The organism is Clostridium sp. HCS.1, from assembly GCF_047900555.1.
Classification (GTDB): domain Bacteria; phylum Bacillota; class Clostridia; order Clostridiales; family Clostridiaceae; genus Clostridium.
The window spans coordinates 3,364,260-3,417,500 of the sequence record NZ_CP170704.1 but is presented as its reverse complement, the minus strand read 5'-3'; the positions used below and the strand labels follow the sequence as shown (position 1 = coordinate 3,417,500).

46 protein-coding genes, 1 tRNA gene, 1 rRNA gene and 1 pseudogene (2 of these 49 running past the window's edge) are annotated in these 53,241 nt (G+C 28.4%); 41 read left to right on the top strand and 8 right to left on the bottom strand.

Annotated features, from left to right (window positions below; genetic code table 11):
• The 9 genes from ACFYH6_RS16350 to ACFYH6_RS16310 form a co-directional block, all read left to right on the top strand.
• Positions 1–1,757: ribosomal RNA gene (locus tag ACFYH6_RS16350) — 23S ribosomal RNA — on the top strand; it begins 1,149 nt to the left of the window's first position.
• 111 nt (positions 1,758–1,868) lie between these two features.
• Positions 1,869–1,943, top strand: a tRNA-Asn gene (locus ACFYH6_RS16345).
• Between the two features lie 283 nt (positions 1,944–2,226).
• Positions 2,227–3,183, top strand: a complete 957-nt coding sequence (locus tag ACFYH6_RS16340) for a polysaccharide deacetylase family protein (RefSeq protein ID WP_416180469.1) — start codon at positions 2,227–2,229, stop codon at positions 3,181–3,183.
• Between the two features lie 117 nt (positions 3,184–3,300).
• Entirely contained in the window at positions 3,301–3,981 is a 681-nt protein-coding gene (locus tag ACFYH6_RS16335; protein WP_416180468.1) for a response regulator transcription factor, read from the top strand.
• Complete coding sequence (locus ACFYH6_RS16330) at positions 3,978–5,366, top strand: HAMP domain-containing sensor histidine kinase (RefSeq protein ID WP_316343327.1); 1,389 nt, start codon at positions 3,978–3,980, stop codon at positions 5,364–5,366. The genes ACFYH6_RS16335 and ACFYH6_RS16330 overlap by 4 nt, the downstream gene beginning before the upstream one ends.
• Before the next feature lies 1 nt (position 5,367).
• The gene (locus ACFYH6_RS16325; protein ID WP_416180467.1) at positions 5,368–6,840 is read left to right on the top strand and encodes a hypothetical protein; all 1,473 of its coding nucleotides are present in this window, start codon (positions 5,368–5,370) and stop codon (positions 6,838–6,840) included.
• Between the two features lie 25 nt (positions 6,841–6,865).
• Entirely contained in the window at positions 6,866–8,245 is a 1,380-nt protein-coding gene (locus ACFYH6_RS16320) for a TldD/PmbA family protein (protein ID WP_416180466.1), read from the top strand.
• A gap of 13 nt (positions 8,246–8,258) precedes the next feature.
• Positions 8,259–9,602 carry a TldD/PmbA family protein gene (locus tag ACFYH6_RS16315; protein ID WP_416180465.1) on the top strand — a complete coding sequence of 448 codons (1,344 nt, stop codon included), beginning with the start codon at positions 8,259–8,261 and terminating at the stop codon, positions 9,600–9,602.
• Positions 9,603–9,713: 111 nt separating this feature from the next.
• Entirely contained in the window at positions 9,714–10,244 is a 531-nt protein-coding gene (locus ACFYH6_RS16310) for a GNAT family N-acetyltransferase (RefSeq protein ID WP_316343331.1), read from the top strand.
• 63 nt (positions 10,245–10,307) lie between these two features.
• Here ACFYH6_RS16310 and ACFYH6_RS16305 read toward each other — a convergent pair whose 3' ends face one another.
• Positions 10,308–12,179: an LTA synthase family protein gene (locus ACFYH6_RS16305; RefSeq protein ID WP_316343332.1), complete on the bottom strand. Its 1,872-nt coding sequence runs from the start codon at positions 12,177–12,179 to the stop codon at positions 10,308–10,310.
• 235 nt (positions 12,180–12,414) lie between these two features.
• On the opposite strand from ACFYH6_RS16305, the gene ACFYH6_RS16300 reads away from it, so the two are divergent.
• Complete coding sequence (locus ACFYH6_RS16300; protein WP_416180464.1) at positions 12,415–13,368, top strand: NAD(P)/FAD-dependent oxidoreductase; 954 nt, start codon at positions 12,415–12,417, stop codon at positions 13,366–13,368.
• Between the two features lie 48 nt (positions 13,369–13,416).
• On the opposite strand, the gene ACFYH6_RS16295 is transcribed toward ACFYH6_RS16300, so the two are convergent.
• A complete protein-coding gene (locus ACFYH6_RS16295; protein ID WP_416180463.1) occupies positions 13,417–14,004 on the bottom strand; it encodes a GDSL-type esterase/lipase family protein in 588 nt (195 codons plus the stop codon).
• Between the two features lie 14 nt (positions 14,005–14,018).
• Positions 14,019–14,645, bottom strand: a complete 627-nt coding sequence (locus tag ACFYH6_RS16290; protein ID WP_316343335.1) for a RusA family crossover junction endodeoxyribonuclease — start codon at positions 14,643–14,645, stop codon at positions 14,019–14,021.
• Between the two features lie 208 nt (positions 14,646–14,853).
• Here ACFYH6_RS16290 and tsaD point away from each other — a divergent pair, with 208 nt between their 5' ends.
• The 7 genes from tsaD to ACFYH6_RS16255 all read left to right on the top strand — a co-directional run bounded on the left by tsaD (position 14,854) and on the right by ACFYH6_RS16255 (position 21,270).
• Complete coding sequence (gene tsaD / locus ACFYH6_RS16285; protein ID WP_316343336.1) at positions 14,854–15,864, top strand: tRNA (adenosine(37)-N6)-threonylcarbamoyltransferase complex transferase subunit TsaD; 1,011 nt, start codon at positions 14,854–14,856, stop codon at positions 15,862–15,864.
• Positions 15,865–15,885: 21 nt separating this feature from the next.
• Entirely contained in the window at positions 15,886–16,914 is a 1,029-nt protein-coding gene (locus ACFYH6_RS16280; RefSeq protein WP_316343337.1) for an alpha/beta hydrolase, read from the top strand.
• Between the two features lie 92 nt (positions 16,915–17,006).
• Complete coding sequence (locus ACFYH6_RS16275; RefSeq protein ID WP_416180462.1) at positions 17,007–18,248, top strand: S1C family serine protease; 1,242 nt, start codon at positions 17,007–17,009, stop codon at positions 18,246–18,248.
• 166 nt (positions 18,249–18,414) lie between these two features.
• Entirely contained in the window at positions 18,415–18,813 is a 399-nt protein-coding gene (locus ACFYH6_RS16270; protein WP_316343339.1) for a carboxypeptidase regulatory-like domain-containing protein, read from the top strand.
• A 103-nt stretch (positions 18,814–18,916) separates the two neighbouring features.
• On the top strand, positions 18,917–19,990 hold the full coding sequence (gene eutH / locus ACFYH6_RS16265) for an ethanolamine utilization protein EutH (RefSeq protein ID WP_416180461.1): 1,074 nt from the start codon (positions 18,917–18,919) through the stop codon (positions 19,988–19,990).
• Positions 19,991–20,074: 84 nt separating this feature from the next.
• The gene (locus ACFYH6_RS16260) at positions 20,075–20,401 is read left to right on the top strand and encodes a transposase (RefSeq protein ID WP_316345662.1); all 327 of its coding nucleotides are present in this window, start codon (positions 20,075–20,077) and stop codon (positions 20,399–20,401) included.
• Entirely contained in the window at positions 20,365–21,270 is a 906-nt protein-coding gene (locus ACFYH6_RS16255; protein WP_316345663.1) for an IS3 family transposase, read from the top strand. The genes ACFYH6_RS16260 and ACFYH6_RS16255 overlap by 37 nt, the downstream gene beginning before the upstream one ends.
• Positions 21,271–21,328: 58 nt before the next feature.
• Here ACFYH6_RS16255 and ACFYH6_RS16250 read toward each other — a convergent pair whose 3' ends face one another.
• On the bottom strand, positions 21,329–22,372 hold the full coding sequence (locus tag ACFYH6_RS16250) for an FAD:protein FMN transferase (RefSeq protein WP_416180373.1): 1,044 nt from the start codon (positions 22,370–22,372) through the stop codon (positions 21,329–21,331).
• Between the two features lie 119 nt (positions 22,373–22,491).
• On the bottom strand, positions 22,492–22,914 hold the full coding sequence (locus tag ACFYH6_RS16245; RefSeq protein WP_416180372.1) for an FMN-binding protein: 423 nt from the start codon (positions 22,912–22,914) through the stop codon (positions 22,492–22,494).
• A gap of 334 nt (positions 22,915–23,248) precedes the next feature.
• On the opposite strand from ACFYH6_RS16245, the gene ACFYH6_RS16240 reads away from it, so the two are divergent.
• From ACFYH6_RS16240 to ACFYH6_RS16225, 4 genes are all read left to right on the top strand, one after another.
• Positions 23,249–25,171, top strand: a complete 1,923-nt coding sequence (locus ACFYH6_RS16240) for an FAD-dependent oxidoreductase (protein WP_316343343.1) — start codon at positions 23,249–23,251, stop codon at positions 25,169–25,171.
• Positions 25,172–25,294: 123 nt separating this feature from the next.
• A complete protein-coding gene (locus ACFYH6_RS16235; protein WP_316343344.1) occupies positions 25,295–25,675 on the top strand; it encodes a NusG domain II-containing protein in 381 nt (126 codons plus the stop codon).
• Between the two features lie 9 nt (positions 25,676–25,684).
• Positions 25,685–26,200, top strand: a complete 516-nt coding sequence (locus tag ACFYH6_RS16230; protein ID WP_316343345.1) for a Gx transporter family protein — start codon at positions 25,685–25,687, stop codon at positions 26,198–26,200.
• 57 nt (positions 26,201–26,257) lie between these two features.
• Positions 26,258–27,223 (top strand): polyprenyl synthetase family protein, encoded by a 966-nt coding sequence (locus ACFYH6_RS16225; RefSeq protein ID WP_316343346.1) that lies wholly within the window; start codon positions 26,258–26,260, stop codon positions 27,221–27,223.
• 8 nt (positions 27,224–27,231) lie between these two features.
• Here the strand turns inward: ACFYH6_RS16225 and ACFYH6_RS16220 are convergent, their stop codons facing one another.
• Entirely contained in the window at positions 27,232–28,119 is an 888-nt protein-coding gene (locus ACFYH6_RS16220) for a LysR family transcriptional regulator (protein ID WP_316343347.1), read from the bottom strand.
• A 129-nt stretch (positions 28,120–28,248) separates the two neighbouring features.
• Here ACFYH6_RS16220 and ACFYH6_RS16215 point away from each other — a divergent pair, with 129 nt between their 5' ends.
• Entirely contained in the window at positions 28,249–29,373 is a 1,125-nt protein-coding gene (locus tag ACFYH6_RS16215) for an extracellular solute-binding protein (protein ID WP_416180371.1), read from the top strand.
• On the opposite strand, the gene ACFYH6_RS16210 is transcribed toward ACFYH6_RS16215, so the two are convergent.
• Entirely contained in the window at positions 29,370–30,491 is a 1,122-nt protein-coding gene (locus ACFYH6_RS16210) for a glycosyltransferase family 4 protein (RefSeq protein WP_416180370.1), read from the bottom strand. The two genes, ACFYH6_RS16215 and ACFYH6_RS16210, sit on opposite strands and share 4 nt — an antisense overlap.
• A gap of 123 nt (positions 30,492–30,614) precedes the next feature.
• Here ACFYH6_RS16210 and ACFYH6_RS16205 point away from each other — a divergent pair, with 123 nt between their 5' ends.
• From ACFYH6_RS16205 to ACFYH6_RS16195, 3 genes are read left to right on the top strand one after another with little or no spacing between them, the layout of a single operon-like run.
• Entirely contained in the window at positions 30,615–31,610 is a 996-nt protein-coding gene (locus ACFYH6_RS16205) for a CotS family spore coat protein (protein WP_316344884.1), read from the top strand.
• Between the two features lie 11 nt (positions 31,611–31,621).
• Positions 31,622–32,374: a hypothetical protein gene (locus ACFYH6_RS16200; protein ID WP_416180369.1), complete on the top strand. Its 753-nt coding sequence runs from the start codon at positions 31,622–31,624 to the stop codon at positions 32,372–32,374.
• A gap of 14 nt (positions 32,375–32,388) precedes the next feature.
• Positions 32,389–33,435 (top strand): CotS family spore coat protein, encoded by a 1,047-nt coding sequence (locus tag ACFYH6_RS16195; protein ID WP_416180368.1) that lies wholly within the window; start codon positions 32,389–32,391, stop codon positions 33,433–33,435.
• Between the two features lie 32 nt (positions 33,436–33,467).
• Here ACFYH6_RS16195 and ACFYH6_RS16190 read toward each other — a convergent pair.
• Positions 33,468–34,586 (bottom strand): annotated as a pseudogene (locus ACFYH6_RS16190) (glycosyltransferase family 4 protein).
• A 105-nt stretch (positions 34,587–34,691) separates the two neighbouring features.
• Here ACFYH6_RS16190 and ACFYH6_RS16185 point away from each other — a divergent pair.
• The 16 genes from ACFYH6_RS16185 to ACFYH6_RS16110 all read left to right on the top strand — a co-directional run.
• A complete protein-coding gene (locus tag ACFYH6_RS16185) occupies positions 34,692–35,693 on the top strand; it encodes a CotS family spore coat protein (RefSeq protein ID WP_416180367.1) in 1,002 nt (333 codons plus the stop codon).
• 95 nt (positions 35,694–35,788) lie between these two features.
• Positions 35,789–36,679 (top strand): sporulation peptidase YabG, encoded by an 891-nt coding sequence (gene yabG / locus ACFYH6_RS16180; RefSeq protein WP_416180366.1) that lies wholly within the window; start codon positions 35,789–35,791, stop codon positions 36,677–36,679.
• Positions 36,680–36,865: 186 nt separating this feature from the next.
• Positions 36,866–37,102 carry a Veg family protein gene (locus ACFYH6_RS16175; protein ID WP_316344878.1) on the top strand — a complete coding sequence of 79 codons (237 nt, stop codon included), beginning with the start codon at positions 36,866–36,868 and terminating at the stop codon, positions 37,100–37,102.
• Positions 37,103–37,492: 390 nt separating this feature from the next.
• The gene (locus ACFYH6_RS16170; protein WP_416180365.1) at positions 37,493–39,076 is read left to right on the top strand and encodes a DUF3794 and LysM peptidoglycan-binding domain-containing protein; all 1,584 of its coding nucleotides are present in this window, start codon (positions 37,493–37,495) and stop codon (positions 39,074–39,076) included.
• Between the two features lie 143 nt (positions 39,077–39,219).
• Positions 39,220–40,050 carry a cyanophycinase gene (locus ACFYH6_RS16165; protein ID WP_416180364.1) on the top strand — a complete coding sequence of 277 codons (831 nt, stop codon included), beginning with the start codon at positions 39,220–39,222 and terminating at the stop codon, positions 40,048–40,050.
• Positions 40,037–42,661 (top strand): cyanophycin synthetase, encoded by a 2,625-nt coding sequence (gene cphA / locus ACFYH6_RS16160; protein WP_416180363.1) that lies wholly within the window; start codon positions 40,037–40,039, stop codon positions 42,659–42,661. The genes ACFYH6_RS16165 and cphA overlap by 14 nt, the downstream gene beginning before the upstream one ends.
• A gap of 225 nt (positions 42,662–42,886) precedes the next feature.
• Positions 42,887–43,729: a 4-(cytidine 5'-diphospho)-2-C-methyl-D-erythritol kinase gene (gene ispE / locus ACFYH6_RS16155; RefSeq protein WP_416180362.1), complete on the top strand. Its 843-nt coding sequence runs from the start codon at positions 42,887–42,889 to the stop codon at positions 43,727–43,729.
• A gap of 58 nt (positions 43,730–43,787) precedes the next feature.
• A complete protein-coding gene (gene spoIIR / locus ACFYH6_RS16150) occupies positions 43,788–44,408 on the top strand; it encodes a stage II sporulation protein R (RefSeq protein ID WP_416180361.1) in 621 nt (206 codons plus the stop codon).
• A gap of 144 nt (positions 44,409–44,552) precedes the next feature.
• Positions 44,553–44,969: a DUF1934 domain-containing protein gene (locus ACFYH6_RS16145; RefSeq protein WP_316343948.1), complete on the top strand. Its 417-nt coding sequence runs from the start codon at positions 44,553–44,555 to the stop codon at positions 44,967–44,969.
• Between the two features lie 159 nt (positions 44,970–45,128).
• Complete coding sequence (locus ACFYH6_RS16140; protein ID WP_316343949.1) at positions 45,129–45,431, top strand: hypothetical protein; 303 nt, start codon at positions 45,129–45,131, stop codon at positions 45,429–45,431.
• Between the two features lie 164 nt (positions 45,432–45,595).
• Positions 45,596–47,197 carry a CTP synthase gene (locus ACFYH6_RS16135; protein WP_416180360.1) on the top strand — a complete coding sequence of 534 codons (1,602 nt, stop codon included), beginning with the start codon at positions 45,596–45,598 and terminating at the stop codon, positions 47,195–47,197.
• Between the two features lie 201 nt (positions 47,198–47,398).
• Positions 47,399–49,159, top strand: coding sequence for a sensor histidine kinase (locus ACFYH6_RS16130; RefSeq protein ID WP_416180359.1), 1,761 nt, complete (start codon positions 47,399–47,401; stop codon positions 49,157–49,159).
• Positions 49,160–49,900 (top strand): response regulator, encoded by a 741-nt coding sequence (locus ACFYH6_RS16125; RefSeq protein ID WP_416180358.1) that lies wholly within the window; start codon positions 49,160–49,162, stop codon positions 49,898–49,900. It begins immediately after the preceding gene.
• A gap of 161 nt (positions 49,901–50,061) precedes the next feature.
• Positions 50,062–51,138, top strand: a complete 1,077-nt coding sequence (locus ACFYH6_RS16120; protein ID WP_316343953.1) for a BMP family ABC transporter substrate-binding protein — start codon at positions 50,062–50,064, stop codon at positions 51,136–51,138.
• Positions 51,139–51,151: 13 nt separating this feature from the next.
• Positions 51,152–52,456, top strand: coding sequence for a pyrimidine-nucleoside phosphorylase (locus tag ACFYH6_RS16115; protein ID WP_316343954.1), 1,305 nt, complete (start codon positions 51,152–51,154; stop codon positions 52,454–52,456).
• 288 nt (positions 52,457–52,744) lie between these two features.
• Positions 52,745–53,241: the 5' portion of a LacI family DNA-binding transcriptional regulator gene (locus ACFYH6_RS16110; protein ID WP_416180357.1), read on the top strand. Its footprint extends 538 nt past the window's final position; 497 of the gene's 1,035 nt are visible here — the first part of the coding sequence; the start codon lies at positions 52,745–52,747; its stop codon lies off the right edge, out of view.

Genomic DNA, 53,241 nt, shown 5'->3' with positions numbered 1-53,241 from the left:
AGATCCTGCGCCGAAAATGTCCGGGGCTCAAACTTACCACCGAAGCTACGGGCTCAAGATTACTTGAGCGGTAGAGGAGCGTCGTAATCGGGCTGAAGTCGTACCGTAAGGAGCGGTGGACTGATTACGAGTGAGAATGTTGGCATTAGTAGCGAGATGTAAGTGAGAATCTTACAGGCCGAAAATCTAAGGTTTCCTGGGGAAGGCTCGTCCGCCCAGGGTTAGTCGGGACCTAAGCCGAGGCCGAAAGGCGTAGGTGATGGACAATTGGTTGATATTCCAATACCACTATTATCGTTATTATCGATGGTGTGACGGAGAAGGATAGGATGTGCTAGCGATTGGAAATGCTAGTCTAAGCATTTAGGGAGTTAAGATAGGCAAATCCGTCTTAACAATCCTGAGGTGTGATGGGGAAGGCCATTTAGGCTGAAGTATCTGATTCCCTGCTTCCAAGAAAAGCATCTAGAAAGAGAAATAGTGCCCGTACCGCAAACCGACACAGGTAGATGAGGAGAGAATCCTAAGGCCATCGGAAGAATTGCAGTTAAGGAACTAGGCAAATTGACCCCGTAAGTTAGCGAGAAGGGGTGCCTGCGAGAGCAGGCCGCAGAGAATAGGCCCAAGCAACTGTTTAGCAAAAACACAGGTCTCTGCTAAAGCGTAAGCTGATGTATAGGGGCTGACGCCTGCCCGGTGCTGGAAGGTTAAGGGGAACACTTAGCGCAAGCGAAGGTGTGAACTTAAGCCCCAGTAAACGGCGGCCGTAACTATAACGGTCCTAAGGTAGCGAAATTCCTTGTCAGGTAAGTTCTGACCCGCACGAATGGCGTAATGACTTGGGCACTGTCTCAACTGCAAATCCGGCGAAGTTGTAGTGCGAGTGAAGATGCTCGCTACCCGCGATTGGACGGAAAGACCCCGTAGAGCTTTACTGTAGCTTAGCATTGAGTTCCGATATTGTCTGTACAGGATAGGTGGGAGACTGAGAAACTAGGGCGTCAGCCTTGGTGGAGTCAACCTTGGGATACCACCCTGATAGTATTGGGATTCTAACTGGACGCCATGAATCTGGTGACAGGACATTGTTAGGTGGGCAGTTTGACTGGGGCGGTCGCCTCCTAAAATGTAACGGAGGCGCCCAAAGGTTCCCTCAGAACGGTCGGAAATCGTTCGTAGAGTGCAAAGGCAGAAGGGAGCCTGACTGCGACACCCACAAGTGGAGCAGGGACGAAAGTCGGGCTTAGTGATCCGGTGGTACCTCGTGGGAGGGCCATCGCTCAACGGATAAAAGCTACCTCGGGGATAACAGGCTGATCTCCCCCAAGAGTCCACATCGACGGGGAGGTTTGGCACCTCGATGTCGGCTCGTCGCATCCTGGGGCTGTAGTAGGTCCCAAGGGTTGGGCTGTTCGCCCATTAAAGCGGCACGCGAGCTGGGTTCAGAACGTCGTGAGACAGTTCGGTCCCTATCCGTCGCGGGCGTAGGAAATTTGAGAGGAGCTGTCCTTAGTACGAGAGGACCGGGATGGACTGACCTCTGGTGCACCAGTTGTTCCGCCAGGAGCATGGCTGGGTAGCTAAGTCGGGAAGGGATAAACGCTGAAAGCATCTAAGCGTGAAGCCCCCCTCAAGATGAGATTTCCCATAGCATAAGCTAGTAAGACCCCTTGAAGAACACAAGGTTGATAGGTCAGAGGTGTAAGTGTGGTAACATATTTAGCTGACTGATACTAATAGGTCGAGGGCTTGACCAATAAATATTCAAGAATGAAACTCAACAAGTTGAGTAAATTCGAGAAGCAAAATCAAAGATTTTGGCTCTCATTCATGTGCAATTTTCAGAGAACACTCTGAAAATAAAATATTCCGTGGTAGCTCAATGGTGGAGCACTCGGCTGTTAACCGATAGGTTGGAGGTTCGAATCCTCTCCACGGAGCCATTTTATATTTTAAAGAGTTTTATAAGAGTAGATTTTAAGTCTATTGTTATAAAACTCTTTTATTTTTTACATACAGAATAGTTTTTTATAATTCTAAATAAAATAGAGAGATAAATATCATATGGATCTACTTCGAGTAAAGGGATAGAGGAAAAAATATGATATTTATCTCCTTTTATGTAATCATTTTGTAACTATTAGTTAACTTATTGTAAAGATTAACAAAAATTATTCTTATATAATTGAATTTGGGACAAGCATTTAGGAGAAATGGGGAAGAAAAATGAACAAAAGTAGGTTAATAAGAATAAGAAGAATGAAAAAGATAAGAAGTATAAGAAGAAGAATATTATTTACAATAATGTTAATAGTAAGTATAGTAATTATATTTCAAGTTTTTGATAAAATTGATAAATTAAATGTAAATTCTTATAAAAGGGTAGAAGCTCTAGCTGGTAACAATGGAAATAGTGCTGAAAAAGTAGAAGAAGAAAAATCAGATAAAGAAGAAAAGATAAATATCTTGGATAACTCAGGATATAGTAGTTTAGAAGAGGATATTAATGCTGATGATGTTTCAGAGATTCTCCCTAAAACAATGTATAAATGGGATTTTTATAGAGAAGATGGTAGAAAAACAGCCTATTTGACTTTTGATGACGGCCCATCTGAACATTCCACGGAAAGAATATTAGATATATTAAAAGAAAACAATATAAAAGCTACATTTTTCCAGCTAGGTTCCTCTATAGAAAGGAATCATAAGGCAAAATATATTTTAAAAAGAATTGTAGATGAAGGACATGCTATAGGTAGCCATGGCTATAGTCATGACTACTCTAAGCTTTACCCTAATGGAATTGTTGATGTAGAAGCAGTAATTAAGGATTTCAAAATGAATGATGATATATTAAAAGATATGTTAGGCAAAGATTTTTCTACAAGGCTTGTAAGATTACCGGGAGGGCACTCTAGTTGGAATGGAACAGGAGCTTTAGATGCAGTATTAAAAGAAAAAGGAATATGGCAAGTAGATTGGAATGCTTTAAATGGAGATGCTGAAGGTGAAGATTTCCCAAAGGAAGTACTATTAAATAAATTAAAAGAAACTGTAGGAGAGCAAGATGTTGTTATTATACTTATGCATGATACAGATTATAAGAAGGGTACAGTAGAATATTTACAAAGTGCAATAGATTATTTAAAATCTGAAGGTTTCGAATTTAGGACACTAAAGTAACTATAGTGCTATAGTAAAAAAATGTTTATTAATTAAAATGTTTTCAACATAGCTACCTATTTTTATAATTAGGGTATAATTTAATTATGTAGTTAAAAATAGATTAGAGGTGAGTAAATGAATAAAATTCTATTAGTTGAAGATGAAGAAAGCATAAGAGGTTTTCTAAAAATAAATTTACAAAGAAGTAATTTTAATGTTATTGAAGCTGAAACTGGAGAACGAGGCATAGAATTAGCAAAAAAAGAAAATCCTAAAATAGCAATTTTAGATGTTATGTTACCTGGAATTGATGGATTTATGGTATGTAATGAATTACGTAACAATTTCCCAGGAATGGGTATTATCATGCTTACAGCTAAGGGCCAAGATATGGACAAAATTATGGGATTAGAATATGGAGCAGATGATTATATAGTTAAGCCTTTTAATCCATTAGAGGTAGTATTAAGAGTAAAAGCATTACTTAGAAGATTAGGAGAAGAGGATAGAGAAAAATTACAACTTGGACCATTTATTATAGATTTATATTCTCAAAAATTATTAAAAAATAATATTGAAATAGATGTTACACCAAAAGAATATTTATTAATGAAAATATTTTTAGAAAATCCTAATAAAGCTTTTAGTAGAGATGAATTGTTAGACTTGGTTTGGGGAAAAAATTATTTTGGTGATGCCAAAATAATAGATGTAAATATAAGAAGACTAAGAGCAAAAATTGAAGATAAGCCTTCTGAACCAAATTATATTGAAACTGTATGGGGGATAGGTTATAGGTGGAAATTAAAGGAATGAAAAGCATAAAAAATCAGTTACTAAAAGGTATAGTAATAATTATTTTCTCCACTGTTGTTGTACTGAATATATTACTTATGATATTTATAAGAAAATATTATTATGACAATATGGAGGCAATTCTAAAAAGTAGAATAGAAGTATCTATGAATTTCTATAATAAATATTTTTCTTCTAGATCACTAATAGAAAATATTTATGATAATGTAGATGCTTTCTGGAATGAAAATAATGCACAAGTAGAAATATTTGATGCTAGTGGGAATTTACTTATGGATTCTATTGGAATAAAGGATGATAAGTTAATAAATGCCCCTGATATATATAAATCTCTTGAAGGAGAGCCATCAAGATGGATTGGAAAAGTAGATTATTATGATAAGAATGTAATGGCAGTATCATATCCATTAAAAATCGATGGTGAAATAATTGGAATAATAAGATTTGTCACTTCACTAGAAGAGATTGATGGAATCATAAGAAATATAATGATTATTTTCTCAAGTATATCTATTGGAGTATTACTATTAGGTGTGTTATTAAGTATATTTTTAGCAAATAGCATTATAAATCCAATTAAATATTTAAATCAGGTTGCAGAAAAAATGGGAAGTGGAAATTTAAGTGTAAGAAGCAATATTGATAGCGGCAATGAAATTGGTCAACTCTCTAATACATTAAACTTTATGGCGGATGAAATATCTAGAAGAGAACAGTTGAAAAATGATTTTATTTCTCAAGTTTCTCATGAATTAAGAACTCCATTAACAGCCATTAAAGGGTGGACTATAACATTAAATAACCATGAGACAGATAAGGAAACTTTAGATTTGGGATTTAAAATAATAGAAAAAGAAACGGATAGGCTTTCATTAATGGTTGAAGAGTTATTAGATTTTTCTAGACTTATAAATGAAAATGTAAGTATAGATTTAAGGGAAGTAAGTATTTTAGAATTTATCAATCACATTGAATCCTTTATGGCACCAAGAGCTAATAAAGAAGGGATTGATTTAAAATTTATAAATAAAGCTAGTGAAACTATGACTGTAGATAGTAATAGATTAAAGCAGGTTTTTATAAATTTATTAGATAATGCTTTTAAGTTTACAGGGGCTGGAGGAAATGTATTATTCATTGTATTAAATGATGATGAAAAAGTTAAATTTGTCATAGAAGATAATGGGTGTGGAATATCAGAAGAAGATTTACCAAGAGTAAAAGAAAAGTTCTTTAAGGGAAAAAATTCAAATTCTAAAAATGGAATAGGATTATCTATTTGTGATGAAATAATAAAACTTCATAATGGTGAATTTAATATATATAGTAAATTAGGAATAGGGACAAAGGTAGAAGTTATTATTCCAATAATCAAGGAGGAATAATATGAAGTTAATTAAAAGGATTTTTTCATTGATAATTATTTTAATATTTACATTTAATATTGGTTGTAGTAAAGTAAATGGAAAAGATACACAATCAATAAAGGCTCCTAATAATGAAAATTTAACTATAAGAGGAATGTGGAAAATCGAAGATATTAATATAGTTGATGATGAAATTGAAAATAAAGATGAAATATTATCACAAAAAGATTCTTTAATTAGTATATCTAGTAGTAAAATTTCAATTTTTAATAAAACATATCAATTTCCAACCTTCAAATTAAAGGTTGTAGATGGAAGTTATGTATTATCTTATGAATTAAATCTTACGTTAAAGGATATTATAGATCCATCAAATAAAGTAGATATAATTTCTTTAATAGATTCAAATAATTTAATAGGAGAATTTATAGTTATAGATGATAATGATGGATATTTATTTTATTCTGGAATGATGCTAAAGCTAGTTAGAGAAGATATGAATCCAAGAGATATAGAAAGTAGTAACAATAAAGTGGAAGCAGAAATAGTAGATGAAGATTATAATAGTAATGTAGGTGTAATGCTAGCTTTAAAAACTCCTAGAACAGATATTGGAGATGGAAAGTATCAGGATTCAAGATATAGGACTCTATGGATATCATTAAAAGATAATAAGTTAGAACCAGTCTTAGAAAAAAATAATATTATTTTCCCAAGATTAAATGGAATATGGACTATAGAAAAAAAAGAAATTAATGAAGAGGATATCCATAATGAATACTTTATTGCAAAGCCAATAGATGGAAGAGAAGATACGAAAATAGGAAATGACATATCAGTAAGTTTATATAAAGACATTAATTTTATTTCTAATGATTATATTTCCATTGAGAGATTTGAAGAAGATGATTTTAATTATTCAGCTCCAATTTATAGAACTATACCTATTGATAATATCAATTCATATCAAGGCCTTAGTATAAATGAAATATATTCAACAGAAGTAAAAGAAAAATATGAAAGAGATTTTAATGAAGCTTTTAATAGTTTATCATTAGAAGAACAAAATTCATTAATTAATAAAGTGGATTATACTAATTTCACTATAAAAAGAATAGAAGGTAAGTGGGCTTTGGTTGGGAAAATTATATCAAAGAATCCTAATGAAAAGGGAGTTGACTTTAAATTATCAATAAATCCAAATAAAAAGATTTTGAATTATGATACATTGTTGATACCATGGAAAGATTTAAAGGGAAGATTCCCATTTATAGAAGATGCTTATACTTCTCCAACAGGAAGAATAGCAATAATTATATTTAATAATAAGTTATTTGTGTATGAGTTAGAAGAAGGAAGTATTAAAGGAAATCCACTAATAAGTATAGACCTTAATGAAGGCGAAAGTGTAATAATGGCAGAATGGGCAACGGGATCTTATGTTGATACATGGACAAAAGCTTTTAAAGATGGTCGAGCAATAAGTGAATAATTAATATATGAAGGAGGACGAAATTATGTTATCAAAGGATATATTATCTAGTGTTTTAGCTAGATGTTTAATAACAGGAGGAGACTTTGCAGAAATATTTGAAGAAGATACTATAAATACATCTATTGGTATTCTTAATGGCAAAGTAGAAAATTCAATATCAGGAAGGACTCATGGTATTGGAATAAGAATATTCAAGGGATTTAAAAGTATTTATGCCTATACTAATAATACAAGTTTATCAGCTTTACTAGATACTGCAGAAAAAGCAGCATTGGCACTTGGAGAATTAAAAGAAGATATAAGTGTAGTTTTAGATAGAAAAGAAGTTTATAATAATAACCCAATTATATATATACCATCATCAATAAGTATAGATAAAAAAATTAATGTGATGAAGGCTGGATATAAAGCGGCAAAAGAGTATCATGATGAAATATCTCAAGTATCAGTTGGTTATTTAGATAAAGAACAAAATATATTAATAGCAAATACAGAAGGATTACTAACAGAAGATAGAAGAATTAGAACTAGACTATCAATAAGTTCAGTTGCTTCAGCTAACGGCGAAAATCAAACAGGTTTTGAAGGACCAGGAGCACATAAGGGATTTGAATTGTTTGACAGTATAGATCCAGAGTATTATGGAAAGGAAGCATCAAGAATTGCTCACACTATGTTACATGCTAAAAATTGTCCTGCTGGAAAGATGACTGTAGCAATTGACAATGGATTTGGTGGAGTTATATTCCATGAAGCATGTGGACATTCATTAGAAGCAACTGCTGTAGCCAAGGGAAATTCTGTATTTACTAATATGCTTGGAAAACAAATAGCTTCATCTAAAGTAACAGCAATTGATGATGGAACTATTCCTAATGCTTGGGGATCATTAAATATTGATGATGAAGGAAACAAAACTAGAAAGAACGTATTAATAGAAAATGGAATATTAAAGGGATACTTAATAGATAAGTTAAATGGTAGAAGAATGGGGATGGAGGCAACAGGAAGTTCAAGAAGACAAAGTTATAAGTTTGCCCCAACATCAAGAATGACAAATACTTATATTGCTGCAGGTAATGATGATGAAACAGAAATTATTAAATCAATTTCTGATGGATTATATGCAAAGAAAATGGGCGGGGGATCAGTAAATCCTGTAACAGGAGAATTTAACTTTGCAGTTTCTGAAGGATATATAGTTAAAAATGGAGAAATACAAGAACCTGTAAGAGGAGCAAGTCTTATTGGTAAAGGTAGTGAAGTTCTATTAAATATAGATATGGTAGGAAAGAACTTAGAACAAGGTCAAGGTATGTGTGGTTCTATATCTGGTAGTATCCCAACTAATGTAGGTCAACCTATGATTAGAGTAAAAGAAATAACAGTAGGTGGAAGATAGGAGGGAATGGAATATGGAATTAAAAGAATTTATCGATAAGTTATTCAAAAAAGCTAAAAGTAATGGATTCGATGAGTATGAAGTTTATTATGTAGATAGGGAAAGCTTAAGTATAAATGTTTATAATGAAGAAGTTGAGAAATATAACTTAACGACTTCTTATGGATTGTCTTTTAGAGGGAAAATAAATGATAAAATTGGATATTCTTATACAGAAATATTAGATGAAGATGCTATAGAAATGATGGTTAAGAATGCTAAAGAAAGTGCACTAGCTATCGAAAATGAGGATATTCAATTTATATATGAAGGAGATAAGGAATATACTAAAGTAAATACTTATTATAAGGCATTAGAAAATATTCCAGCTGATAAATTAATTGATTTAGCATTAAGTATGGAAAAGGAAGCCAAAAGTTTAGAAAGTAGAGTTGTAAGCTTTGAAGGATGTGGAATAGGTTATAGTAATTCTAAGTATGGAATAATTAACTCTAAAGGCCTTAATTTAGAGAATAAAGCTAATTTACTTAGTGCATATGTAGTTCCAATTATTAAAGATGGTGACAATATGCAAGATGGTATGGGATATGTTACAGCTCATTCCTTAGAAGAAGTGGATCCAAAGAAAATTGCTAGAGATGGAATTAATGAAGCGGTATCAAGAATAGGTGGTAAGTCTATTCCATCTGGTAAATACAAAACTATTATTAATAATGAAGCTATGGTTTCAATTCTTTCAACCTTTGCAGGAGTATTTAGTGGAGATGCTGCTCAAAAGGGTTTAAGCTTATTAAAGGATAAAGAAGGAGAAGTTATAGCAAGTGAAAAGGTAACATTATTAGATAATCCACATTTAGAAAATGGTTTAGCATCAGTACCTTTTGATGATGAAGGAGTAGCAACTAAGAAGAAGGATATAATTCATGAAGGTAAATTAATTACATTACTTCATAATTTAAAAACTGCTTATAAAGGTAATACAAAATCTACAGGTAATGGATTTAAGAGTTCTTATGCTTCACCAGTAGGAGTTTCACCAACTAACTTCTATATTGAGAAGGGAACTAAATCTTTTGATCAGTTATTAGAAGAGGTAGGAGAAGGTGTATTAATTACTGAATTTGCTGGATTACACTCAGGAGCAAACTCAATAACTGGAGATTTCTCATTAGCAGCAAAGGGATTTTATATTAAGGATGGCAAGAAGGATTACCCAGTTGAACAAATAACAGTAGCTGGAAACTTCTTTAATTTATTAAAAGATATAGTAGAAGTTGGAAGTGATTTGAAATTCCCAATGAGTAGCGTTGGAAGCCCATCTATTAGAGTTGAAGGTTTAAGTATAGCTGGTAAATAAAGTTTAAAATTTTATAATTAATTTAGAAACTCAGTTTATAATCTGAGTTTCTTTTGCAATAAGCAAGGATTAAAATAATAACAAGGTATTAGTTATATAGGGGGAATATTTATGTTAAAAGAGGTAGAATTAAAAAATGGACAGACTCTGATGTTAAGAAGAGTAGAAGAAGAGGATGCTGAAAAAATTATTAATTATTTGAATATTGTTGGCGGAGAAAGTGATAATTTATTATTCGGGGAAAATGAATTTAATAAGTCCATTGAAGAAGAAAAGCAATTTATTAATAACTTAGATAAATCAAATAACTTAATGATTGTAGGGTTGATAGACAATAATATTGTAAGCATAGCTAATATTGGAAAGTCACTTAGAAAAAGAATATCCCATAATGGTGAAATTGCTATTTCTGTAAAAAAAGAATATTGGGGTATAGGGGTAGGATATGCAGTAATGAATGAATTAATAGAATTTGCAAAGAGTAATAATATAAAAAATATTAGTTTAGGAGTTAAAGCAAGTAACAATAAGGCTATAAAATTATATAAGAAGTGTGGCTTTAAGGAAATAGGTCGTCATAAAGATTTCTTTAATTTAAATGGAGAATTTGATGATGAAATATTAATGGATTTGTATTTATAATTATAAGAATGTAAAAAAAATAAAGAAATTCAAATTTAGTTGAATTTCTTTATTTTTTTATATTTATTTTTCTTTTAGCAAACTAGCTTTATTTGCTCTTATCATCTTATCAGAAAGATCAACTATATTTTTATACATTTCCTTTTCTTCATCAGTAAGATTTTCACCTACAACTTCAAGATTAGTAAGAACCGCAAAAGATTTATTAGTATTTAATAAGTTTCTTCCTATAGAAGTATTGATATATTTATCATTATCTACACCCATAAGATATAATAGAGATGGCATAATATCTATTTGACCACCTATAGTATCAAAGGTTTTTCCTTCATTCATATCTTTAGACCAAATTATAAATGGCATAGTATGATGACCATTATCTAAATACCAATCTTCCTTATTTGATAATTTTTCAATAGAGCTATTATAGTATTTATGAACACCAGTATGATCTCCTTCGATAACTATAGCTGTATTATCTAATAAACCTTCTTTATCTAATTGATTTAAGAATTCACCTATTTGTGCATCTGTATATTTAATACTTTCAAAATATCCACCAAGTTCACTTTTATCTAATTCACTATCCAGGTTTAAAGTTCTTTTTTCTTCTGGCAAATCAAAAGGTCCATGGCTAGTTAAGGTTACTGTAAATGCATAAAATGGTTCTTTTAAATTTTTAAGCATTGGTACAACTTGTCTAAAGTAGCTTTCATCAGATATTCCAAGCCCAATTTCTTCATCTATGTTAAAGGAATAATAATCAATAAATTCATTAAAGCCTATTCCTTTAAGACCATTTACATAATTCCAGAAAGAACCTTTATCAGGATGTATTGCAATAGTATCATAATTCATTTCTTCTAATAAGTTAGGAAGAGAATTATATTCTGTTGAAGGATATCTAAAGAAAGTACTACCTCTTCTTAATGGGAACATTGACGTATTAATCATTAAGTCAGAATCAGAACTTGTACCTTCATTTACCTGTTCATAAATATTAGGGAAGTAAAGCCCTTTACTTATTAATTCATCCATAACTGGTGTTATTTTCTGTCCATTAACTTCTTTACCAACTATAAAGCTTTCTAAAGATTCAACTTGAATAACTATAAGGTTTTTGCCTTTTAACATTCCAGCATATTTATTATCTTCTAAGTTTTCTTTTGCTTGGAAAAACTCATTTATTTGAGCAGTTTCTTCTTCAGTAAGCTCATAAGGTTTAGAGTCTTTATATACGTTATATACATCAAAAATATGGTATCCTATTGGAGAAAAATATCTAGCTGTATTAGTAGGATCATAATTTGAGAATATATAACCATTCTTAACATCTTCATTTTTCAGTATATGTAAATTAAAAGGTACATAAGCAATGAATAATATACTAGAAAGTATCATTACTATGAAGGTTAAAGGTGCTCTTCTTTTTACATTAGTATAAGATTTTCTAGTAAAGAAAACGTAAATAGCTAAGATGATAAAATCAATTAATAATAAGAAATCCATTTTACTAAACATTGATGATATTGTACCACCCATATTATCAAGATTAGCTGTTTGAGTTAATAATAATGCTGAAGGCATTGTTAAGAAGCCTCTAAAGTATCCTAAGTCTAAAAATATAAGTGCAGTTATTATGATATCTATAACAAATAGATAGATAACTCTTCCTTTACCTTTAAATAATAATGAGAAACTTAAGAATATTAAAGTAAAGGCATAATAATAATTAATAAAAGGTTTTGCTGAATTAAGCCCATCTGAAAAGTTTAAAATATAAGGATCTTCAGTAGCTACGAATCCCTGAAAGATTATGGATTTTAATATTATGGCTATAAAGGGGATTAAGAATAGTATTATCCTAATTATTCCATCAAAACTTAAAATATTCATAATCTTATTTTTGAATGTTTTTAAAATATTGTCTAACATGTATTCACCTCAAAAAAAGGGCCTATTATTTAAGCCCATTATAATTCTTTCTCTAGTTAACAATACTTAAATTATAGTATAGTAGTTTTTATAAATCAAACAAGATTTTATTAAATTTTTATTATGATAATAAGGCTAATTTAAGGACATTATAGGATAGAGTATATATTATATTTACTTACCATTTATGGTATAATAATATATGTATTTTTGTTAAAAGTAATGGAGGTTACATATGCTTCAATATGATTTAATAATAATTGGAGGGGGAGCATCTGGACTTTCAGCAGGGGTTTCTGCTCTTCAACATGGAATTAAAAAGGTATTGCTACTAGAAAGAAATAGTGATTTAGGTGGAAACTTAAATTTATTTATAAATGAAGGCTTTGGAAAGTATTACTTAGGAAAAGATGTTACTGGACCAGAGTTAAGTAGTGAACTTATTAGGGAGTTTAAAGCTCATGCTGGAGAATATAAACTTGATACTGAGGTTTTAGAAGTTACCACTAACAAACTAGTTACTTATGTTAATCCTGATGAAGGAATACAAGATGTTAAAGCTAGAGCAATTATAATAGCATCAGGATGTAGAGAAAAATTTACAGGTAATATTAATATACCAATTCATAAATATACTGGAATATATACTTTAGTTTCTGCACATAAACTTATTAATTTACAAGGATACTTACCTGGGAAAAAAGTAGTGATACTAGGAAAAAATAAATGGTCTCTACTTTTAGCTACAAGGCTAATAGTAGAAGGAGCTGATGTTAAGGCTATTATAGATAAATCTAATAAAAATGATTTAAATGATAGAGAAGAAAAATTTATTAAAGATATGAATATTAACGTTATAGTAAATAGTAGGGTAGTTGAATTACATGGAAATGGAAGAATAGAAAGTATTGATATAGAAAATAAAGAGGATAAGAGTATAGTTAATATAGAGTGTGATTCTTTAATATTAACTGTAGGATATTTTCCAGAGATATCTTTTGTAAGAAAATCTAAAATTGAAATAGATGAAAAAAGAAATCTTATAGTTAATAATAATGAAACTTCTGTAAAGGGAATATTTGCTTGTGGAAGTGTACTTACAAGGGATACAGAGCTATTTAATAGCGGAGAAGATGGCTATAAGGTAGGAGAATCAGTTGCTAAATACTTAAAAAAATATTTATATTAAAAGTGGAGCTATATTAAAATAGTTCCACTTTTAATATATTTCTTTTAGTTATAAATTTAATACTTTAATAAATTCATTAAAAATAAGTTTATGGCCTTTTTCATTGAAATGAATACCATCTATAAATATTTCTTTTGAATTTAAGGTTAAAGACATATTATAAAAATCAATATATTTAACTTTATAATTATTACAAAGTTTTATTAATTCTTCTCTCAACTTTGGAAGGCTAATTTCACAGTAATCATAAGTAGGAGAAGGCATAAATAACCTATAAGCATCTTCCTTTATTATTCTTGGAGGTATTCCTATAAATATATTACTAGTCTTAGTAAAAGCTTCTTTTAGCATTAATTCAATATTTTCAGTAATTTGAACTAATGACCTATTAGATAATAAATCATTAGTGCCACCCATTATAAATATTGCTTTTGGAGATAACATAGTTACATCTTCTGTAAATCTATTTAACATATCCGTGGTAGTATTTCCATTAATACCTTTATTAATAATGGAGAAATCTAAATCATTAGATAAACTATAATTTTTAAAGGCTTCTATCCAAGATTTATTTTTAGGAACTCCATAACCAAAGGTAAGACTATCACCAATAAATATAAAATTATTAGTACTCAATACAGTCACCTCAATTAAAATAATTTATTAAAGCAATTTCTACAAATTAAAGTCTTTCCACCATTTCCTTTAATTATATTTTCTTCTTTAATTTTTTTGTTACAAAACTCACAGAGTAAAGCACTACTACTATCTTCTTTTTTCTCAGGCTTATTATTAAGCAATTTAGTAGCTGGGTTTTTCTTTAGACTTGAATATATTTTTTTATCGCTTGGCTCTGGCTTTTCTTCTACTGAATATGAAATTTTATATTTACTTTCAGCAAAGAATTCTAACTCAAATCTAGGATTTTCTTTGTCATAAAACTCTTCTGTAATTATTCTTGTTATTTGGGCATCATTAACTATAAGACCACTTTTTTCAATACCATCAAAAATACTTTTAGTTATATTAGCCGTATCTGGATGTCTCTTTTCACTTTTATAATAAACTTTTAATATAGCTATAAGAGATTCCTCTAACACAACACCTGGATTTTGCAATCTTGAATAGTAAGCTATTTTTTCTTCATAGATTGCATATCTATCATGGGATTTGCCTGTATTACTAGGAAGTATGGCTCTACCATCTTTATTATGAAGCTTGAAGTTAGATTTTGTTATTGGGGATCCTGGTACTACTATCTTAGCGTATGTATTCATTTAAAACTCCTTTTATATCTAAATATATCCTTAAAAATCCATTAATTCTAATAAAAAATAATGAATAATTTTTTTATTCATTATATAATAGTCAATGAAACTAAAGAAATATATAATAAGCTATAGGCTTAATTTTAATATACAATAATTAGATAGCTTACACAATATTAGTAAGTAAATAGAAAGAAGAAGTTAAGAGGTAAAAATAATGGAAAGTAAATTAATTTTATCAATAGAATCAAGCTGTGATGAAACATCAGCGGCTATTGTAAAAGACGGTAGAGAAGTTTTATCAAATATAATTGCATCGCAAATAGAAACTCATAAAAAGTATGGAGGAGTAGTTCCAGAAGTGGCTTCAAGAATGCATATTGAAGTTATTAATGGAGTAGTTATTGAAGCCTTAGAAGAAGCAAATGTTAAGTTAGAGGATATAGATGCTATTGGAGTTACATATGGACCAGGATTAGTAGGAGCATTATTAGTAGGATTACAATATGCAAAAGGTCTATCATATTCATTGAAGAAGCCGTTAGTTGGAGTAAATCACATAGAAGGACATATTTGCGCAAATTACATAGAACATAAGGATTTAAAACCACCTTTTGTATCATTAGTAGTGTCAGGAGGTCATACATTTATAGTTCATGTTAAAGATTATGGGGAATATGAAGTTATAGGTCAAACAAGAGATGATGCAGCAGGAGAAGCTTATGATAAGGTTGCAAGAGCATTAGGGCTTGGCTATCCTGGTGGACCTAAAATAGATAAGCTTGCTAAAGAAGGAAATGAAAAGGCCATTGAATTTCCAAAAGCAAACTTTCATGATGACACATTAGATTTTTCATTTAGTGGAGTTAAATCTGCAGTGTTAAATTATTTAAATAAATGCAAAATGCAAAATGTTGAAATAAATAAGGCGGATGTAGCTGCATCATTCCAAAAAGCAGTTATAGATGTTCTAAAGCAAAATGTTTTAAAAACATGTAGAGAAAAGAATGTAGATAAAATAGCTATTGCAGGAGGAGTTGCATCAAATTCTGCATTAAGAGAGACATTAATAAAAGCTGCATCTAAAGAAGGGATAAAGGTATTATTTCCATCACAAATATTATGTACAGATAATGCAGCAATGATAGGAAGTGCAGCCTATTTCAACTTCTTAAGGGGGCTAGAAGCACCTTTAAATATTAATGCAAAACCAAACTTAAAGTTATAATCTACGAGGGGGAAGGGATAATTGAAACTTTTACCACATTCTAATGGACTTTATAAAGTAAATATGAAAAAAGAGTTGAATCCAAAAGAAAAAGCAAAAAAGATTATTACTGTAGTATTAATAGTATTAGTAGTTGGTTTTATATATCAAAGAATAAGTAACTTTATTACAAAAGAAACATTAAAAGAACGTGTGGATTATGTAAGAGTAGAAGATAAAAGATTAGACTATAGGCTAGATGGAGAAGGTAAATATACTATAGTTTTTGATGGAAACATTGGTACAAATCTAAATCAATGGAGTGAGATTTCAGATAAACTTTTATCTGAATATGGTGATGTATCCACATTTACATATAATAGAAGAGGGTATGGATTTAGTGATAGTGGCTCAATAAGAACACCTAAGGAGCAAGCTGAAGATTTAAGAGCACTTCTAAGAAAGGCTGCAGTACCTTCACCATATATACTTGTGGGAGAGGAGTATGGAAGCCTTGTGTTAACAGAATTTGCAAAGGCTTATCCAGACTTAGTTGCAGGTGTAGTTTTAGTAAATCCTTTAGTTGAAGATGAAATTAATACTGATAAATATCAAAGAAGTTTAATATTTGAGAAGATTAGAAGAAATATAGAAAGTATTGGTTCTGAAATAGGCCTTACAACACTACTAGATAAAGTTAATTTAGCTTGTAATACTGATGAATTTGAGGAAAAACTTGATTATAGGGACTTAGAAGAATTTAAAATTCATAGAACAAAATCTAGCTATAATAAGGCAGTAAATAATGAGTATAAGAATATAACATCAGGTAATAACTCTAGTCAAGAAGAAGGAGTTTTTTCTGGAAAACCATATTATTTAATAGCTAAACCTGGACAAGAAGTTTTATCTAATTTAGGTGATGAAGAATTAACAAAAGTATATAATGTTGATTATGAAGAAAACATAGTAGCTATGTATGAACCAGATACAGTAATAACTGGAGTAAGACAAGTTATAAAACAGGCAAATGAAATAGAGAGATTAGAAAAAAAGAATCATTCAAATTAAATTTGTTAGATATATGTCATATAATTGTCACAAAGAAGGGTTATATTAATAATTGTAAAAGGAATTATTAAATATTTAGGGAGGCTTTTCAAATGAATGAAGATAACATATATGATGTAGAGAAATACGAAGATGTAAATAGTGATAATGAATCACTAACAAATGAAGAAAAGAATAATGAAGAGCAAAGTTTTGAAAAAGAATCTTATATTCATCCAATAAATGATATTTCAAATAAACCAAAGAAAAAAAGAAAAAAAGGTACATTTAAAATTATAGCTTTAGTATTGATAGCTGGATTATTAGGAGGAGCTATAGGTGGAGGAAGCACTTATTATTTAATGAAAAGCTATATTAATGAGTCAAGTAATAAAGTTATAACTCCAAATCCTCAAACATTTAGTACCAATTCAGAAGCATTAACAGCTAGTGAAGCATTTGATAAGGTAGCTCCAGCAGTAGTTATAGTATCAGTTAGTGGAGTAATTGATTATAGCGGAATAATACCTAAAGAAACAGAAGGTATAGGATCAGGTTTTATAATAAATGAAGAAGGATATATATTAACTAATTACCATGTTATAGAAGGTGCTAAGGAAGTAGTTGTAACATTATCTGATGGTAGAGATGTTAAGGCTAAGGTTATTAACTATGATCAAAATCAAGATATAGCAATGTTAAAGATAAGTGATGATAGCGTTGAAGTTCCAGCAGTTGTTGAACTTGGAGATTCAGACGCATTAAAGCCAGGAGAACAAGTTATAGCAATTGGTAGTCCTTTATCTAAAGAGTTTGGTCAAACAGTTACTGCGGGGATTGTAAGTGCAACAAATAGAACAGTTGAAACAAGTTCTGGAGTGCAATTAAACTTAATACAAACAGATGCTGCTATAAATCCTGGTAATAGTGGTGGACCTTTAGTTAATACAAAGGGTGAAGTAATTGGAATCAATAATATGAAGATAGCTTCAGATGAGGTAGAAGGAATAGGATTTTCAATCCCAATAAATTCAATTAAGGATAGAATAGAATCATTATCTAAGCCTATTTTAAATTTAGGGATATCAGTAAGAGAAATTAATTCAACACTTGGTAAACAATATAATATGGAGGAAGGACTATATATAGTTCAAGTAACAGAATTTTCTCCAGCAGAAAAAGCTGGATTACAAGGGGGAGACTTAATAGTAAAATTTGATGGTCAAAGAATTAAAACTTTTGATGAGTTAAAAGCTATTAGAGATACTAAAGAAGAGGGCGATACTGTTAGCGTGGAAGTAATCAGAAATGGAGAAAATAAAACCTTTAACGTTCAATTAGAAGCAAAGAGTTAATATAAAAGGACTGGTAACTATTAAACTGACTATTGAAAAATGCAGTTTATATAGAAACTAGTCTTTTTTTTATAAAAATATTTCTTATAAATCACATTTTAGTATTATACGAATAAACTATACTATAAATAAGAAAACTTATAATTAAAACTTAGGAGGCAAAGTTATGAGCGGAAGAATAGCATCATGTGAATTAAAAACAGGATGTAATGAACAAATTGAAGCAATAGTTAAACTACCAGAAGAAAAGAGATCAGTTATATTTGGAACAGTATTAGATTGCAATAGAATGCCTGTAGTAGATGCAGTAGTAAAATTATTACAAGTAGTAGATGGATATAGATATCCATATCCTTTGACTCACACTTTCACAGATTGTCATGGACAATTCTTATTAGGACCATTATGTCCAAATACAAAATATATGTTAAAGATTTATAAAGACAATATCGTAATAAAATATACAGAATTAGAAACATCTTCATATAATGGAAAGTGTATAGGAAAACCTGAACATTGTGATAATAAACCTGGAGATCATGACAAAGGTTGCTGCAATTGTTAATTTTAAAAAATAAATAACAAAAAAGGTCCCTTAAATATTAAGGGGCTTTTTTGTTGCTTAAAATTTTGATAAAATTATCTTATTTAAATTAGGAGAGTTAGAAGTGGAAAAGATAGTTGTATATATAGTTGGAATTTTCTTTGTCTTAGGTATTTTTGATTATATTATTGGTGGAAAATTAAATTTAAGTAGGGGAATAGAAAGTGGGATTAAAAGTATGGGCTCATTAGCTTTATCAATGATAGGAATACTTTCAATAACTCCTATACTTTCAGATGTTCTTATTAAATATGTAATTCCATTATTTAATGATAGCATTATTACTCCAAGTATACTTTCATCATCTATTATTGCTGTAGATATGGGGGGATATAAAATTGCAGAGGCTATTGCTAGTAATAAAATAGAAGTTTACTTTTCAGGAATATTAATATCATCTATGTTAGGTTGTACAATAAGTTTTACATTACCTTTAGCATTAGGAATAATAAAGAAGAAAAATATAGATATATTATGTAAGGGAATACTATGTGGTATAGTAACATTACCTATAGGATTATTTTTAGGTGGAGTACTTTTAGAGGTTCACATATTAGATATTATTAAAAATATTTTCCCAATAATTATAATTTCATTTTTAATGATTATAGGATTAAAGAAGATGGCTGATAAGATGGTAAAATACTTTAAGGCTCTTGCCAAAATTATATTTTTAGTTGGGATAATTGGGTTAGGGCTTCAAGGAATAAAATCAATTACAGGTATAGAGATAGTTAAAAACTTATTACCCTTAGAAGAATCTATAACTATTGTAGGTAAAATATCAATATTTCTATCTGGCGCCAATGTTATGATTGAAGTAATTAAAAGGATTTTTGAAAATTCAATTAAAAAATTAGGTGATTTAATGTCTATAAATTCTCATTCAGTCACAGCCTTAATAGGAAGTTTAGCTTCAGCAGTTATAGTATTTACTGAATTTGATAAATTAGATGATAGAGGGAAAGTTATATGTTCAGCCTTTTCAGTAGCAGGTGCCTATGTATTTGGTGGACAACTTGCTTACGTAGTTACAGAAGCAAAGGAAATAGTTTATATTTATATAATTGTAAAACTTATTTCAGGTGTATTAGCAATATTATTAGCCTTAAAAATAACTAAAAAGGAACTGTCTTAATAGTATAATCCCCTTATGGTAGACAAATATAAAAAGACCTTTATAATTAGGTTAAATATTTGTTTACTATGGAGGGGATTTTTTATGAGTAAGGTTCAAAAAAAATATACAAAAGAAACTAAATTAAAAGCAGTTGATATGTATTTAAATAAACATATAGGAGCAAATACAATTGCAAAGGAATTAGGTTTAAGTGAAAAAAAGAGGGTTTATGATTGGGTAAAAAAATATCAAGCTGAAGGTGATAAAGCTTTCGATATTGAAAATAGAGGTAAAAAATCTAAAATTCAAGCTAATGGCTCACGGAAAGGGCGACCAAAAACTAAATTTTCATCAATAGAAGAAGAAGTTGAGTATTTAAGAATGGAGAATGAATTCCTAAAAAAATTGCAAGCTCTGATAAAAGAATAAAGCGAATTAATATCTACAAAATTATATTTTTATTATCAGAGCGATATTGTATTTCTCGCCTTTGCCTATTGGCAAAAGTAGCGCGTAGCTCCTATTATAAGTGGCTTAAACGTAAGGATATAGTTACAGAAAAGGATATCCAAGATAGAATAATTAAGAGCCATATACTAGATATACATAATAAATACAGAGGAACTTATGGAAGAAAGAGAATATGCATTTATCTTAATAATATATTAGGAATTGAAATCAATCATAAGCGTGTATATAGACTAATGAATGAAATGAATATAAAAGCTGTTATACGTAAAAAAGTATATAAGCATAAGTTTAAACCTGCATCAGTAGCGAAGAATATATTGAATAGAGACTTTGCAGCAATTAGACCGTTAACGAAGTTATGCATGGATATAACATATATTCCTCTAGATAAATCTAGTCGTCGATTTTTATATTTAAGTGCAGTAAAAGATTTATATAATAATCAAATTATTGCTTATAACATGAGTACTCGAAATGATGTAAAACTAGTTAATGATACATTAGAGCAGCTATATGATCTACAATTGAAAGAAGGATGTATATTGCATACAGATCAAGGATTTCAATATACAAGAAAAGCTTATTGCGATGATTTAAAAAGGCATTGTATTACTCAGTCCATGTCTCGTCGTGGAAACTGTTGGGATAATGCTCCTATTGAAATATTCTTCGGTCATTTAAAATCAGAATTAATATACTTAAGTAAAACACAAGGAGCGGAAAATATAATAAATGAAATCAATGAATATATTTGGTTTTATAACAATGAACGAATACAACTAAAATATGGCATGAGTCCTATTCAATATAAGTCTCATGCCGCATAAAGAGTCTTTTTCCTATTGTCTACTTGACAGGGCCAAGTTTATAAACAGTTCCTTTTTATTAATTTACTAATGTAAAATCACTATTACTTAAGGTAAATATATCTTTTATTCCATCTGTTATAGAAACCTTATTATCTTTAGTTATAAAGATTGCATCTATACCATCCATAGAATTTACAAATTTTGTACCTTCTTCTATACCCATTGCAAATACTGAAGTAGATAATGCATCTCCATCTATAGATTTATCACTTACTATAGTAATACCAGCAATTTCATTTTCATAAGGGTATCCAGTTTTAGGACTTAAAATATGATGATATTTAACTCCATCTTTTTCAATATATCTTTCATATATTCCAGAAGTAACTATTGACTTATTATTAGTAGTAATAGTGCCAATAATGCCACCACGTTCAGTAAAAGGATCTTGGATACCTATTCTCCAATCAGAGCCATTTGGTTTTTTACCATGGGCATAGACATTTCCACCTAAATTTATTATAGCACTCGTAACCCCTTCTTCAGTTAGAAGTTCTGAAATTACATCAGCTGTATAACCTTTTGCTATACCTCCTAAATCAATGATCATACCTTTTCTTTTTAAGTAAATGGTTTTATCAGAATCATTAAATTCAATATCTTCATATCCAATTAGAGGAAGCTTATCCTTAATTTCTTCTGGAGTTGGAACTTTTGCTTCAGGCAGACCTATACTCCATAATTTTACTATTGGACCTACAGTAATATCAAATAAGCCATTTGAAAGCTTTGAATATTCTACACCCTTTTTTACAACGGTATATGTATAATCATCTACTTTTACAGGGCTAATACCAGCTTCATTATTTATTTTATCTACTAAAGTTCCATTTTCATTTATGCTTAAAATAGATTCAAGTTCTTTAATCTTATCAAAGGCTTTGTTTAAAATTTCTTCATTATCACTATCGTAAAGTTTTATATCAACTACTGTTCCCATTAATAGTTCGCTTCTTGATAGGGGTTCTGCTTGTTCAGTTTTTTTAGAGCAACTAGCTAAAATAAAAATAGAAAAAACTAATAAAAGTGAAAGGGTAAGCTTTTTTAATATTTTTGGCATAAAAATCCTCCTAAATTAATAATATTAATTATTATCATTATTATTATTATAAGTAAAAAAAGAAATAATAACAAAAGACTTTAGGCAAGAGCCCAAAGTCTTTATTTAAGTAAAAAATATTACTTAGCTTCTTCTAAAGCTTTTTCTGCTAAAGTTTTGAAGTTGTTTGTAGTGTTAGTAGCACCAGTTACAGTGTCAACATCAGCAACAGCTTGTTTTTCAACTAAAGCTTTTTCTAAAGCTGGGAAAGCTTCTTCTGGGTTTGTACCACTTTTAGCTTTCATGTTTGTATTATAATCAGCATCAGCTAATTTGCTTCCCTTATCGTTAGCTTCATCATACTTAACTGCTGCAATTTTTCCATCTTTAACTTCTATTTCTATTGAAGCAACATATCCTCTTTCATCAGCTTCTGACTTTTGAGTGTATGTTCCGTCTTTTAATCCAGCTTCTGTTGCTTCTTCTTTGTTACCACATCCTACAAATATAGTAGTAGCTAAAGCAGCAACTGCTAATAAGCTTATAACTCTTTTTGACTTCATAACAAAATCCCCCTTAAACTTACTTAATTCTTGTATAAGTATCCTCATACGTCAAATTGTTTTCAATTACTAGTTCATTATACACAAAATAAAAAGAAATTGATATTCGAATTACTTATGATATATAAGTAATTTGAATAGTAAAAACCATTAATCAATTCTCTACAAATCAGGTAGTATAAGGATTTGGAACTAAAATTATTAAAAAAAATATAATAAAAAATTGTTAAAAAAACGACAAAAAGATTTCTGAATAATGTAGACATCTTAACAAATAGTGTATAGAATTAGATATGCTATTTTAGAATTATTTAAATGAAGGGAAGGGTTCAACATGTCAAAAAATAAGATACTTGTTCTTGGTGCAGGATATGGTGGTGTACATGCTGCTAAGAAATTAGCCAAGAAATATAAGAAAAATGATGATGTGGAAATAACTTTAATTGATAGAAATCCATTTCATACACTAATGACAGAATTACATGAAGTTGCAGGAGGAAGAGTTCATCCTGAATCAGTACAAGTTGAATTATGTAAAATTTTCGGAAAATCAAAAGTTAAAGTTATAACAGATTTCATAGAAAAAGTTGATACAGATAGTAAAGTTGTAAAAACTACAAATGGAAAATATTCATATGATTATCTAATTATAGGCACAGGAAGCGAACCTGCTTTCTTTGGAGTACCAGGAGTAAAAGAAAATGGATTTACTTTATGGTCATTTGAAGATGCACTTAGAATAAGACATCATATTGAAGATATGTTTGCTAAAGCAAGTCTTGAAAGAAATGCCACTAAGAGAAAAGAAATGCTTACATTTATAGTAGCAGGTTCAGGGTTTACTGGTATTGAAATGGCTGGAGAACTTCTAGAATGGAAGAGTAGATTAGCAAGAGAATATAACGTAGATGAAAGCGAAGTTACTTTAAAAGTTGTTGAAGCTATGGGAACTATCTTAAATATGTTAGATAGAAAACAAGCTGACAAAGCTGAAAAGTATATGGTTAAGCATGGAGTAGAAATATTAAAGAATTCACCTATAGTAGAAGTTAGCGAAGATAAGATAACTTTAAAGAGTGGAGAAGAAATTAGTACAAGAACTTTAATATGGACTTGTGGAATTCAAGGAAATCAAGATGCTAAAGAGTATGGATTAGAAACAGCTAGAGCAGGAAGATTACAAACTAATGAATATATGCAAGCTGTAGGAAAGAAAGATGTATTTGTTGTTGGAGATATGGCTTATTATGAAGAAGAAGCTGGTAGGGGAACTCCACAAATAGTTGAAGCAGCAGAACAAACAGCTAATACAGCAGTTAAAAATATAATTGCTTCAATAGAAAATAAAGAAATGGAAAAATTCCAAGGAAAATACCATGGATTTATGGTTTCAATCGGTGGAAGATACTGTGTTGCTAACTTAAGTGGAATTAAATTATCTGGATTCTTTGCAATGATAATGAAACATCTAGTTAATATGTACTACTTATGGGGAGTAAATAATATTAATGCTGTTTATAACTATTTACAACATGAATTCTTTACTATGGAAGATAGAAGATCAGTGATGAGAGGTCATGTATCATCTAAGGGAAATAGATTATGGTTAATACCACTAAGAATATATATAGGTTGCTTATGGTTAATTGAAGGTATTAAGAAGTTATTAGGAGATTCTACATGGGAGAAGATGTGGGATGCTGGTAGCATTAAAGGTTTCTTTAATAGTATAGAAATTGGTGCAGATAGCTGGACTAAAGCTGGTAATGTAAAAATGCCATTTGCATGGTTACAAGATGCAACATCAAGTGCTTCAGCTGCAGGTGCTGGAGAAACAGCAACTGAATGGGCTACACCAATATTTAAAGAAATTCCAGGTTGGTATGCTACAATAATGGAATTCATGATGCCAAATCCAGAAGTAGCAGTTTGGTTCCAAAGAATAGTTGTATTAATGGAAATTGGAATGGGACTTTGTTTAATAGTTGGATTATTTACATTTATATGGGGTGCAGTTTCAGTTGTTATGCCTATTAACTTTATCTTATGTGCTATGGCTGGATGGGATATATTATGGTATGTATTTGGTTCAATTGCACTAATGAGTGGAGCAGGTAGAACATTTGGACTTGACTACTATATTATGCCTTGGATAACAAGGTTAGCAGATAATTTCTGGCATGGAAAGAAAAAACCATTATATGAAGATAATTTATTACATGGAAATAAAAAAGCATTATCTTTAGATGCAGAATAGTATGCAAAGAATAAATATACATGTATAATAGATTTTATAAGGTAGAGTTTATTTACTCTACCTTATAAATTGTATAATTATAATGTACATACAATTAGTTTCATTATAATGGAGATGATTATTATGTTTAAGAAATTAGATTTCGTTATTATAGCAGTATTGATGATACTGTCATTTTTACCTGAAATAATATTAGGTGCATCCGTTGGAAAAGGACTTAGTAATACATATGCAGAAATAACGGTTTCTGGAAAGCTATATAAAAATATTAATTTATCACAGCATAGAGGAGAAGAAACTATAGAACTGAAAACTAAGGATGGAGTTAATATTATTAAGATAAAAGATAATAAGATAGGTATAATAGAAGCTGATTGTCCAGATCAGGTTTGTATGAATCCAGAATACATTGAAAAGCCTGGAGAAAGTTTAGTATGCCTTCCTCATAAGGTTATGATTGAAATTAAGGGAAGGGCAGAAGATGATATTATACTATCATATTAAGGAGAAACTATGAAAAAAACTAGTAAAATAGTATATATAGGATTATTAGTAGCGCAAGCATTAGTTTTACATATAATTGAGCGTATGATTCCTGTACCTTTTATAACACCAGGTGCAAAGCTTGGATTAGCAAACTTAATTACTGTAATTGCTCTATATACATTAGACAATAAAAAAGATGCTTTTTTAGTGTTATTCTTAAGGCTTACTTTATCAACTATGTTCGGGGGGAATTTATCTTCCTTTATGTATAGTGCAGCTGGGGGAATATTAAGTTTTCTTTCAATGGTAGTAATTAAAGAATTGTTTAGAGATAAGGTTAGTATTATTGGAGTAAGTTCAGCAGGTGCTATATTCCATAATGTTGGACAATTAATAATCGCTTCGTTAATAGTAAAAAATATAGGGGTTATGTTATACTTGCCAGTATTATCAACTATAGGAATAGGGACAGGTATTTTTATTGGAATAACCGCTAACTATGCAGTAGCACATTTAAGAAAACTTCCAATGTTCGAATGTTAAGCAGTTATGCATTGAAAATAAATATATGATTTCTAATCACTAAGAGGGTGGAATAAAATGGACAATATTTGGAATGATTATCCTGAGATAAGGCAAGAGCTTATTGAAGTAATAAATTTAATGAAGAAAAATGTAAAGTGTAAAGATAAAAAAATAGAAAAATCTATAATGGAATTAATTGAGTCAGGTGGTAAATTACTAAGACCAGCTTTCGTATTGATAGGATCAAAATTCGGAGATAATGATAAAAGCAAATCAGTTCCTACTGCAGCAGTAATAGAAATGCTTCATATGGCAACATTAGTTCATGATGATGTAATAGATGATTCAAAGCTTAGAAGAGGACAAGAGACTATTCAATCTAAGTATGGAAAGGATTATGCTGTATATATAGGAGATTATCTTTTCTGTGTATGTTTTAAAATATTAGCTACTAATAATTCACTACAAGCAATAAAAGTTGATTCAAGAGCAATGTCAAAGATTTGTATGGGTGAGGTAAATCAGCTTAATTCTAGATTTTCAATGAAATTGTCAGTTAAGGATTATCTAAGTAGAATATCTGGAAAAACAGCAGAGTTATTTTCAATATCTTTATATCTAGGAGCAGCAGAATGTAATGCTGATGAAAAGATTTCTAAGGAGCTTGGTAATATAGGTCATAATTTAGGAATGGCTTTTCAAATTATAGATGACATTTTAGATTATGAAGGAAATGATGAAAGTATTAAAAAATCTGCAGCTAATGATCTAAAACAAGGTATTTACACTCTTCCTTTAATTTATGCTTATAGAAATAATAAAGATGCATTCAAAGATATTATTGGAAAAGACTATTACAATGAGGAAGAAGTAATTGAAATAATAAACTTAGTTAAAGCTAATAAAGGAATAGAGATGGCAAAGGAATTAGCTGAAAAATATATTAATAAGTGCTTTAAGGGCATAGATAAGTTACCAAATAACGATTATAAAATTATATTAAGAGAAATTGCTAGTTGGTTATTAAAAAGGACATACTAAAGGGTTACTTAATTTAAGTAACCCTTTAGTATGCTTTTTAGCGATTTAACAAATTCGGAATTAATTTTATAAAATGAATCAAAATAACTAATATAAATTGGAAGCTTAATAGACAAATCATGAATATTAATTATTTTAATATCAGGTATTGAATGGTAGTTATTATATATACTAGCAGGAATAAATGTAGCTGCTTTACTTGATGAAACACCTTTTAATGCGGAAAAATATGAATTTGTACTATATAAGATATTTGAAGAATCTAAAATTTTATTATCATAATTAAATTCATTACATATTAAAGTTTTCAAACAAGTTTTATCAGAGGATAATATTAAAGGAAGATCAAATAAATCATCCTTTTTTATAGAGGGCACTTGAAAGTTTTTTCCTGCTACTAAAAGGATTTCATCATATCCAATTAGTTTTGTAGTTAAACCATTAGCATTTTCTGGCTTAGTATAACAAATAAAAATATCACATAAATTACTAGATAGATTAGCCTTTGAGCAACAATCTATTGTATTAAGGTTAATTGTATAAGAAGAAAAGTTTTTCTTTAATTTAGAAATAGCCATAGGCAAAAGGGTTAGACCAATTGATTCAACTGCTTCAATAGAAACATATTTTTTCTTATTTACTGAATTTAACAATTCTTCTTGCATCTTATTATAAGATGATAAAATTGATTCAGCATACTTGAATAATATTTCTCCTTCAGAAGTTAAAGAGACCCCTTTATTTGTTCTATTAAAAAGCTGTACATTTAAATTGTTTTCTAATTTTGAAATTTGTTGACTAAGTGCAGATTGTGAAATATGCGCATTTTTTGCAACTGTTGAAATACTGTTAGAGTTAGCAACCTGGAAAAAATAATTTAAGCTATCAATATGCATAACAATCTCCTATCTTAAAATCTATATATTAAATTATTATAGTATAATAATTTATAAAAATCAAAATTTATTATTTTTAAAATAATAAAATAATGGTGTATAATTTATTTTAGATTAGGATGTGAGAATATGAAAAATAGAAAAAGAGTAATTTTTTTACTTATTATTGGATTCTTAATAATTTTTTCTATAAATTTAATATTAAGTAAGTCTAATAGAAGGGATTTAAAAGGAGATATAGTACTTTGGTCAAATGAAGAAAATTACAACTATTTTCTTGAGGTTGCAAATGAATTTAAAGAACGAAATAAAAAAGTGAATATACATATTATAAATATTGGATCTGAAGATTGCTTAGAAAAAATTAAGGAATTAAATGAAAAAGACTTACCTAATATAGTAGAATTGAATTTTGTAGAGTTAGAAAAGATAAAAGAAAAAATAGATTTTATAGATGAAAATAAAAGTATAATTGAAATGTATAATAAGAATTTCAAGGATAGTAGAATTCAAGAAATAAAAATTCATGAAGATTACTATGGAGTGCCCTTTGAATCTAATCCAATTGCACTATATGTTAGAAATGATATTTTAAATAAATATGGTTATGAAGCTTCAGAATTAAATACTTGGAAGGATTTAATTGAAGTAGGAAATGAAATTAAAAATAAAAGTTCTGGGGAAATTAATATATTTTCTAATAAAGATAAGGGTAATATAGAACTATTAATAATTTCTCAATTAGTAGACTATGAAAAAGATTCGTATACTTATACTAAAGAGGATATATTAAAAGAATTTAATAATATATACAAAGATGAATATATAGCTGAAGATAATAATTATTTATATAGAATAGCCTCTTTAGACTTTTATAGAGATATTGTTGAGGACAAGGAGTTAGGTATATGGACATGTAAAAATCCACCCAGTTATAAAATCGGTGAAAACAAATTATATGCTCTAGGAGGAAAAAACTTAGTTGCTTTAAATGTTGAAAAAAATAGAGATGCAATTAAAGAATTTATAGCCTTTGCAGCTACTAATAAAGACTTACTATCTAAAGAACTTAGAGATAATAAATTTTTCCCAAGCTCTTTATATTCATTAACTGTTAAAGAAGAAGAAAATAAAATAGAAAATATAGAAGGAAATAGCCCATTCTTAATATTAGTTAATATCGCTGAACGGGCTCCAAGCATAAAAAAATTTGATAAATTAAAAGAAATATTAAATGATATATATTATAACTAGGAAGTATATATTTTTTTATAAGCCTCTAAGGTTTTTATGGCAGTGTTTTTCCATGAAAATAGGAGGCTTCTTTCATAACCTTTTTTTGATAACTTATCCTTTAAATCATCATCATTTAGTAAATTAACTAAAGACTCTTCTAGTTCTAATCTATTTAAAGGGTTAATCAATATACAGGAATCTCCTGTAACCTCTGGGATAGAAGTTGCTTTAGAGGTTATAACAGGAGTCTTGCAACACATAGCCTCTAGAGGGGGTAAACCAAATCCTTCATATAGGGATGGATATATAAATGCTTCAGCTCCATTATAGAGTGTAGGGAGTAGAGCATCCTCTATAAAACCTGTAAAAATAATATCTTCACAAGAATTTAAAGTTTTAGATAAATCTACAAGCTTCTTTCCCTCATCTTTAACTGCACCTGCCAAAAGCAAGACATAAGGTTTATTTAAATCCTTATAAATTTTATCAAAGGATAGAATTAAAGCCTTAGCATTTTTTCTTGAGCTAAATCCACCTATGTATAAAATATAATCCTTTGAGAAATTAAATCTTTTTTGTATGGTTTCTTTACAAATATTCTTATCTAATGGTTTAAAGTTAGAATTTGCAGCTAAAGGTGTAACATATACTTTGTCTTCAGGAATATGATTAAAAAACTTTAATATATCCCTCTTAGAATATTCAGATACAGTTAGAATCCCTTTAGATTTATCAATTATAGTTGGCATAGTTCTAAGGAATCTTTCAAGATACCCTCGTCCAGTTGTTTCAGGTAATACATAAGGAATTAAGTCATGAATAGTTACAACAGAATTTGTATCATAATTATTACAAAGACCCATTCCATTTTGAGGAATATGATGAAGATCTATATTATTATTTTTTAAGAAGTTTGGGAAATAATAATTTTCATAAAAACTACCATGCTTACTAGAAGTAAAAACTATGTTGCAATTATCTTTTTTATATTCTTCATAGTTTTTCCCGGTCCAAAAAAGAGTGAAGTCATTTTCTCTATCTATATTAAGCAATTCCTTAACTAAATTTTCGGTGTAAGTTCCTATACCTGTTCCATTGTATAAATTTATTCCTCTAGCATCTATGGAAATTCTCATAGCAATCCTCCTAAAAATATCCTTTATATTATAGATATTATTAATTATTTAATTCTATGATATAAACACAATAAAATAAGTAAGTCCATATAATAACATAGAATAAATCTTAAGGAGAAACCTATGGAGATTTCATATATAAAAAATGAAATTCAGGATAAGTATTTAATGGAAATAGAAACTATAGAGAAGGTTAAAAATAGCTATAAGATAAGAACAAAGGATGGGGATTATGGTATTAAGGTAATTAAATATCAGTATCCTCATTTTTATTTTATTCTTTCTGCAATAAAACATTTAAAAAATAGAGGCTTTGAAAATATACCAGAAATAATTACTACTAAAGATAACTTAGATTATATAAGGATTGGAGATAAATTTGCATATTTAAATAAGTGGGTAGAGTCAAGAAATTGTAATTATAAGAATTTTATAGATTTAAAATTAGCCTCTGAAACTTTAGGAAAACTTCATAACTGTAGTGAAGGTTTTACTTTAAATAGTAATATGAAACCTAGAATTGCTTGGTTTTCTTGGATAAAGGTATTTGAAACTAGATGTGATGAAATATTAGATTTCAAAAGGAGAATTTATCAGAAGGCATACAAATCACAGTTTGATGAAATTTATCTACAAGCTATTAATGAAGAAATAGAAAGAGGTAAAAGGGCAATAGATGAGATAAAGAATAATAAATATATTGAATTGATGAATAAAGAAGTACTTAAGAGGGGATTTTGCCATCATGATTATGCACATCATAATGTTCTAATAAATGAGATTGGAGAAATTAATATAATTGATTTTGATTATTGCATATTAGACACACATATTCATGATTTGGCATCTTTATTAATTAGATCTATGAAGGATGGTGAATGGAATAAAGAAGTATCTAATCTTATATTAAATTCCTATGGAAACACTCACAGCATATTTAATGATGAATTAAAGCTTATGAAAGGTTTTATAAGATTTCCCCAGGGGTTTTGGCAAATTGGTCTGCAGTATTATTGGGAACAGCAGCCTTGGGGAGAAGAGTTTCTTATAAATAAATTAAATAAGTATTTAAGAGATAGAGACAATAGAGAAAAGTTCTTACAAAACTTTATTTATTAAGGAGTGAAAGAATGCAGAAATCAGAATTAAATTCCTATTTAGAAAATAGGAATATTTATGTTTTAAACAGTAAAATTTCTAAAGATAAAATTGAGGACAATAAAAGCATATATAAACAAATTGAAAGTATTGTTTTCTTTCACAATAAGATTGGACAATATAAAGAAAATTTATTTCCAAGAATAGGTGCCTCCATTGGGAAAGAAATAAGTATGTATTATTCTCAAATAATATTAATAAATAAATATTTAATGGAAATTGAAAAAAAGGAAGATTTAAATTCTATAGATTTTTATTTAATAAATAGAGGAGAAACATTAATTAATTTAGGTAAAAAATCATTAAATCATATAAATGTAAATGGATTTAAAAAAATAATTAGTAGAAGTATGGATAACTATGAAGTTTGTTTAACTAGAGTAGATGAAGGGAATTTGAAGGTTGAAGATGATGGAAGTATAAAAATAGGCACTATAAAGTATATGACTTACAATCTTAAGGAACATGACATATATTCATATATAAAAAAGATTAAAAGGCGAGAAATTAATATAAATATGGATGATATTATTAATTATTACATTAGCCTTACTAACCTTGGAAATAGTAGTAGGGAATACTTAAGAGCTTTAGTGTCTTATCCAAATGAGGAGCTTAGAATAATTGAAAAATATATTTTAGGGAAGTTTCAAATGGAAGAGGGGGAATTATTAAAAAGTTTAAATAAGGCTAGAACCTTAGATAGTAATAATATAATAATTTAATTATGGGGGGCAGTATGAATAAATTTAGATATATAGATAATGAGATTTTATGCAGATATGATTTAAGAGAGGAGTTTTTCAATAAATTAGATTTTGAAGTTGAAGATATTATTCCTTTAAGAAAGGTTTTTGTATTATTAACAAAGGAAGGGAAGAAGATATTAAAGCTTACAGATTCATCGGAAGAAAGAATAGATTTTATAAATCAAGCATTAAATTATTCTTCTAAAAAATATAGTAATTTACTAAGTTACTATGAAGATAAAAATGGGAAATATATTTATAAATCTGGAGAAAATATATATGTAATTTTAAATATGATGGAAGGTAGGGAGGCTACCTTTAGTAATCCCGTTGAAGTAGAACTATGCACTAAAGCTATGGCAAATATGCATTCGGCTTCTAGAGGAATATTTAATGTTTTAAGTACAGACACAGTTAAAGGTAATTTAGGAGAATACTTGCCTCATCAGTTTAATAAAGCAAAAGAAGATCTTATAAATATTAAAGAATATGTATTAAAATTTAGGTATAAATTAGAGTTTGATAAATTATTTCTAGAAAATGTGGATAAGCATATTAATGAAATACAAAAATCTATAGAACTTTTAGCAATGTGCAATTACAACAATTTATTAGAAGATTTTAATAAGAGAGTTTTATGTCATAATGATTTAGCACATCATAATTTTATTGTAGATGGAAATGAAATTAAGATTATAGATTTTGATTATTGCAAAATAGATACAAGAGCTATAGATATAGCTAATTTTGCAATTAAAGTCATTAAAAATACCTACTATGATATGGATACTTTTAAATTAATTATAGAATCATATAATTCTATAGATGAATTAAGTAAAGATGAAATTAAATTAATATATGCTTTATTAAGCTTCCCAAAGGATTTTACAACTATCATAAGAGACTTTTATTATAAACAAAAGAAATGGGAGTATGAGGTTTTTCTAAATAGATTAAAGGAGAAAATAAATAATGAAATATATAGGGAAGAATTTGTTAATAGGTTTATTTCAGATTTTAGCCAATATTTTTATTAAATAAATTAAGAGGCTGCTAAGGCAGCCTCTTTTTAAAATTTAATTATCTTTTCATAAGCTTGTATTGTAGATTTTGCTGTTATATTCCAAGAATATTTAGAGCTTTGAATAAGACCTTTTTTAATCATACTCATTCTTAAGGAGTCATCTTTTAATACAGTTTCTATAGAACTTTTCAGTTCATCAATATCATAGGGATTAATTAATAAGGCAGATTCGTTACATACTTCTCTAAGGGAAGTTACATTAGATGAAATAACTGGTGTACCACAAGCCATAGCTTCTAAAGGTGGCAAACCAAAACCTTCGTAGAAGGAAGGATAAACTAGTAGCTTTGAGGCGTTATAAAAAATAGGTAAATTTTCTAATGGAATAAAATCAGTAAAGATTACATCATCTTCTATATGAAGATCAATAGCTCTCTGTTTATAAAGGCTATAGGAAATTCCTTTTTTACCTGTGATAACTAATTTAAGATTTTTCTTTATTTCTTTAGATAGAAGTGAAAATGCTTCGATTAATCCTATAATGTTCTTTCTAGGACTAAAACCCCCTACATAAAGTATAAAATCATCTTTAATATCATATTCTTTTTCTATTATTTTTTTGCATTGACACTTATCTAAAGGTCTATATATATCCTCAGCAGCAAGATGAGTAACAAAAATTTTATTTTTAGGAAAATTAAATTCTTTTGCTATATCCTGCTTTGAAAATTCAGAAACCGTTAATATTCCATCACAATTATTAATAATTTTAGGAAGCTAATTATTAAATATATATAAATAACGTTCACTAACTGTTTCTGGCATTCTCAATGGGATTATATCATGCAACGTAATAGCTTTGTGACAATTAATATTAGTGTATAGTCCAACTCCATTTTGAGGCACATGATAAAGGTCTAGATTATTATCTTCTATAATGTTTGGCACTCTAACTTCGTCCCAAAAGTTTGATGAAGTTGTAGCTCTAACTAACTCAATATTAAAATTATCACTTAAATCTAGAGCTGAATTTTCAGGTAAAAAAACTAAGTAATCATTAATATTATCAACCTTATTCATACTATTGATAAGTTGATAAGTGTATGTTCCTATACCAGTTCCTCTATACCATTTTGCAGCTCTACCATCTATGCCTATCTTCATGATTTAATCCTTTCTCATTGTTTTTAATTTATTATATTAAACTTAGGAATAAAATGTTAATAAAAGAATAAATATAGTCATATAAATATAAAGGGGGTGAGGGTTATGATGAGAGAATTTGAAATAGAAAGACAGTTTGATATTAAGATAGAAGCCTTAAAAGCTAATAAAGGAGTCTATTATCTTAAGACAAATAAAGGAGAGAAATGCTTAAAAAAAATTAACTATGGGCCTCAAAAACTATTATTTGTTTACGGAGCCAAGGAACATCTAATAAAAAATGGTTTTAATACCGTTGATAAATATCATTTGAACATAGATGGGGAACCATATGCCCTAGTAAATGAGGATCTTTATACTTTATCTGAATGGATAGAGGGAAGAGAATGTGACTTTCATAACATAGAAGAAGTGAAATTAGCAGCTAGTACTCTTGCTATGCTACATGAGGCATCTAAGGGATATGATCCACCAGAGAACTCAAAGCTAAAGAGTGATTTAGGAAGATGGACTCATCTTATGAATAAGAGGATTAAATCATTGGATAAGATGAGAGATATGGTAAGAAAGAAAAATAATAAAAATGACTTTGATTTATTATATATAAAATCAATGGATTTTTATAAGGAAATTGGTAAAAAAGCTTTAAAAACTCTAGAAGAATCTGAATATATGAAGTTATGTGAAATAGCTGAGACTGAAAAGAGTTTTTGCCACCATGATTTTACCTATCACAATATAATATTAGATGAAAATAATATTTGCAATGTAATAGACTTTGATTATTGTAAGAGAGAAGTTAGAACTTTTGATATATCAAATTTTATGGTGAAAGTATTAAAAAGAGTTAATTGGGATATAGACTTTGCAAATGCTATAATAGAATCTTATAATAAAGTTTCACCTTTATTAGAAATTGAGTATAAAGTTTTATATGCTTATTTACAATTTCCACAAAGATATTGGAGACTTGCTAATAGATATTATTATAATGAAGTTAACTGGGGTCAAAATACCTTTGGAAGTAAGTTAGAAACAATAATTAATGAAAAGGAAGCTATGCTTAAGTTTTTAGATGAATTTAAAAATAAATATATGATAAATTAGAAAAGTGCCATTGGCACTTTTTTTTACTCTTCTTTAAGTACAAATAGATATATTTCGACATAGGATAATATAAAGTAATAACTAAGAGGTACAAAATGAAAGTAGGGGATTTAGTAGTTAGAAAATCCTATGATAAGGATATTACATTTAAGATTATAGATATTAAAGAGGATGATAAGGGGAATCTAGTATATATTTTAAAGGGAATAAGCATAAGAATAATAGCAGATTCAAGAATAGATGATTTAGAAATAGTTGATGATGAGTATGTAGGAACAAAAGAAAAAATACTAAATAGAAGGGTAGAAGAGGCTATAAAGAAAGCTGTTTCTATGAGGGGAGATGATGAAGCTACAAAAGTTTTAAATAACCTTTATAGAGGGAGTAAAACTTCAAAAAATCAACAAAACAAAGAATTAGTATTTGGAAGACCTGGAAAGATACTTCATATAGATGGAGATAGTGAATATTTAGAAACTTGCCTTAAAGTTTATAAGCAATTATCTTTAGATGCTATAGGAAGAGCTATTCCAGAAAAAAAACAACCAGATATGATAGTGGATTTAGTTAAAGAAATAAAGCCTGATATAGTTGTTTTAACAGGTCATGATAGTGTTCTTAGAACTCCAGATGACTATTTAAATTTAGATAATTATAGAAATTCAAAATATTATATAGAAGCTGTTAAGGCACTAAGAAATTATAATTCTAGTTATGATGAGTTAGTTATTTTTGCAGGAGCTTGTCAGAGTTGTTATGAATGTATGTTAGATGCAGGTGCTAATTTTGCAAGTTCACCAAATAGAGTATTAATACATTGCCTAGATCCTGTTTTAGTTTGTGAGAAAATAGCTTATACAAGAATAGATAAGGTAGTTTCAATAACAGATGTTATTGATAATACTATAACTGGAATTAGAGGGATTGGAGGGTTACAAACTAGAGGTAAATATAGGGAAGGCTATCCTAGATCACCTTATATTTAAAGTTAAATATAATATAAAAATATGAATAAAATGATAAAAAATAGAGATAATAATAGATGTATAAAATAATCATAAATAAGGTAAAAGTTTACATTGACAATTTATATTCAAGGTGGTAAAATAATAGTTTTTACTTGACAATATATGGGGTTGGGTGTATAATATAAAAAGAAAGAAGGTGTTTATGTGGAAAATGTAAAGACTATCGCGTCTATAAAGAGAAGTATAGAGAATCATATAGGAGAAAAAGTAACTTTAAAGGCAAACGGTGGAAGAAAAAAGATCCTAGTAAACAACGGAGTAATAGAAAGCGCTCATCCAAGTATTTTTGTAGTTAGATTAGACAATGATGTTACTAGAATGGTAACATATAGTTATTCGGATGTATTAACAAAGACAGTTCAATTATATTTTGCATTATAGGTAATAGAGCTCAGATCTTAGGGCTCTATTTTTTTTTGTCTTATAAATTTGCAAAAAAAAAGAAAGATGGTGGGTTTCCATCTTTCAACTATGGTATAAAAGGGTATTGAGAATTTATGAGAGGTTATATGGTCAATAACCATATTTATAATACGACATATTTTGAGTAATGTCAACATATTATTTAAAAAAATTAGAGAAAAAATAAAAATAAATACTTTTACTTGGATAATTCGACAATTGATTAATTAAATTAACCTTTTATGTAAAATTGAGTAAGATAAATGTTGAAATTTGCAAACTTTCTTTTAGAAACAATAAGATAATTTTTGAATAAATATATATGGTTAGAAATATATTTATTAATAGGAATTATGTAGGAGGGGTTACATGTCACAAATAGATGTTATAAGAGAAAGTATTAGATATGAACAATTACTAAGGGAAGGTTCAGTTAATCAACCTATAAAAGGAGAGCATTTATTAAGAGATTCACAATATCCTGATATGAAAGAAGTATTAGGGATAGATGTTAAAGCTACCATAACTAATAAAGAAATCTTAGGTGATAAAGTTATTGTAGAAGGAAATTTAGATTATATTGTTCTTTATTTATCTAAGGATGAATCAATTTCAGATTCTCCAGCTAACAAGATACATGCAGTTGTCTTTAATGATAAGTTCTCAAATTATCTAGATCTTAATAATGATGAACATAATATAGTGTGCAATGTTGAGTGCGATGTAGAACATATTGAAGCAAATTGGATGAATGAAAGAAAAGTTGGAATAAGCGGATTGATAGTATTGAGATGGAAGATCCATAAAATCGGAGAATTTGAATATGTAAAAGATATTGAAGGAAAAGATGATATTCAAATTAAAAGAGAAGAAGAAGTATTAAATGGAGTCAAGGGAGATAAGGATATTGACTTTATGGGAAAATCCATGCTTAAAGTAACTATGGATAAACCAGAAATAGATGAAATTCTAAAATGTTCTATGAACCTTCATAAGAAGGAAGTTAAGGTAGTAGAAGGGAAAGCATATATTGGATGCTATTGTAAGATATCTATTCTTTATAAGGGAAGAGATAATAAGGAGCTTGAATCTTTAGAAGACGATGTTTATTTATCAAGAGAGGAAGAGTTACCAGGAATAAGTGGAGACATGATCAGTGTTTTAGAATTAATGGTAGCTGATGAGCAACATGCAGTTAATTTAGATGATGTTGGTGAAAATAGAGTGGTTAACGTAGAATTTTTAGTAAAAGGAAATGTTAAAGTATACTCTAATGATAAAGTAGAGATATTAAAGGATGCATATTCACCAACTATGAATATAGAATTAGTAAACGGTAATAAAGAATTTACATTAATTCATTCTATATTAAATTCTGAAGTAACAGCTAAAGAAACTTTTGATATTGAGAATAGAGAAGAAAGAATAGGAGAAGTGGTAGCAGTTACTGGACATCCTATAATAAAAGATAAAATAGTTGAAGATGAAAGAGTGAAAGTGGAAGGCGTAGTTAAGACTAATATAATTTATAGACTAGCTGGAGAAGAATTGAATTATGGAATACTAAATGGAGATATTCCATTTAATACAACTATAGATATTAAAGGATTAAGAAAAGATATGAACCTTATAATAAATCCTTATTTAGAAAATATAGATACTAATATAGAAGGTAATGCAGTTTCTGTTAGAGCAACAATTGGTCTAAATATAAAAGCATATTATAAAATTAATAAGGATTATATAAAAGATATTATTGAAGGCTCTGGAGAAATAAAAGAGAAAAAAGCATCTGTAACTATATATGTAGTTGGTGAAGGGGAAACTTTATGGGATTTAGCAAAGAAGTATAATACTACTGTTGCTGAATTAGAAAAATTAAATGATTTAAATGAAGAAGAAAAAATTAAACCAGGATGCAAACTTATAATTCCAGGAAGAGCTATATTTTAAAAAAGTAAAGGAGCTGTTTAGACGGCTCCTTATTTTAGTTTATTTTTATGTATGTTTCTGCTTAAAGATTCCTCAATAAATTCATATGAATAATATAAACTTTTCATGGATAAAATAAGAAATGCATGATAAGAGGTGAGAAAATGGCAGAAAAAATAAAGGGAGACCTAATTATTATAGGGGGAGCAGAGGATAAAGAAGGAGATAAAGATATCCTTAAAAAAGTTTGTAACTCCATTAATAAAGAAGAGGATATTATAGTAATTGCTACGGTAGCTACAGAATATCCTAAAGAAGCTCTTGAAAAGTATAGAAAAATTTTCAATGGCTTAGGAGTAAAAAATATTAAAGGATTAAATATTGAGACTAGAGATGATTCTTTAATTCAAAGCAATATTGATTTAATAAGAGCTGCATCTCTTATATTTTTTACAGGTGGTGACCAATTAAGGATAACTAGCTTAATTGGAGGCACTTTAATTTATGATGCCTTAAAAGAATCTATACAAAATGGATGTATAATGGTTGGTACTTCTGCAGGTGCATCAGTAATGAGTGAAACTATGGTGGTTAAAGGTGAAGATGATGAATCTCCAAGAAAATGCACCTTAAAAATGGCACCGGGATTAGGACTAATAGAAGGTGTTATGATAGATCAGCATTTTGCTCAAAGAGGGAGAATAGGAAGGTTATTAACTGGAATTGCACAGAACCCAGAAGTATTAGGTATAGGTATAGATGAAGATACTGCGCTATTAGTTAGAGATAATGGAGATGCGCAGGTAATTGGAAGTGGGGCAGTATACTTTTTAGATGCTAGAAATATTACTTATAGTAATGTATCTGAACAAAATTATGATGAAGTATTAAGTATGTTTAATGTTAATTTACATGTACTAAAAGAAGGAGATAAATATAATCTCCTAATTAAGAAGCCTTTTGAGGAGGATAAATGTAAAAATGAAAGTAACTGAGACTAAGGTCTTTAAAGGTAAAAATGTCTATTCCCATAAAAAATGTATTAGACTTGATGTTGATTTAGAAGGCTATTCTGAAACTCCAAGTAAATGCATTGAAGATTTTAATTTTAATTTGGTTAATATGATTCCAGAATTAAGAAGCCATAGATGTGGAATTGATGAAGATGAAGGATTTATAAAAAGACTTAATGAAGGAACATATTTAGCACATATATGTGAGCATATAATAATAGCTATCCAAAACAAAATAGGAATAGATGTTGCTTATGGTAAGGCCAGAGAAGTTAAAAATGATCATTATTATATTATTTTTCAATATATTTATGAGAATACAGCTATTGAAACAGCTAGATTAGCTATTGATATTGTAAATTCTTTGATAAACAAGATTCCTATTAATTATGAAGAAAGATTAGATTTTTTAAAAGAATTATTAAAAGATGAGCTTTTAGGACCTAGTACTAAGTCCATTTGTGATTATGCCAAAGAAATTGGTCTTCCAGTAATTGATTTTGGAAGTGAAGATTTTTATCAAATAGGATATGGAAAACAAGGCAAAATAATTGAGAATTCTATAGGTTATGATACTAAATGCGTATCAGTTGATATAGCTTGTGATAAGCTAATTACAAAAGAATTATTAAAAATTCATAACATTCCTGTTGCTAAAGGAAATAAAGTTAAAAATATAATTAATTTATTAAAAGAAGCAGAAGAAATTGGTTATCCTGTAGTTCTTAAACCTCAATATGGTAATAAGGGCAATGGGGTAATTTTAAATATAAAAAATGAAAAAGAATTATTAAATTCATATAAAAAGTTAAAAGATAAATTTAAAGATTTAATTATTGAAAAGCATTATAAGGGTAATGATTATAGAGTTTGCGTGGTTAATTACAAAGTTGTTGCAGTTTCACTTAGAATTCCACCTTTTATAATTGGTAATGGTAAAGATACAATATTTGACCTTATTAATGAATTAAATGAAGATTCATTACGAGGAGATGATCATGAGAAGCCATTAACAAAAGTAAAGATAGATGAGGAAGTTATTACTTGTATTGCTAGGCAAGGTAAATCCTTAATGGATATATTAGAAGAAGGGAATAAAGTTCAATTAAGAAGAAATGCTAACTTATCTACTGGAGGAGAAGCTGTAGATTGTACAGATGAGATTTGTAAAGAAAATATTGACTTGTGTATAAGAGCTGCGAAAGCTCTGAGATTAGATATATGTGGTATAGATATTTGTAGTGAAGATATATCTAAACCTTTATATAATAATGGAATAATAATGGAAGTGAATGCTGCTCCTGGATTAAGGATGCATATAAAACCTAGTAGTGGTAACAGTAGAAATGTCGCAAAAGAAATTGTAAATATGATGTATAATGATAAACCTTACAACATTCCGGTTATAGCTATTACAGGAACTAACGGAAAAACAACTACCACACGATTAATAAGTCACACTTTATCAAAGATGGGATACTGTGTTGGAATGACAAATAGTAGCGGGATCTTTGTAAATAATGAATGTATAGATAGTGGAGATGATACTGGATTTGATAGTGCTAGATCTATTTTATTAAATCCAGATGTGGATGTGGCTGTATTAGAAACTGCAAGAGGTGGAATTATTAGAAGAGGTTTAGCTTATGAAGAAGCAGATGTAGCTGTTATAACCAATATTAGAGAAGATCATTTAGGGATTGATGGAATAAATTCTATGGAAGAGCTTTGTAAAGTGAAATCTTTAGTGGGAGAAGCTGTTAAAGAAACTGGTTATGTAGTAATAAATGCAGATGATAAATGGAGTATGAACATTTTAGATAGAATAAAGTCAAAAAAAGTTTTTTTCACTATTAATTCTAATAATGAAATTTTAAAGAAGAATAATAATGATGATATATATGTATATGTAGAAAATGAAGACATTATAGTATTAAAGAAAAATAGAAAAATTTTACTATGCAAAGTTGAAGAAATCCCTATCACTTTAAATGGAAAATTAAAATTTAATGTTGAAAATATTTTATCAGCAACAGCAGCCTTAGTAGCTATGAATATAGATTATTGTATGATTAAAAATGGGCTAACTACCTATAAATTAAATTCAAAAGAAAATTCAGGAAGATTTAATTGCTATAATGTAAATGGAATAAATATAGTGCTGGATTATGGTCATAATCCAGATGGATATACTGCTGTCCTTACAGCTTTAAAAGAATTAAATACTGGAAAGCTTTATGGAGTAGTAGGTATACCTGGAGATAGGCAGGATGAATCAGCTTTAGAGATTGGTGGTATATGTGCTAAGTTCTTAGATTATACAATAGTTAAAGAAGATAAAGATTTAAGGGGAAGAAATAATGGGGAAATAGCTAATTTAATAGTAAAGGGCTTACTACAAGAAAATAAAAATGTAGAATATGAAGTTATATTTAATGAAGAAGATGCTTTAGTTAAAGCTATTAGTATGGCTAAAAAAGGAGATTATATTGTAGTTTTCTTTGAAAATATGAAGCCTTTAGTAAAGGTAATTGAAGAATATAATAGATTTTATAATAGAAATAATGAAACTATATACGAAGCGTTAAATTAAAATAGTAGTATTTTGGTTTACTATGTTATTAAAAAAATATATAATAAAAAAATGGAACTATTAAAAATAGCTAAAGATTAAAGAGTTATAAATTAAAATATAATTATTAGAAATAGAATTTTAGAAACTCCTTAAGGAGTTTCTTCTTTAATTTAATATTTTTATCATTGAAATAAAAATATTAGTAGCACCATTTTAAAATTTTGTTTGAAAGGAAATACGAGTATGAGAATTAAGGCTTATGCTAAGATTAATATATCCTTAGATATAGTTGGAAAAAGAGAAGATGGTTATCATTTGTTAGAAATGATAATGCAATCTATAGATTTATATGATGAGTTAAACATAGAAAAACAAAATAAAGATATTACTATTAAATGTAATAAACCATATGTTCCTACAGATGAAAGGAATTTAGCATATAAGGCAGCTAAGTTATTTATGGAAAAATATAAAATTAATAGCGGGGTTAGCATAAATATCAATAAGAATATTCCAGTATGTGCTGGATTAGCAGGTGGAAGTACTGATGGAGCTGCTGTATTAAAGGCTATGAATACAATCTTTGATATTCATGCAAGTGATGAAGAATTAATGGAGCTTGGATTACAGCTAGGAGCAGATGTTCCTTATTGTATAAAAGGTGGTACTGCATTATGTAGAGGAATTGGAGAGAAAGTAACGAAATTAAATGACTTTAAAGATAAAATTTTAGTTTTAGTTAAGCCGCCATTTGGTGTCTCTACTAAGAGCGTTTATCAAGAGTTTGATTTGTCTAAGGCAAGAAGTCATCCTAATACTGATGTTTTAATTAAGGCAATTGAAGAAAATGATTTAAGAATAGTTGCGAACAATATGAAAAATTTATTGGAAAATGTTACATTAAGGAAGCATAAAATACTAATAAACATAAAAGAGGAAATGAAAAACTCTGGATCAATTGGTACTATGATGAGTGGAAGTGGACCAACTGTATTTGCATTCTTTGATGATATGCTTAAAGCGCAAAAGTGTTTTGAAAAAATGAAATTAAAATATAATGATGTATTTATTACAAGAACAATCTAAAAAATAAGTATAAGCCTCCTAAATTTGGCAATAATTATAGCTATAAGGGGGTTTTAATATGAAAAATAAGATTTATATAGTGTTGTTGTTAATATGTGTTTTAAATTTAAATAGTTGTACAAGCAGTAAAATATTAGATGGTACTAGTTCTAGTGAAGAATTAATTTATGAAGATATAGCTGATAAAATAATTAGATTTCATGTAATTGCCAATAGTAATACTGAGGAAGATCAAGCTCTGAAATTAAAAGTTCGTGATAAGGTTATTGAATTTGTAGCTGACAGTTTAAGAGAAAGTAAGAGTTTGGATGAATCAAGGCAGTTTATTATTGATAATAAAAGTAATATGGAAGATATAGCTAAGGCTGTTATAAATGAAAATGGATATAGTTATAATGTTACAAGTTCTCTATCAAAAGAAAATTTTCCAGATAAAATTTATGGCGATGTAGTATTTCCTCAAGGTGAATACGAAGCATATAGAATTCTAATTGGAGATGCAAAAGGACAAAATTGGTGGTGTGTAATGTTTCCTCCACTTTGCTTTGTTGATGGAACTAAAGAAGCCGTGGATTCTAAGGAAGTTGTAAAAAATATAAACAATAGTGATAAGAAGGAAAAGGGTAATAATAAAGTTAAGTTTAAATTTAAGATTTTAGAAATGCTATTCGGAAAATAAATTATATTAATTCTTTATTATATTTTAAGTATATGATATAAATAATGAGTAGTCCTATAATGTTATGGTTAGATAGATTACATAGTGATATGGAAGGAGGGAATGTAGATAAAGGATTTAATTAAACTTTATCTATGAATATATATGAATAAAAAGGCAATTATATCTTTGAGAAGTTTTAATGATTTAGATAGTGATGATATAATAGAAGTAGTAACCCCGGGAGAGTTTTCTGTAATTGAAGGTGGTTTTAAAGCTATATATGAAGAAACAGAATTATCTGGCATGAGTGGAACCACAACAACTTTGACTATATTAAATGATAAGTTGGTTCTTGAGAGAGAAGGAAATGTTAGTGCTAAGATGGATTTTAAAAAGGGAGAAACTTCTGTATCTTTATATAATACTCCTTATGGGGTTTTGGATTTACAAATTCACACAGAAGATTTAAATGTAGATGTTAATGAGAATGGTGGCAAGATAACGGCAGAATATTCTATGGAACTTGCAGGTCAACCGCCAATTATAAATAAACTTTCTGTAAATGTTAAAACTAATTAAATTGAATTATAAATTTAAATTGTGTAAAAATCTATTAGATAATAGTGTTTTACACTTTTTTTATTATTTAATATACATTTCTTTATTCAATTTTAATATTATTGAATAACTTTAGAAGTCGTTGGAGATAATATAGAAAAATAAAGGGGTGAATGTATTGTGAGTTATAATGATAAACTTGATAAGGTTACTATAGTTATGAATGTATTATCCACCTATTTGGGTATTGAAGTAAAAGAAATAAATGAAATTTTAAAAAAGAAAGAAAATAAATATATTTTTTTATTACTATTAAAAAATTATAAATGTCTCCAAAAAGATAAGGTTAAAGAAGTATTGAATATAATAAATGATAAAAGTATTAAATATAACATAGATAAAGCTGAAGAAAAGTTTCTTATTAACAAAGAGTTTAGAGAAATGTATTGTGAAATTGAAGATGATATAAATAAGATTATTTAAAAATGATAAAAAAACTAGATTTTTTTGATATTTTATGATATTATAACACTTATTAAATTTAGGCATTATAAACCCATCATAAATAGTGAGGTAATTATGATTATAACAAATAGGGGGATTAGTGTCAAGAAAATAAATAAATTTTATTTTTTTGGAGGAATATTATGAAAACTAAGTATGTATTTGTAACAGGAGGAGTTGTATCTTCTTTAGGTAAGGGAATAACAGCAGCATCTTTAGGAAGATTATTAAAAAATCGAGGGCTAAAAGTTTCTATACAAAAGTTTGATCCATATTTAAATGTAGATCCAGGTACTATGAGCCCATATCAACATGGAGAAGTTTTTGTTACTGATGACGGAGCAGAAACAGATTTAGATTTAGGACATTATGAAAGATTTATAGATGAAAATTTAACCCAAAATAATAATGTTACTACAGGTAGAATTTACTGGTCTGTAATATCTAAGGAAAGAAGAGGGGAATACTTAGGTGGGACAGTTCAAGTTATTCCTCATATTACTAATGCTATAAAAGAAAGAGTATATAGAGTATCAAAGGAAAAAGATGTAGATGTAGTAATAACGGAAATTGGTGGAACTGTAGGGGATATTGAATCTCAACCATTTTTAGAAGCAATTAGACAAATAAAATATGAAGTTGGAAGAGAAAATGTATGCTTTATTCATGTTACATTGGTTCCATACTTAGGTAAGGCTGGAGAACTTAAAACTAAGCCAACACAACATTCTGTAAAAGAATTAAGAAGTATTGGTATTCAACCTGATATAATAGTTTGTAGATCTCAAAAAGAATTATCAGATGACTTAAAAGCAAAAATAGGATTATTCTGTAATTTAGAAGCAAAATGCGTTATTCAAAATCTAGATGCAGAACATTTATATGAAGTACCTCTTATGTTACATAAAGAAGGCCTAGATAGATTAGTTTGTGAAAAATTAGAGCTTGGTTGCAGAGACATAGATAATAGTGAATGGATAGAAATGGTTAAAAAGGTTAAAAATTTAAAGGAAAATGTAAAAATTGCATTAGTAGGTAAATATGTAGAATTACATGATGCATATATTTCTATAGTAGAAGCCTTAAATCATGGAGGATTAGCTAATAACTCAAATGTAGAAATTAAATGGATTAATGCAGAAGATGTTACTGAAGAAAATAGTGATGAATTATTGTCAGATTGCCAAGGTATATTAGTTCCAGGTGGATTTGGAGATAGAGGAATTGAAGGTAAAATTGAAGCTATAAGATATGCTAGAGTAAATAAGAAGCCTTTCCTTGGTATTTGCCTTGGAATGCAATGTTCAGTAATTGAATTTGCAAGAAATGTATTAGGATATGAAGGTGCTAATAGTGCTGAAATTGATAAGGATACAAAATATCCTGTTATAGATATAATGCCAGATCAAAAGGATATTGAAGATTTAGGTGGAACTATGAGATTAGGTCTTTATCCTTGTAAGTTAGATGAAAATAGTAGGGCTTATGATGTTTATAAAGAAAACTTAATTTATGAAAGACATAGACACAGATATGAGTTTAATAATGAATATAGAAAAGCTATTACAGAGTCAGGAATGAGTATTACTGGAACTAGTCCAGATGGAAGATTAGTAGAAATAGTTGAAGTGAAAGATCATCCGTGGTATGTTTCTGTTCAATTCCATCCAGAATTAAAATCTAGACCAAATAGACCACATCCTTTATTTGTAGGATTAATAAATGCAGCTTTACAAGAAAAATAAATATTTATTTATAGAAATTTGAGAAGCAATTAATTTGCTTCTTTTTTTATTTTCTAAGAATTTATAAAAATATTACCCTGTGAATAATTTTTTATTATTTAAAATTGACCAAAAGATTATATTTAATGGTATTAAACAATAGACTAAGTAAATTAACTTTAGTAAAATGTTACTATATTTATATTAAAAGAGGATTTAACTATGAAAATAAAAAGTATAACAACAAAACTTTGTTTACTTCTAACAACTTTTATAATTATTATATCAATAGTAATTGGAGGATGGTCAATAAAAGATACTAATAAAGTAGTACAAGCTGAAATGGGAAGACTTAATAGTGAAATATTAGATGAAGTTGCAGATAATATCTCAATTTTTCTATCTGATATAGAAGATATAGGTAACAATATTGTGGAAGATAATAAATTAAATAGTGCTTTAACTATTCCTAAAGAAGATGTAATAAATAGAACAGAAGAAACTATTAATTTGGAAAATTATATTGAAGTTCTACTAAATGAGCAAGTATGGAAATATGGAAAGTATATGAAACCAGATCTTTATATAGTTTCTGAAAACGATTTTAATTCTAGTACTTATTCTAAAAATAAATATACTATGGAGTCTATTAAAAACGAAAGTTGGTATAATGAAATAGTAAAGGCTAATGGGAAAACTGTTTTATTAAGTACATTTGAAGATGAGAAGGGTATTGGTCCCTTTAAATCTATTTTTAGAATGGGAAGATCTATTAATAATTTAATAACTGGAGAAACTTTAGGTGTACTTATAATGGACATAAGTGAAAAAATGTTATTTGATAGATATAATAAAATTATTAAAGATGGTAGAAATATTTATATAATTGATATAAAAGGAAATATAATTTCAAGTAAGGATAAAAGATTAATAGGTAAAAATTATTTTAGTGATATACAAAAGGAAGAATATATGAATGAATATGAATGGTATTCAGTAATTAGAAGAGAGGATAGTAATTATATAAAAATGGAATCCACCTTAGATAAATACGGGTGGTCCATAATAGAAGAAATACCATCAAACGTAATAAAGCAGCCTATTAGGCAAATTACAGAAAAATTTATTTTAACATTAATACTTGTTATAATAGTTTCATTTATCATAATATACAAGCTTTCAGTTTGGATTACTAAGCCTGTAATTAATATGAAAGATACTATGAAGCAAGTAATGAATGGAAATTTAAATTTAAAGGTAGAAGTTGATAGGGAGGATGAAATAGGGAATTTAGAAGAGTCATTTAATAATATGATTAAATGGTTAGGGGAATCTATAGAAAAAATAAAAGAACAAGAAAAACAAAAACGTATAGCAGAACTAAGTTTCTTACAAGCTCAAATAAATCCTCATTTTTTATATAATACCCTTAGTGGAGTTAGATTTTTAGTATCTATGAATAAAAATGAGGAAGCAGAAGAAATGTTATTTCAATTTACTAAACTCTTAAGAAATATATTACCAAAGGCAAGTGAACTTATTACTTTAAAAGAAGAAATAGAAGTTATAATGGCGTATATAGAGTTACAGAAAATAAGATATCCCAATTTATTTACTGTAGATATATCTATAGAAGAAGTTATAGAGAAAATTAAAGTTCCAGCTTTAATATTGCAGCCTGTAGTGGAAAATGCAATTTTTTATAGTATTGATAACGAAGGGAAAAAGGGTGAAATTAATATAATTTCTTATAGTGAAGAAGATAAGATAATTATTGAGGTTAAAGATAATGGAAAGGGTATGAGTGATAGAGAAATAAATAATGTTTTTAAAAACAAGGAGGCAATTAATAGGGTTGGGTTAATTAATGTACATGAAAGAATTCAATTAAATTATGGGAAAGACTATGGAATAGAAATAATAAGTGAAAAAGGAAAAGGAACAATCGTTAAGTATATTTTACCTAAAAGAGGAGGAATTTAAATGAATATTTTAGTAGTTGAAGATGAAGCTCCTATTAGAGAGTGGTTAAGTTATACAATAAAAAATGTTTCAGAGGAGTTTAAATTAATAGGAAGTGCCAATAATGGTAGAGAAGCGTATGATCTATCATTAAAATTCAGACCAGATGTAATTATAACAGATATAAAAATGCCTGTTATGGATGGGCTAGAGCTTTCGAAAAAAATAAAAGATATAATGCCAGATGTATTTATAGTAATATTAACTAATTTTGCTGACTTTAATTATGCAAAAGAAGCAATTAGTTTTGGTGCCTATGAATATTTAATAAAGTCTGAAATTAGACCTAAGGAAATAAAGGAATTATTATTTAGAATAGATGAAAAGATAAAGGAAAAAGAAATTAATATCAAAATACCTATAATTAATAAAAAAGAAGATAATAAGAGGTATTCAAAAACTATAGAAAAAGCTCTTAGATATATAGAAGAAAATTATAGTAAGCATATTTCTTTAATAGATGTTTCTAAGCATATTTATTTATCCCATGAGTATTTCTCAAGATTATTTAAAGAAGAAGTTGGAAAAAATTTCAGTACTTATTTAACTTTATATAGGATGAATAAGGCTAAAGAATTAATAAAGGGAACAGATATGAAAATATCACAAATAGCTATGGAAGTTGGTTATACTAATCCAGGTTATTTTTCTAAAAATTATAAGAAGTATATGGGAACATCTCCCGAAGATGATAGAATATAAAAATAAAGAAAAATATCAAAAAAATTCACGAAAAGTCAATATTTTATCATTAAAGAAGTAAATAATTACATTTGTTATCAATTTTATTTATATAAAGGAATAATTAATTTATGTATAATAAAAACAAGTAGTGATATTTGTTTTATTGAAAAGGAGAATAAATGAAAAAGACAAGCTATAGTATATTAATAGCTTCAGTATTTTTAATATTATTTTCTGTAGTATCAATAAATTTTATTAATAATAAAAAGCTAAAAAATCAATCTAAAAAGCCTATAAAAATAGCAGTTGTTTTCACAGGAAGTGGATTGGGTGATAAATCCTTTAATGATTTAATTTATGATGGATTATTAAGGGCACAAGAAGAGCTTAATATAGAATTTGATTATGCAGAACCAATTCATCCTGAAAAATATAAGGAAAGCATTTTAGAGTTTGTAAAAACTATGGATTATCAATTGATTATTGCAGTTGGACCTGAACAAGAAGGTGCTGTGAAAGCGGTTTCAAATGAATATCCTAATCAGAAATTTACTTTAATAGATTCTAAATTAGATATGAAAAATATAAGTTCCATTTATACTAGATGGGAAGAACAAGCATTTTTAAATGGAGTAATTGCTGGATTATTAAGTAAAATGGAATATGAGAAAACAGGAAATATAAATAAAGCTGGAGTTGTGCTAGGAATGGAAGTCTCACATCTTAGAGAAGGGGCTGTTGGATTTGAAGCTGGATATAAATATATATTTCCAGAAGGGGAAGTTATAACTGCAGTAGTAAATGATTTCAGGAATCCATTAAAAGCCAAGGAAATATCACTTTTAATGTACAGTAAAGGGGCTAAATATATTCAACATTTAGCAGGAGCCTCTGGCCTTGGAGTATTTGCTGCAGCAAAAGAATCAGAAGCATATGCTTTTGGAGTAGATGAAAATCAAAATTACTTTGACCCAAGTGTTATAATCGCTACATCTACTAGATATATTAACGAAATAGTTTTTAATGAGATTAAGTATATTAAAGATAATAGTTGGAATGATGGAGTTCATTATTCAGGATTAAAGGAAGGAATTATTGATATTACAAGAGAAGGATCAGAAGTTGAATTAGATCCAAGCATAATGAAAATTGTTAAGGACATAAAATATAAAATTGTTAAAGAACAATTATATATACCAAAAACAAAGGAAGAACTTAATAGTTGGATTAATGAAAATAAATATATTACTAATTAATGGAGGGGTTGCTATGAGAGCTTATGACATAATAGCTAAAAAAAGAGATTGTAAAGAATTAAGTAAAGAGGAAATAGAATTTTTTATTGATGGATATACTAAAGGAGAAATAACTGATTATCAAGCATCATCTCTTCTTATGGCTATATACATAAATGGATTAAATGATGAAGAAACTGTTAATCTTACAATGGCAATGATTAAATCAGGAGATGTTGTTGATTTAAGTGAAATTAATGGCATAAAGGCAGATAAACATAGTACAGGTGGTGTGGGTGATAAAACATCATTAATATTAGTTCCTATGGTAGCAGCTGCTGGATTAAAAGTTGCTAAATTATCAGGAAGAGGTTTAGGTCATACTGGTGGAACTTTAGACAAATTAGAATCAATACCAAACTTTAATATAAATGTTGATAAGAAGAATTTTATAGATTTTGTAAATAAATCAGGATTAGTTATAGCTGGACAAACTCAAAATATAGTTCCTGCTGATAAGAAGTTATATGCACTAAGAGATGTTACAGCTACAATAGATAGTATTCCTTTAATAGCAGCAAGTATTATGAGTAAAAAAATTGCGTCAGGTTCAGATGCCATATTACTAGATGTTAAATATGGTGATGGAGCATTTATGAAAACAAAGGAAGATGCAGAAAAATTAGCAAATGCTATGGTTGCTATAGGAAAGGGATTAAATAGAAATACATCGGCTGCAATTACTTTAAATGGAGAACCTCTAGGATATTCTATTGGAAATGCTTTAGAAATTCAAGAAGTAATTGAAGTATTAAGTAATAGAGGCCCTAAAGATTTAAGAGAATTATGCCTAAGGTTAGGAGCACAAATGCTTAAAATAGGTGAAATAGAATCTGATATTACAAAGGGAAGAGAAATTCTAGAAGAGGTTCTTGCAAATGGAAAAGCTTTAGATAAGTTAAAAGAATTGGTTGTAAATCAAGGTGGAGATGTATCTGTAATAGAAGATACAAGTTTATTTACTATTGCTAGTATAAAACATGATGTAAAGGCTATAGAAGAAGGATATGTATATGAGTTAGATGCAGAAAAAGTAGGAATATCTTCATTAATAGCAGGAGCAGGAAGAGAAACTAAGGATGATACTATTGACTATGGTGCAGGAATAATACTTAAGAAAAAAATGGGGGATTATATTAATAAAGGAGATATAATTGCAACTATTTATACAAGTGATGAGAGTAAAATAAGTGAGTCAGAAAAGATGCTTTTATCAGCTTATATAGTAAAAGATGAAAAACCAAGAATAGAAGATATAATATATAAAATTATAGAATAGATATTAAATCTATGATTTCAATAATATTTTAAATATATAATTAGAAAATTAAACCTAAGTATTTAATGAATTTTAAAAGTGAAAAAGTGCATTATGTAGAATCAATTAATCAATATTTATGTCAATATTTTGATAATCTTTTAAAAATATCAAATATTTATTGAAAAAATTATCAAAAAATATATTATTTAAAAGTTTACTCTAGTATAATTAAATTAAATAGATATATAATAATTCTTGGAGGATAAAATTGTTAATTTATATAAATATGGCATGAGGAGAAATAAAATGGCAGTAACTATAGATGACATAGCTAAAAAAGCTGGCGTATCATCTGCAACTATTTCTAGAGTATTAAATAATTCTTCCTATGTTAAGGAAGAAACAAGAGAAAAAGTATTAAAGATTATAGCAGAAATGAATTATGTACCTAGTGCAATAGCAAGAAGTTTATCAAAAAGAGAGACAAGCACTATTGGAATAGTAGTTCCTGATATAACCAACTCTTATTTTGGGGAAATAATTAAGGGAATCAGTAGAATTGCAGAAGAAGTTGATTTAAACATAATATTATTTAATACTAACAATAATATAAAAAGTGAATTAAAAGCTTTAGAAGAAATTAAGAAGCATAGATTAAAAGGAGTTATTATGACTCCTGGTTTTGGAGATACAAAGTTTAAACATGAATTTATAGAAGCCATTAGAAGCATAAACATTCCAATAGTTTTAGTTTCAGCTGATTTAAACTATATTACTTTAAGTGGAGTATTTGTAGATGATAT

Coding starts and splice junctions, on each gene's coding strand:
- ACFYH6_RS16300 (WP_416180464.1), top strand. CDS start 12,415: ATGCTTCAATATGATTTAATAATAATTGGAGGGGGAGCATCTGGACTT.
- ACFYH6_RS16240 (WP_316343343.1), top strand. CDS start 23,249: ATGTCAAAAAATAAGATACTTGTTCTTGGTGCAGGATATGGTGGTGTA.
- ACFYH6_RS16130 (WP_416180359.1), top strand. CDS start 47,399: ATGAAAATAAAAAGTATAACAACAAAACTTTGTTTACTTCTAACAACT.
- ACFYH6_RS16225 (WP_316343346.1), top strand. CDS start 26,258: ATGGACAATATTTGGAATGATTATCCTGAGATAAGGCAAGAGCTTATT.
- ACFYH6_RS16245 (WP_416180372.1), bottom strand. CDS start 22,914: ATGAAGTCAAAAAGAGTTATAAGCTTATTAGCAGTTGCTGCTTTAGCT.
- ACFYH6_RS16135 (WP_416180360.1), top strand. CDS start 45,596: ATGAAAACTAAGTATGTATTTGTAACAGGAGGAGTTGTATCTTCTTTA.
- ACFYH6_RS16195 (WP_416180368.1), top strand. CDS start 32,389: ATGAATAAATTTAGATATATAGATAATGAGATTTTATGCAGATATGAT.
- ACFYH6_RS16315 (WP_416180465.1), top strand. CDS start 8,259: ATGGAATTAAAAGAATTTATCGATAAGTTATTCAAAAAAGCTAAAAGT.
- ACFYH6_RS16115 (WP_316343954.1), top strand. CDS start 51,152: ATGAGAGCTTATGACATAATAGCTAAAAAAAGAGATTGTAAAGAATTA.
- ACFYH6_RS16230 (WP_316343345.1), top strand. CDS start 25,685: ATGAAAAAAACTAGTAAAATAGTATATATAGGATTATTAGTAGCGCAA.
- ACFYH6_RS16210 (WP_416180370.1), bottom strand. CDS start 30,491: ATGAGAATTTCCATAGATGCTAGAGGAATAAATTTATACAATGGAACA.
- cphA (WP_416180363.1), top strand. CDS start 40,037: ATGAAAGTAACTGAGACTAAGGTCTTTAAAGGTAAAAATGTCTATTCC.
- ACFYH6_RS16235 (WP_316343344.1), top strand. CDS start 25,295: ATGTTTAAGAAATTAGATTTCGTTATTATAGCAGTATTGATGATACTG.
- ACFYH6_RS16290 (WP_316343335.1), bottom strand. CDS start 14,645: ATGAATACATACGCTAAGATAGTAGTACCAGGATCCCCAATAACAAAA.
- ACFYH6_RS16275 (WP_416180462.1), top strand. CDS start 17,007: ATGAATGAAGATAACATATATGATGTAGAGAAATACGAAGATGTAAAT.
- ACFYH6_RS16335 (WP_416180468.1), top strand. CDS start 3,301: ATGAATAAAATTCTATTAGTTGAAGATGAAGAAAGCATAAGAGGTTTT.
- ACFYH6_RS16170 (WP_416180365.1), top strand. CDS start 37,493: ATGTCACAAATAGATGTTATAAGAGAAAGTATTAGATATGAACAATTA.
- ACFYH6_RS16185 (WP_416180367.1), top strand. CDS start 34,692: ATGATGAGAGAATTTGAAATAGAAAGACAGTTTGATATTAAGATAGAA.
- ACFYH6_RS16215 (WP_416180371.1), top strand. CDS start 28,249: ATGAAAAATAGAAAAAGAGTAATTTTTTTACTTATTATTGGATTCTTA.
- ACFYH6_RS16320 (WP_416180466.1), top strand. CDS start 6,866: ATGTTATCAAAGGATATATTATCTAGTGTTTTAGCTAGATGTTTAATA.
- ACFYH6_RS16220 (WP_316343347.1), bottom strand. CDS start 28,119: ATGCATATTGATAGCTTAAATTATTTTTTCCAGGTTGCTAACTCTAAC.
- ACFYH6_RS16340 (WP_416180469.1), top strand. CDS start 2,227: ATGAACAAAAGTAGGTTAATAAGAATAAGAAGAATGAAAAAGATAAGA.
- ACFYH6_RS16270 (WP_316343339.1), top strand. CDS start 18,415: ATGAGCGGAAGAATAGCATCATGTGAATTAAAAACAGGATGTAATGAA.
- ACFYH6_RS16310 (WP_316343331.1), top strand. CDS start 9,714: ATGTTAAAAGAGGTAGAATTAAAAAATGGACAGACTCTGATGTTAAGA.
- ACFYH6_RS16330 (WP_316343327.1), top strand. CDS start 3,978: ATGAAAAGCATAAAAAATCAGTTACTAAAAGGTATAGTAATAATTATT.
- ACFYH6_RS16325 (WP_416180467.1), top strand. CDS start 5,368: ATGAAGTTAATTAAAAGGATTTTTTCATTGATAATTATTTTAATATTT.
- ACFYH6_RS16145 (WP_316343948.1), top strand. CDS start 44,553: ATGAATAAAAAGGCAATTATATCTTTGAGAAGTTTTAATGATTTAGAT.
- ACFYH6_RS16305 (WP_316343332.1), bottom strand. CDS start 12,179: ATGTTAGACAATATTTTAAAAACATTCAAAAATAAGATTATGAATATT.
- ACFYH6_RS16200 (WP_416180369.1), top strand. CDS start 31,622: ATGCAGAAATCAGAATTAAATTCCTATTTAGAAAATAGGAATATTTAT.
- ispE (WP_416180362.1), top strand. CDS start 42,887: ATGAGAATTAAGGCTTATGCTAAGATTAATATATCCTTAGATATAGTT.
- ACFYH6_RS16125 (WP_416180358.1), top strand. CDS start 49,160: ATGAATATTTTAGTAGTTGAAGATGAAGCTCCTATTAGAGAGTGGTTA.
- tsaD (WP_316343336.1), top strand. CDS start 14,854: ATGGAAAGTAAATTAATTTTATCAATAGAATCAAGCTGTGATGAAACA.
- ACFYH6_RS16205 (WP_316344884.1), top strand. CDS start 30,615: ATGGAGATTTCATATATAAAAAATGAAATTCAGGATAAGTATTTAATG.
- yabG (WP_416180366.1), top strand. CDS start 35,789: ATGAAAGTAGGGGATTTAGTAGTTAGAAAATCCTATGATAAGGATATT.
- spoIIR (WP_416180361.1), top strand. CDS start 43,788: ATGAAAAATAAGATTTATATAGTGTTGTTGTTAATATGTGTTTTAAAT.
- ACFYH6_RS16165 (WP_416180364.1), top strand. CDS start 39,220: ATGGCAGAAAAAATAAAGGGAGACCTAATTATTATAGGGGGAGCAGAG.
- ACFYH6_RS16260 (WP_316345662.1), top strand. CDS start 20,075: ATGAGTAAGGTTCAAAAAAAATATACAAAAGAAACTAAATTAAAAGCA.
- ACFYH6_RS16250 (WP_416180373.1), bottom strand. CDS start 22,372: ATGCCAAAAATATTAAAAAAGCTTACCCTTTCACTTTTATTAGTTTTT.
- ACFYH6_RS16120 (WP_316343953.1), top strand. CDS start 50,062: ATGAAAAAGACAAGCTATAGTATATTAATAGCTTCAGTATTTTTAATA.